The sequence below is a fragment of the Pseudomonas sp. UW4 genome (assembly GCF_000316175.1).
GTDB lineage: Bacteria > Pseudomonadota > Gammaproteobacteria > Pseudomonadales > Pseudomonadaceae > Aquipseudomonas > Aquipseudomonas laurylsulfatiphila.
In genome coordinates this window covers 4,613,798-4,668,278 of the sequence record NC_019670.1, presented here as the reverse complement: position 1 = coordinate 4,668,278, position 54,481 = coordinate 4,613,798, and the positions used below count along the sequence as shown (strand labels likewise).

Sequence of the window (54,481 nt, the reverse complement as noted above, 5' to 3'; positions counted from 1 at the left end):
CACACCATCCTGATCGGCTACACCCTGGGCGGCGTGCTGCGCGGCTTGATGGTGGGGATCATCGTGACCCTGCTGTCGTTGTTCTTCACCCATTTGCAGGTGCATCACCTGGGCGTGACCATTCTGGTGGTGGTGCTGACGGCGACCATCTTCTCGCTGCTGGGCTTCATCAACGCCGTGTTTGCGCGCAACTTCGATGATATTTCGATCATTCCGACTTTCGTGCTGACGCCACTGACCTACCTGGGCGGGGTCTTCTACTCGATCACCTTGCTGCCACCGTTCTGGCAGACCGTTTCCCTGGCCAACCCGGTGCTGCACATGGTCAACGCATTCCGTTACGGCATCCTCGGGGTGTCGGATATCCGGATCAGTATTGCGATTACCTTCATGCTGGTGGCGACCGTGGTGCTGTATCTCGGTTGTGCACGGTTGCTGGTCAGCGGGCGCGGGATGCGTACCTGAGAAATACCGAGTCGTCTGTTTCGCGGGCAAGCCCGCTCCCACAGGGATCTTCAGTGCTACATAGATCCAGTGTGGGAGCGGGCTTGCTCCGGGCGGCGTTCCGACGAAGGCGTCAGCCCAGACACCGCAAAAAAAACGGCCTCCCACAGTGGAGGCCGTTTTGCATTTTCACATCCGGCTCTTCTTGCGCCGCTTCCATTGCCTGGCCACCCACCAGCGCCAATACGCCATCACCAGGAAGTAGGACAGCGCACCGAGGGCCAGCCCCGTCACTACCGAACCCAACAGAAACGGTTGCCACAAGGTCGAGATTTCGCCCCTGATCCATTCCCAGGTCAGTGCGTCCGGCAACTGCCGGGCGGGGACGTCCATCAGCCAGGCACCGGTCTGGTAGGTGCAAAAGAATACGGCAGGCATGGTGATCGGGTTGGTCAGCCAGACCAGGCTCACGGCGATCGGCATGTTGCCGCGCACGATGATGGCGAGAGTTGCCGCCAGCAGCATCTGCAACGGGATTGGCAGGAACGCCGCGAACAAACCCACCGCCATGGCGCGGGCCACGGAGTGGCGGTTGAGGTGCCAGAGGTTCGGGTCATGCAGCAGCGTGCCGAGAAAGCGTAAGGACTTGTGTTCCCTGATGCTCATCGGGTCTGGCATGTAACGTTTGAATAAGCGCCGGGGCATAAGGCTTCTCGGTCGGTCAGGGTGGCAAGTATGTCTGGATTCTATGAACTGCCCATTCAGACTTTGTGACAATTAATAACGGCGCCCACGCGACCGGCGGGCTAAGCCTTGGAGGGGACTCTCAAGGACGGGCTTATGCGCACAGGGATGATGGCGTTGGCGCTGGGTCTGCTGACTTTGCGTTTTTTGCCGGCTTTACCGCCGGTCTGGTTGTGGCTGGCGATGCCGGTGGCGGGTTTGATGTTGTTGCCATTCAGGACGTATCCGGTGGCGTTTTACCTGTTCGGTTTGAGTTGGGCCTGCGCGAATGCGCAGTGGGCGCTGGATGACCGGTTGCCGCCGGCGCTGGACGGAGAAACCCGCTGGGTCGAAGGACGGGTCACTGGCTTGCCCCGGCATGACGACGGTGTCGTGCGTTTCGAATTGACCGACATCCAGTCCCGGCGTACCCGACTGCCGCGGCAAATGCGCCTGGCCTGGTACGGCGGGCCGCCGGTGAACAGTGGTGAGCGCTGGCGTCTGGCAGTCAAATTGAAGCGCCCGGTCGGGCTCCTCAATCCGCAGGCGTTAGACTACCAGGCCTGGTTGCTGGCACAACACATCGGGGCGACCGGGACGGTCAAGCAGGGCGAACGCCTTGCGCCAGCCCAATGGGCCTGGCGCGACGGCATCCGCCAGCGTTTGCAAGCGGTGGATGCCCAGGGTCGAGGCGGCGCGTTGACCGCGTTGGTGCTCGGGGACGGTGCCGGGCTGAGTCGCGAAGACTGGCAGGTATTGCAGGACACCGGCACGGTGCATCTGTTGGTGATTTCCGGGCAGCACATCGGCTTGCTGGCGGGCGTCGTGTATCTGTTGATTGCCAGCCTGGCCCGCCTCGGGTTATGGCCGAACCGTCTGCCATGGCTGCCTTGGGCGTGTGGCCTGGCATTCGCCGCGGCGCTCGGTTACGGGATGCTGGCCGGATTCGGGGTGCCGGTGCGACGAGCCTGCCTGATGCTGGGGCTGGTGTTGTTGTGGCGTCTGCGGTTTCGTCATCTCGGTGCCTGGTGGCCGCTATTGCTGGCACTCTGCGGTATTTTGCTGCTGGAGCCGCTAGCGAGTCTCCAGCCTGGTTTCTGGCTGTCTTTCGCGGCAGTGGCCGTCTTGATATTGACCTTCGGCGGCCGGTTGGGCCCCTGGCGATGGTGGCAAACCTGGACCCGCGCCCAGTGGCTGATTGCGATCGGATTGTGCCCGTTACTGTTGATATTGGGATTGCCGATCAGCCTTAGCGGTCCGGCAGCCAATTTGCTGGCGGTACCGTGGATCAGTCTGCTGGTGTTGCCACCGGCCTTGCTCGGGACATTGCTGTTGCCGGTGCCCTACGTGGGCGAGGGCCTGTTATGGCTGGCGGGCGGTTTGATCGGTGAGTTGTTCAGGGTTCTGGCGTTGTTGGCTGAGGTGCTACCCGCATGGGTGCCGAAGGCGATTCCTTTGTGGGTATGGAGCCTCGGCGCGCTGGGCGCTTTTCTACTGCTGTTGCCGCGTGGCGTTCCGCTGCGCCCGTTGGGTTGGCCTCTGCTGCTGTTGCTGGTATTCCCACCCCGGTCAATGCTGCCGGAAGGCATCTCTGAAGTCTGGCAGTTGGACGTGGGGCAGGGGGTGGCTATTTTGGTGCGCACCCGGCACCACACCTTGCTGTATGACGCCGGACCGCGATTCGGTGAGCTTGACCAGGGGGAGCGGGTGGTGCTGCCAGCGTTGCACAAACTGGGGGTGAAGGGTCTCGACCTGATGCTGATCAGCCACGCCCATGCCGATCATGCCGGTGGTGCCCCGGCGATTGCCAAGGGCTTGCCGGTGATAGAGGTGGTCAGTGGTGAACCCTCTGACTTGCCTGTGGAGTTGCAGGCCGGGCGTTGTGAGAGCGGCCGGCAATGGACCTGGGATGAAGTCGATTTCCAGCTTTGGCACTGGCCGTTGGCTGGCGACAGCAATCAGAACTCCTGTGTCTTGTTGATCGAGGCCAATGGCGAACGATTGCTGTTGAGTGGCGACATTGATGCCGCCGCCGAAAGAGCCCTGCTGGACAGTCCGTTAGCCTTGCCTACCGATTGGCTGCAGGCGCCACACCACGGCAGTCGCAGTTCGTCGTCAACTGCCCTGCTGGATGTCCTGCAACCTAAAGGGGCGTTGATCTCCCGCGGCCAGGGCAATTCATTTGGCCATCCGCATCCCACGGTCATCGCGCGTTATCAGAAACGCGGGATGGCGATCTACGACAGCGTCGAACAAGGTGCCATTCGTCTGCAACTGGGGCGCTTCGAGCCGCCGTGGTCGATGCGCCAGGAACGGCGTTTCTGGCGCGATCCGCCGCCTTCGAACCCATGACCGGGCGTTATCAAGGCCCGACCGGATGCGACATCACGGTCTTCGGTGCGCCCACCCCCTATGTTAGAGTGGCGCACTTTTTCGAGGGGGCTGTCACTGTGTGGGAATTGGTCAAATCCGGCGGCTGGATGATGCTGCCGATCATTCTGAGCTCCATCGCGGCCATGGCGATCGTTGCCGAGCGTCTGTGGACCCTGCGCGCCAGCCGCGTGACCCCGGAGCACTTGCTCGGGCAAGTCTGGGTCTGGATCAAGGACAAACAGCTCAATAAGGAAAAACTCAAGGAACTGCGCGCCAACTCCCCGTTGGGCGAGATCCTGGCGGCCGGCCTGGCCAACTCAAAACATGGTCGCGAGATCATGAAGGAGTGTATCGAAGAGGCCGCACAACGGGTCATCCATGAGCTCGAGCGCTACGTCGCCGCCCTCGGCACCATCGCCGCCATGGCGCCGTTGCTGGGCCTGCTGGGTACAGTGCTGGGCATGATCGATATTTTCAGTGCGTTCACAGGCTCAGGCATGACCACCAACGCTTCGGTACTGGCCGGTGGTATTTCCAAGGCCCTGATCACCACGGCCGCGGGCCTGATGGTGGGTATCCCCGCAGTGTTTTTCCACCGTTTCCTGCAACGCCGGATCGATGAGCTGGTGGTGGGCATGGAGCAGGAAGCGATCAAGCTGGTCGAAGTGGTGCAGGGCGATCGCGACGTGGACCTGACCGGGAGCAAAGCGTGAAATTCCGCCGCAAACCACGGGAAACGGTGGACATCAACCTCGCATCGCTGATCGACGTGGTGTTCATCCTGTTGCTGTTTTTCGTCGTGACTACCACCTTTACCCGTGAGACCCAGCTGCGCGTCGATCTGCCGGAAGCGGTTAGCGGCACGCCGGCCGATGATCAGAGCAAGCCACTGGACATCGCCATCAGCGCCGACGGCGTGTTCTCGGTGAACAACCAGATCCTGCCGAAAAGCGACCTCGCCTCGCTGATGGACGCGCTGCAAAAGGAAGCCAACGGCGACACCAACCGGCCGCTGTCCATCAGTGCTGACGGCAAGACTGCGCATCAGTCCGTGGTGACAGCCATGGATGCCGCCGGCAAACTCGGCTTCAGTCACTTGCGCATGACCACCATCGAGGCGGCGCCTCCCGCGCCCTGATGGCCATGTCCGATCGATTGCTCGCCGCGTGGTACGCAGGTCATCCGGCCCTGAAGCTGTTACAGCCACTGGAATGGCTGTACCGGCGCGTGGTCATGAACAAACGCAAGCGCTTTCTGGCGGGTGAGGGCGAGATCTACCAGCCACCGGTGCCGCTGATCGTGGTCGGCAACATCACCGTGGGAGGCACCGGCAAGACGCCGCTGATTCTATGGATGATCGAGCACTGCCAGCGCAGCGGCCTGCGGGTCGGGGTGGTCAGCCGCGGCTATGGCGCCAAACCGCCGCAGTTGCCGTGGCGGGTCGAGGCCGGGCAGAGCGCCGACGTTGCCGGTGACGAGCCGTTGCTGATTGTCCAGCGCACGGGCGTGCCGCTGATGATCGACCCCAATCGCAGCAGCGCCGTCAAAGCCTTGCTGGCCAGTGAGCCGCTGGACCTGATCCTGTCCGACGACGGCATGCAGCACTATCGCATGGCCCGTGACCTCGAACTGGTGCTGATCGACGCCGCCCGTGGTCTGGGCAACCGCCGTTGCCTGCCCGCCGGGCCATTGCGTGAACCGGTCGAGCGCCTGCAAAGCGTCGACGCGGTGCTTTACAACGGTGCCGCGGCTGACCGCGACGATGGCTTTGCCTTTCAATTGCAGCCCACCGCGCTGGTCAATCTGCACAGCGGCGAACGCCGTTCCCTCGATCTTTTTCCCGCCGGCCAGGCCCTGCACGCGGTGGCCGGTATCGGCAATCCGCAACGTTTCTTCAAGACCCTCGAAACGCTACACTGGCAGCCTGTTCCACATGCGTTTGCCGACCACGCCGAATACAGCGTGCAGGCGTTGAATTTCACGCCGTCATTGCCGTTGGTAATGACGGAAAAAGACGCGGTGAAATGCCGTGCCTTTGCCGCCGCCGATTGGTGGTACCTGGCGGTCGATGCCGTGCCGTCGCCGGCCTTCGTGGCCTGGTTCGACACACAGTTGATGCGCCTGCTGCCGGATCGTTTGTTGCCTTAACTCCGTTTTTTCCAGGGAATGCTCATGGACACCAAATTGCTCGACATCCTCGCTTGCCCGGTCTGCAAAGGCCCGCTCAAGCTCAGCGCCGACAAGACCGAGCTGATCAGCAAGGGCGCCGGCCTGGCCTACCCGATTCGCGACGGCATCCCGGTGATGCTCGAGTCGGAAGCGCGCACCCTGACCACCGATGAGCGCCTGGATAAATGACCACAGCCTTTACCGTCGTCATTCCATCGCGTTATGCCTCCACCCGCCTGCCAGGCAAGCCGCTGCTGCTGATCGCCGGCAAGCCGATGATCCAGCACGTCTGGGAACAGGCGAGCAAAAGCAGCGCCGGGCGGGTGGTGGTTGCCACTGACGACGCGCGCATCGTCGAGGCCTGCAATGGCTTCGGTGCAGAAGTGGTGCTGACCCGTGAGGATCACAATTCCGGCACCGATCGCCTGGCTGAAGTTGCGATGAAGCTGGGCCTGGCGCCCGATGCCATCGTCGTCAACGTCCAGGGCGACGAGCCGCTGATCCCGCCGAGCGTGATCGATCAGGTCGCCGCCAACCTGGCGGCCCACGCTGAAGCGCGCATGGCCACCCTGGCCGAGCCGATCGAAGACGCGGACACCCTGTTCAATCCCAACGTGGTCAAGGTCGTCAGCGACCTCAATGGCCTGGCACTGACGTTCAGTCGCTCCACCTTGCCATGGGCGCGGGATGCGTTTGCCGTGAACCCTGAGCAGTTGCCGGAAGGTGTGCCGTATCGCCGCCATATCGGCATCTATGCCTACCGTGCCGGTTTCCTGCAGGACTTCGTCAACTGGGGTCCATGCTGGCTGGAAAACACCGAGTGCCTGGAACAGCTGCGTGCCCTGTGGCACGGCGTGCGGATCCACGTGGCCGACGCATTGATCGCGCCGCCTGCCGGCGTCGATACCGCTGAAGACCTCGAGCGCGTTCGTCGCCTGCTGGAGGCGTGATGCGCGTTTTGTTCGTGTGCCTGGGCAACATCTGCCGTTCTCCCACGGCCGAAGGCGTGCTGCGGCACAAACTGCGCGAAGCGGGGCTGGCCGATCAGATTGAGGTCGCATCCGCCGGCACCGGTGACTGGCATGTCGGCAAGGCGCCGGACAAGCGCAGCCAGGCCGCGGCGAAGCTGCGCGGTTACGACTTGTCGGCCCAGCGCGCCCGGCAAGTCAGCCGCGCCGATTTTGCCACCTACGACCTGATCCTCGCGATGGACAACAGCAACCTGCGCAACCTCAAGGCCTTGCAGCCCGCCAAGGGCAAGGCCGAGCTGGATCTGTTCCTGCGCCGTTACCAGTCGCCAATCGATGAAGTGCCGGACCCGTACTACGATGGCGAGCAAGGCTTCGAGCAGGTGTTGGACCTGATCGAGCGCGCCAGCGATTTGCTGGTGATCGAATTGAAGGGACGGTTATGAGTTTGCAGATTCAATCGCAGGTGTCGCTCAAGCCGTTCAACAGCTTTGGCGTGGATGTCCAGGCCCGGCTGTTTGCCGAGGCCCATAGCGACGCCGATGTGCGCGAAGCCCTGGCTTATGGGCTGGAGCACAAGGTCCCGGTACTGGTGATCGGCGGTGGCAGCAACCTGCTGCTGACGGCGGATATCGAATCACTGGTGCTGCGCATGGCCACTCGCGGGATTCGCGTGCTGAGCGATGACGACGGCAAAGTGGTGATCGAGGCCGAGGCGGGCGAGCCCTGGCATCCCTTTGTGCAACACACCCTGGCGCTTGGGTTGTCCGGCCTGGAAAACCTCAGTCTGATTCCCGGCACCGTGGGTGCGGCACCGATGCAGAACATCGGCGCCTATGGGGTCGAGATCAAGGACGTGTTCGCCGGCCTGACCGCCCTCGATCGCCAGACCGGCGAACTGCGCGATTTCAGCCTGGCGCAGTGCAACTTTGCTTACCGCGACAGCCTGTTCAAGCAGGAACCGGGGCGCTGGTTGATCCTGCGTGTGCGTTTCGCCCTCGACCGTGCCGCGCATTTGCACCTGGAGTACGGCCCGGTGCGTCAGCGCTTGACCGAACAAGGTATCGAGCATCCGACCGCCCGCGATGTCAGCCAGGCCATTTGCAGCATCCGCAACGAAAAACTCCCGGACCCGGCCGTGCTCGGCAATGCCGGCAGTTTCTTCAAGAACCCTTTGGTGTCGGCGGCGCTGGCTGCACGGCTAAAGGGCGAATACCCGGACCTGGTGGCCTATGCGCAACCCGACGGGCAGATGAAACTGGCCGCTGGCTGGTTGATCGAGCGGGCAGGCTGGAAAGGTTTTCGCGATGCCGACGCAGGTGTTCACAAGCTGCAGGCGCTGGTGCTGGTCAACTATGGCGGCGCAACGGGCCTGCAATTGCTGAACCTGGCGCAGCGCATCCAGAAAGACATTTCAGAACGTTTTCATGTCGATCTGGAAATGGAACCGAACCGGTATTGAGCTAAGCTTTCAGGACAGATCAAAAAGCCCTGCACGATGTTTATTGTGCAGGGCTTTTTGTTAATGCTCGGTTAACTTAGTCAGCTAACGATGCACACTCTTGCTCCACCAAAGGCCCGGTGCAGACCGTTTGCGTCCGCACGAGAGAGCCTATTAGCCTGAGTCGATCTGCGTGCGACCCACCGAGATCCAGCGGCAGATTGCTCGACCCCATAACTCAAGATCTATGCGGGCGTGCCCATGATTACCCTGAAACTCAATGGTCAAGACCATCAACTCGACGTCACCGAGGACATGCCGCTGCTCTGGGCGATCCGCGACGTGGCCGGTTACAACGGTACCAAGTTCGGCTGCGGCATGGGCCTGTGCGGGGCCTGCACCATTCATATCGAAGGGGCACCGGCACGCAGTTGCATCACGCCCATCGGTTCCGTCGTCGGTCAGAATGTCAGCACCATCGACAACCTGCACGCCGACCCGATCGGCAAAGTCGTCCAGCAAGCCTGGCTCGACACGGCGGTCGCCCAATGCGGTTTCTGCCAGGGTGGTCAAATCATGTCGGCGACAGCGCTGCTCAAGACCCACCCGAACCCCAGCGACGAGCAGATTGAAGAAGCAATGGTCGGCAACATCTGCCGGTGTGGCACCTACAACCGCATCAAGACCGCCATCCGCCAGGCCTCCACTCACCTGAAGGAGGCCAAGGCATGAGCCGCTTACCGAACGATTTCACCCTGAGCAATCTGAGCCAGCTCAGTCGCCGTGGCTTTCTCAAAGGCGTGGGCGCCACCAGTGCGCTGGTTTTGGCGGCGAGTTGGGGCTGGCAAGACGCTTTTGCCGAAGAAAAAGACAAGAAGTTCGGCGCCGATGGCATGCCCCACGGCTGGGTCGACGATCCGAAGGTCTATGTGAGCATCGCCGCCGATGGCACGGTGACCGTGATCTGCAACCGCTCGGAAATGGGGCAGGGCGTGCGTACCAGCCTGACCATGGTGGTGGCTGATGAACTGGAAGCCGATTGGGCGCGGGTCAAGGTACAGCAGGCCCCGGGCGATGAGGCACGCTTCGGCAACCAGGACACCGACGGCTCACGCAGCATGCGCCACTGGTATGAACCGATGCGCCGTTGCGGGGCTGCTGCACGCGCCATGCTGGAACAGGCCGCTGCTGACCAGTGGAAAGTGTCGGTGGGCGAGTGCCATGCGCAACTGCATAAAGTCATCCACAAACCCTCGGGCCGCGAACTGGATTATGGCGCGCTCGCCGCCGCTGCCAGCGCTTTGGCCGTACCGGCGCGTGACAGCCTTAGGCTCAAGCAGCCTTCGGAATTCCGTTACATCGGCAAGGAAGGCAGCAAGGCCATCGACGGTGAGGACATCGTCAACGGCCGTGCCGTGTACGGTGCCGACGTGCATTTCGACGGCATGCTCTACGCGACCATTGCCCGACCCACGGTGTATGGCGGCAAAGTCAAAAGTTTCGATGGCAGCGCGGCGATGAAAGTCCCCGGCGTGGTCAAGGTGCTGCAGATCGAAAGCCGTCCGTTGCCTTCGGAGTTCCAGCCCCTGGGTGGCATTGCCGTGGTGGCGAGCAATACCTGGGCGGCGATCAAGGGCCGCGAGGCGCTGAAAATCGAGTGGGATGACGGCCCCAACGCCAGCTACGACTCGATCGCCTATCGCAAGGAGCTCGAAGCGGCCTCGCTCAAGCCTGGCAAGGTGGTGCGAAATACCGGCAACATCGACGAGGCCATGAGCAGCGCCGACAGTACGCTGGAAGCCTCTTACTACTTGCCGCATTTGTCACAGTCGCCGATGGAACCGATGGTCGCCATTGCGCGGTTCAAGGACGGTGCGTGCGAGGCCTGGGGGCCAAGCCAGGCGCCGCAGGTCACCCGGGAGCGGATCGGTGAACGCCTGGGGCTGCCGTTCGAAAAGGTCACGTTCAACGTGACCTTGCTGGGCGGTGGGTTCGGGCGCAAGTCCAAGCCTGACTTCATCATCGAAGCCGCGATCCTCGCCAAGGAATTCCCCGGCAAGGCGGTGCGGGTGCAATGGACCCGCGAAGACGACATCCACTGTTCCTACTTCCACACCGTATCGGCCGAATACCTCAAGGCCAGCCTGAACAAGGACGGTCTGCCGTCCGGTTGGTTGCACCGTACGGTGGCGCCGAGCATCACGGCGTTGTTTGCGCCTGGCATGAACCATGAGGCGGCGTTCGAACTGGGCATGGGCTTCACCAACATGGCGTATGCGATCCCCAACATTCGCCTGGAAAACCCCGAGGCTACGGTGCATACCCGTGTTGGCTGGTATCGCTCGGTGTCGAACATTCCCCATGGCTTCGCGATCCAGAGTTTTATCGATGAACTGGCGCACAAGGCTGGGGAAGATCCGCTGAAGTACCAAGTCAGATTGCTCGGCCCGGACCGTCAGATCGATCCGCGCACCTTGAGCGAAGAGTGGAACTACGGTGAATCCCCCGAGCGGTATCCGATCGACACCGCGCGCCTGCGCACGGTACTGGAGACCGCCGCCAAAGCCGCCGGATGGGGGCGTGAGCTGCCCAAGGGCCGCGGCCTGGGCCTGGCGGTGCATTACAGCTTCGTGACCTATGTGGCAGCGGTGATCGAGGTGGAGGTCAAAGACGACGGCACGCTGGTGGTGCACAAGGCCGACATCGCCGTCGATTGCGGGCCGCAGATCAATCCCGAGCGGATTCGCGCGCAATTCGAGGGTGCCTGCGTCATGGGCCTGGGTAATGCGGTGCTTGGGGAAATCAGCTTCAAGGACGGCAAGGTCCAGCAGGATAACTTCCACATGTACGAAGTGGCGCGCATGTCCCTGGCGCCGAAAGAGGTGGCTGTGCATCTGGTGACGCCGCCGGGTGAGGTGCCATTGGGCGGTGTCGGTGAACCGGGCGTGCCACCGATTGCGCCGGCCCTGTGCAATGCGATCTTTGCAGCCACCGGCAAACGCATCCGCAACCTGCCGGTTCGTTATCAGTTGTCGGGCTGGCAGCAGGCCGGTGCCTGATGGACAGCGCCGACCTGAACGTCCTGCGCAGTGTGCTGCAATGGCAGCGCAACGGTCAGCGGGTGGTGTTGTACAGCGTGGTCGAAACCTGGGGCACTGCGCCCCGGGCACCCGGCGCCATGCTCGCCCTGCGTGAAGATGGCGTGGTGATTGGCTCGGTCTCGGGCGGGTGTGTCGAGGATGACTTGATCGCCCGGCTGCACGATGGCCGTCTCGCACTGGACGGGTCGCCGGTGCAACTGATCACGTACGGCGTGACCCGCGAGGAAGCCGCACGTTTCGGTTTGCCCTGCGGCGGCACCTTGCGCTTGACCGAGGAGCGCATCGACGATGGGGGTTGGGTCGAGCAACTGCTGGCCCGATGCGAGGCCCATGAAATCGTTGCCCGTGAACTGAACCTGGCCACCGGCGAAGTGTTTTTGCAACCGGCCAGTAAAGCTGACGTCTTGACGTTCGACGGTCAGACCTTGCGGGCGATCTATGGGCCGCGCTGGCGCTTGCTGCTGATCGGCGCGGGGCAGCTGTCGCGCTACGTCGCGGAAATGGCCCGCCTGCTGGATTTCGAGGTGCTGATTTGCGATCCACGCAGCGAGTTCGTCTATGGCTGGGAAGAGCAGCACGGACGATTCGTCTCGGGCATGCCGGATGAGGCGGTGTTGAATATCCAGACCGATGAGCGCACGGCCATCGTGGCCTTGACCCACGATCCGCGCCTGGACGACATGGCGTTGCTCACGGCCCTGGATTCCAAAGCCTTTTACGTTGGAGCACTGGGGTCGCGGGTGAACAGCCAGAAGCGCCGGGAAAACCTGGCTCAACTGGGTTTGTCGCAACCGGCGATTGACCGTTTGCATGGTCCGATCGGCTTGCACATCGGCAGTCATAATCCAGCGGAAATAGCCTTGTCGCTCATGGCGGAAATCGTCGCAGTCAAAAATGGCGTCGAACTGAAACAGAAGAAGGTCTTGCGGGAGAAGGTATGAGCGAGTCCATTGGCGTCGTCTTACTGGCGGCGGGGCAGGGCAGCCGGTTTCGTCAGGTGGCGGGTGCTGAAAAGGATAAGTTGGTGGCCGATTGCACCGGGCGTGACGGCGTGGTGCGGTCCGTCATCGAGCACACATTGGTCAACCTGCCGGCGACGCTGGGCAAACGCGTATTGGTGACCACTGCTGACCGCCCACAGGTGATTCGCATGGCTCAGGCCTATGGCTGCGAGATTGTGCTGATCGAATCGACGGGAATGGGCGACAGCATTGCCGCCGGAGTCGCTGCCTGCAAACAACTCGATGGCTGGCTGATGGTACTGGGGGATATGCCGTTCATCCTGCCGTCCAGTATCGGGCAAGTGGTGGCGGGTATTGGCGATGACAGCATCAGTGTGCCCGTACAGGACGGCGAGTATGGGCATCCGGTCGGGTTTGGGCGGGACTTCGCTGCGGGGTTGATGGAGCTATCGGGGGATCGTGGCGCGAAACCGCTGTTTGCCCAAGGGCGGGTGGTTGAAGTGACCGTGGATGATCCTGGCGTGTTGTGGGATGTGGATGTGCCTGAGGCACTAACCTTCAGGCCAGCATAGGTCCTTGTGGGAGCGAGCTTGCTCGCGATAGCGGTGGATCAGCTAGCACCAATGTTGAATATCATTCGGCTATCGCGAGCAAGCTCGCTCCCACAGGGGGTTGGGGGATATTCAGGGATATAAAAAAGCCCCGCCTGGGTTCACCAGGCGGGGCTTTTCAGTGGCCGATGGAATCAGGCGAGAGGTTTGGTCTCGTGCTCTTTTTCCAGGGCTTGCTCGTGTTGCTCTACCGCGTCCTGAACGGAGCGCGGCGCTTCGTGGATCACCGACTCAGCCGGCTCGGCAACCACTTCGGCGGCCGGGGCAGGCACTGCCTCAACCGCTTCAACCGGAGCCGCAGCGGCAGCCAGTTCAGCTTCCTTTTGCAGACGCTCGGCTTCGCGCTTGCGACGACGCACTTCACGCGGGTCGTTAGGCGCACGGCCACTTGGCGTCAGGGCGCTGACAGGAGCGGCTTCGACGACCGGCGCAGGCGCTTCGGCAATTACCGGAGCTTCAACGACAGGCGCTTCAACCACCGGCGCCGGAGCCGGTTCTGCTGCAGCAACCACCGGCTCGGAAACCATGGCTTCGGCCACTTGGGTCTCGGCAGCAGGCGCTGGTGTTTCAGCGACGGCTGGCTCGGCCACCCAGTTGAACGCCGTTTGCTCTTCACGCACTTCGCGAACGGTTTCAGTCACGGTCTCGACGACAGCTTCTGCAGCTACGGCAGGTGCTTCAACCACTGGAGCCGGCTCGGCAACCGCTTCAACGGCTGGCTGAGCTTCTGGCGCCACTTCGATTTCCGGCGAGGCGGTGACTTCGACCGGCGTGGTCGCTTCAACGACTGGCGCTTCAACCGGAGCTGCTTCCAGGGTGGCGGCAGTGGCGCGTTCGGCTTGCACATTGGCTTCAGCTTCGGCTGGAGCGCTGATCACGCTGCTGGCAACGGCTGCGGTGACAGCCAGGCCGGCGGCCAGATCGGCAGTGCTTGGCGCTTCAGCGCTTTCGCCGGACTCGGACTCTTCCGAGCCTTCGATCACGTTGCCGTTGGCGTCACGCTGACGCTCGCGACGGTTGCTGCGACGACGCTGGCCACGGGAACGGCGGCGTGGACGATCGCCTTCGGCGTTTTCCTGACCCTCTTCCTGCAGTTGCTCTTCGTTGGTGGTCAGTTCTTCTTCGGCAGCGGCGGCGGCAGCTTGTTCGGCACGAGGCTGACGCTCTTCACGCGGTGGGCGTGGAGCACGCTCTTCACGTGGCTGGCGAGCCGGACGCTCTTCTGCGGTAGCAGCGGCGGCCGGAGCAGCCGGAGCTGCATCCAGAGGCTCGCGCAGTTCACGCACGCGTTCTTCACGCTCGCCACGTGGCTTGCGATCTTCACGCGGAGCGCGCGGCGCACGTTCTTCACGAGGCGCGCGTGGTGCGCGTTCTTCGCGAGCTACTGCCGGCGTTTCTTCACGGCTCTCGCGAGGCTCGCGCACTTCGCGTGGCTGACGCTCTTCACGCGGTGCGCGCTCTTCACGCGGTGCACGTTCTTCGCGAGGCTTGCGCTCTTCATCGCGGCGACCGTTACGGTTGCGGCTCTGCTGGCGACCGTTGCGACGCTCTTCATTGCGGGCCGGACGCTCGGCGGCTGGCTTTTCAACCACAACCGGCGCGACAGGCTCTTCCTTGGTGGCGAACAGACTCACCAGCGATTTCACCAGGCCTTTGAACAGGCTTGGCTCAGGCACGACGGCCGGAGCCGGGGCCGGAGCGGCAACTTCGGTCGGAACCGGAGCGTTAGCGCGAGCTGGAGCTGTCTTGACCGCGGCTTCCTGGCGAACCAGGGTGCGGGTCGCAGCGGCTGGCTGGACTTCTTCGACTTCGGCAGCGGCAGCGGCGATTTCGTAGCTGGACTGGTTGGTCGCCGCTTCCGGGCTGTCATCACGCAGGCGTTGCACTTCGAAGTGCGGCGTCTCGAGGTGATCGTTCGGCAGGATGACGATGCGGGCGCGGGTGCGCAGTTCGATCTTGGTGATCGAGTTGCGTTTTTCGTTGAGCAGGAACGCAGCCACCGGGATCGGCACTTGTGCACGAACTTCGGCGGTACGGTCTTTCAGGGCTTCTTCTTCGATCAGGCGCAGGATCGCCAGGGACAGCGATTCAACGTCACGGATGATGCCGGTGCCGTTGCAACGCGGGCAGACGATGCCGCTGCTTTCGCCCAGGGACGGACGCAGGCGCTGACGGGACATTTCCAGCAGGCCGAAGCGCGAGATGCGACCGACTTGCACGCGAGCGCGGTCGGCTTCCAGGCATTCGCGGACTTTCTCCTCCACGGCGCGCTGGTTCTTGGCAGGGGTCATGTCGATGAAGTCGATGACGATCAGGCCGCCGATGTCGCGCAGGCGCAACTGACGGGCGATTTCTTCGGCCGCTTCAAGGTTGGTCTGCAGCGCGGTTTCTTCGATGTCGCTGCCTTTGGTGGCGCGCGCCGAGTTGATGTCGATGGACACCAGGGCTTCGGTCGGATCGATCACGATGGAGCCGCCGGAAGGCAGTTCGACGACGCGCTGGAAAGCGGTTTCGATCTGGCTTTCGATCTGGAAACGGTTGAACAGCGGAACGCTGTCTTCGTAGAGCTTGATCTTGCTGGCGTACTGCGGCATCACCTGGCGGATGAAGGTCAGGGCTTCGTCCTGGGCTTCAACGCTGTCGATCAGCACTTCGCCGATGTCCTGGCGCAGGTAGTCGCGGATCGCGCGGATGATCACGTTGCTTTCCTGGTAGATCAGGAACGGCGCGGCGCGGTCCAGCGAGGCTTCCTTGATGGCGGTCCAGAGCTGCAGCAGGTAGTCGAGGTCCCACTGCATTTCTTCGCTGCTGCGGCCCAGGCCGGCAGTGCGCACGATCAGACCCATGTCGGCCGGGGCAACCAGGCCGTTCAGGGCTTCACGCAGTTCATTGCGCTCTTCGCCTTCGATGCGACGGGAGATGCCGCCGGCACGCGGGTTGTTCGGCATCAGCACCAGGTAACGACCGGCCAGGCTGATGAAAGTGGTCAGGGCGGCGCCCTTGTTGCCACGTTCTTCTTTTTCGACCTGAACGATGACTTCCTGGCCTTCGCTCAGGACGTCCTTGATGTTGACGCGACCTTCCGGGGCTTTCTTGAAGTATTCGCGGGAGATTTCTTTGAGGGGCAGGAAGCCGTGGCGCTCAGAGCCGAAATCGACAAAGGCAGCCTCGAGGCTTGGTTCGATGCGAGTAATCCGGCCTTTATAGATGTTGGCCTTCTTCTGCTCGCGTGCACCGGATTCGATGTCCAGGTCGTAGAGGCGCTGGCCATCTACCAGTGCAACACGCAACTCTTCGGGTTGAGTTGCGTTAATCAGCATTCTTTTCATGTAGTACCGTCGGTTTCCGGGCTGCCGGAAACGGCGTTCGGCACACACGACTTCTCACGGTCGGTGTCAGGTGCGTCGGGAGTGGTTGGCCATTTCCCGTGTCCAGCGAAGTCCGGCCAATGTGGGCCTTCATCGCGACGTACGCGTCCTGCTTGCTGTGGCTACTTAAGCACTCAGTCAGGAGGAGGAATCAACCAGCGGCTGTGGACGAGATGAAGCGTCTGGAGAAAGCCTGTTGCTACACAGTCCGGCGGTTGTGCATCTCCACCCTACACGTATCCCTGATAATTCGGGTGCTGCCGCGCGCAGAATCCGCAGCGGGTTGGCATTTACCGTGAGCTCCGATAGGGGAGGTCACGCATCATGGCTAATTTAGGCGTTGTTTCCGATGCCTTCGCTCGGGGTCATTCGCAGCTGACTGCACTTTGTGAACTGGCCGTGAATATGGCTCGCAAAACGAGTGGAAAACTCTGCTTTGTGGCGTGATTCAGGCCTCATGTCACCTGCGCTCGTTACACCTGCAAACTCCACCGTTACGTAGCGAAAGCCCCGTAGGACGGCCTCGCGTCCTGGTGAATTGCGTTGGTCAGGGCCGGTTTTTGACCGTTGGTCCGCTGTCCAGGCCGCTTTTGGCGACGTTCGCGACTATAGCAGCAATGATTAAGTGCTTCAATTCCATAAAAAATTGTTATCATCCGCGGCATGACGACGACTACCCCCCCGACTCCAGGCGTACAACTGCTTGAGGTCTCGCCGGAATATGCCGGCCAACGTATTGATAATTTCCTTCTCGCCCGACTCAAAGGCGTGCCCAAGACCTTGATTTACCGCATTTTGCGCAAGGGCGAAGTGCGCGTGAACAAAGGTAGGATCAAGCCCGAGTACAAGCTGCAGGCGGGCGATATCGTGCGCGTGCCGCCGGTTCGCGTGCCTGAACGCGACGAGCCGGTGCCACTGGCACAAGGCCTGCTGCAGCGGCTCGAAGCCTCGATTGTCTTCGAAGACAAGGCCCTGATCGTGATCAACAAGCCCGCCGGCATTGCGGTTCACGGCGGTAGTGGCCTGACGTTCGGGGTAATCGAAGCCTTTCGTCAGTTGCGCCCCGATTGCAAGGAGCTCGAACTGGTTCACCGTCTCGACCGTGACACGTCCGGCCTGTTGATGATCGCCAAGAAGCGCAGCATGTTGCGTCACTTGCACACAGCGTTGCGCGGTGATGGCGTCGACAAGCGCTACATGGCGCTGGTCCGCGGTAACTGGGCGAGCTCGATCAAGCAGGTCCGTGCATCGCTGGGCAAGAGCAATCTGCGCTCCGGCGAGCGCATGGTCGAGGTCGACGAGGAGGAGGGCAAGGAGTCCGTGACCGTGTTCAAGGTCCTGCGCCGTTTCGGCGACTTTGCCACCCTGATCGAAGCCAAGCCGATTACCGGCCGGACTCACCAGATCCGCGTGCATACCTTGCACGCCGGGCATTGCATCGCTGGCGACACCAAGTACGGCGACGAAGGTTTCAGCAAGGAAATCCGCGATCTGGGCGGCAAGCGCCTGTTCCTGCATGCCTACATGTTGACCGTGCCGTTGCCTGATGGCGGCGAGCTGAAGTTGCAGGCGCCGGTCGACGAGATGTGGGCCAAGACTGTGGAGCGATTGAGTGCGCCCATCTGATTACAAGCTGCTGATCTTCGATTGGGACGGCACGCTGGCCGATTCCATTGGCCGGATTGTCGAGGCGATGCATGTTGCCTCCCGGCGCTCCGGTTTTGAGCAGCGCGACGATTTTGCCGTCAAGGGCATCATCGGCCTGGGCTTGCCGGAAGCGATCCGCACCCTGTACCCCGAAATCGGCGACGCAGAGTTGATCGGTTTCCGCGAACACTATGCTGAGCATTACATTGCGTCGGAGGCTGAGCCTTCGCCGTTGTTCGAGGGAGTGGTCGAGTCGCTCGAGGCGTTTCGTGCCGAGGGTTATCATCTGGCTGTGGCGACCGGCAAGGCCCGTCGCGGGCTGGATCGGGTGTTGAAGGCTCATGGCTGGGAGGATTACTTCGATATCACCCGTGCCGCCGACGAGACCGCCAGCAAGCCCCATCCGCTGATGCTCGAGCAGATTCTCGCGCATTGCGAGGTTCGCCCGGATCAGGCATTGATGGTCGGTGATTCGTCCTTTGATTTGCAGATGGCACGCAACGCCGGCATGGGGTCGGTGGCTGTAAGCTATGGCGCCCAATCGATCGATGCGTTGAGGCTGTATGAACCGCGACTGGCCATCGACCGTTTTTCAGAATTGCACGCCTGGCTGAGTCAGCAGGCTTAACCGGTTGTTTTTGGGGTGGACGGCATGGCCGACGAATGGAAGGCGCCCGCCAAGGCGAGTGCAGAGAGCAGTGACGACAAAAGCTGGAAGCTGCTGGAGAAGACGCTGCTGGCCAGTGTGCAGGAGCAGCGTCGATCCCGTCGCTGGGGAATATTCTTCAAGTTTCTGGCTTTTGTGTATCTTTTCGGCGTTGTTGCTCTGTTTTCGCCGCTGATGGATATGGAGAAGGCCGCCACCCTCAGTGCCAATTACACGGCGCTGATCGATGTGAGGGGGGTGATTGCCGACAAGGAGTCGGCCAGCGCAGACAATATCGTTGGCAGCCTGCGCGCGGCTTTCGAGGACAAGAAGGTCAAGGGCGTCATCCTGCGCATCAACAGCCCGGGCGGCAGTCCGGTGCAGTCGGGTTATGTCTATGACGAGATCCGTCGCCTGCGCGGCCTGCACCCGGACATCAAGCTCTATGCGGTCATTTCCGATCTGGGGGCTTCAGGTGCTTACTACATCGCCAGCGCGGCGGATCAGATCTACGCCGACAAGGCGAGCCTGGTCGGCTCCATCGGTGTGACAGCGGCCGGTTACGGTTTTGTCGGCACCATGGAGAAGCTGGGCGTCGAGCGTCGCACATACAACTCGGGCGAGCACAAGTCGTTCCTCGATCCGTTCCAGCCGCAGAAGCCGGAAGAAACCGCTTTCTGGCAGGGCGTGCTCGATACGACCCACAAGCAGTTCATCAACAGCGTCAAGCAAGGGCGCGGCGATCGCCTGAAGGACAAGGAGCATCCGGAGCTGTTTTCCGGTCTGGTCTGGTCCGGCGAGCAGGCACTGCCACTGGGGTTGATCGATGGGCTGGGCAATGCCAGTTCGGTTGCGCGGGATGTGATCGGCGAGAAAGAGCTGGTGGACTTTACCGTTCAGGAGTCGACATTCGATCGCTTCTCGAAAAAACTCGGCGCCAGCGTGGCTGAGCATCTGGCGATGTGGATGGGGTTTAACGGTCCGTCGCTGCGCTAGGTCGTTTTAAAGATCAAAAGATCGCAGCCTTCGGCAGCTCCTACACAGCTGCCGAAGGCTGCGATCTTTTGCTTTCAGGGTATTTGCACGCCTTCGGCCAGCAACATGTCGATCAGGCGAATCAGCGGCAGGCCAATCAGGCTGGTGGCGTCAGGACCCTCTGTGCTGCGAAACAGGCTGACACCCAGGCCTTCTGCCTTGAAGCTGCCCGCGCAATCATAGGGTTGCTCGGCGTGCAGGTAGCGCTCGATGCGGGTAGCGTCGAGTGTGCGCATGTGTACGGTGAACGGCACGCAATCGACCTGGCAGTGCCCTGTCTGGCTGTTGAGCAAGGCCAGGCCGGTCAGGAATGTCACACTGGCGCCACTGGCGGCCAGCAGTTGTTCGCGGGCTTTATCGAAGGTGTGGGGCTTGCCGATTATCCGCTCTCCCAGCACGGCAACCTGGTCGGAGCCGATTATCAGATGAGCGGTATGGCTGGCGGCCAGGGCGCGCGCTTTCTCTTCGGCAAGGCGCTTGACCAGCGCGATGGCGGATTCGCCCGGGCGATGGCTTTCGTCGATATCCGGTGAACTGCAGGTGAATGGCAGTTGCAGGCGGGCCAGCAATTCCCGGCGATAGACCGAGCCGGAAGCGAGTAATAAAGGCAGCATGCGCATCTCCATAAGGCAGGTGCGAATTCTAGCGAGGCTTCCAAGTGACGGACAGGGCTGAATTTCCTTTGACATGGGCGGGTGCATCCCTATAATGCTGCGCCTATGTTGAATGACCCGATTCCACCTCACGTTGACCCGCGCAAATTGGCTGATCGTGGCACCACCCTTCAAGGTGAAATGCTGCTGGCCGATTTGGAGAGACTCTGCGACCCGCTTTCCGACAATGTCGGTACGGTGCAGGCTAAATTCGTTTTTGAACGAGATGAACGTAAATCTGTGGTCATCCACAGCTTTATCGACACTGAAGTCAAAATGGTTTGCCAGCGTTGTCTTGAGCTGGTCACCCTGCCGATCCATAGCGAATGCAGTTACGCTGTGGTGAAGGAGGGTGCGAATACCCAGTCGTTGCCGAAAGGTTATGACGTGCTGGAACTGGGCGAAGATCCTTTGGATCTGCAGTCACTGATCGAGGAGGAGCTTCTGCTCGCCTTGCCCATTGTGCCTGCTCATCATCCGGAAGAATGCCAGCAGCCGGCGGGAGCAGATGAGCCCGAACCGAGCGAGGACGAGGTAACGCGGTCCAACCCGTTCAGTGTATTGGCGCAGTTAAAGCGTGACCCAAACGTTTAGGAGTTAATCAATTATGGCTGTTCAGCAGAACAAAAAATCCCGCTCTGCCCGTGACATGCGCCGTTCGCACGACGCTCTCGAGGCTAGCACCTTGTCTGTAGAAAAAACCACCGGTGAAGTTCACCTGCGTCACCACGTATCGCCAGAAGGCGTATACCGTGGCCGTAAAGTGATCGACAAGGGCGCTGACGAGTAATCACTTGTCCGCTCAAGTCATCGCGATTGACGCAATGGGCGGGGACTTCGGTCCCCGCAGCATTGTCCAGGCCAGTCTTGCTTGCCTGTCCGCAACACCCTCGCTGCACCTGACCCTCGTCGGTCAACCCTCCCTACTTGAAGAATTGATCGCTGGCCATTCGGCTGTGGATCGCGCGCGCCTGTCGATTGCTCCGGCGAGCGAAGTCATCGGCATGGACGAAAAACCCGCCCAGGCCTTGCGAGGCAAGCCTGACTCATCGATGCGCGTGGCCCTTGAACTGCTGCGCGACGGCAAAGTCCAGGCGTGTGTCAGCGCGGGCAATACCGGTGCGCTGATGGCGTTGTCGCGATTCGTGCTCAAGACCCTGCCGGGCATTGACCGTCCGGCCATGGTGGCGGCGATCCCGACACAAAAGGGTTACTGCCAATTGCTTGACCTGGGCGCCAACGTCGATTGCAGTGCCGAGCATCTGTTGCAGTTTGCGGTCATGGGCTCGGTGGCGGCGGAGACTCTGGGCATCAGCCGTCCACGGGTGGCGTTGCTGAACATCGGCACCGAAGACATAAAGGGCAATCAGCAGGTCAAGCTGGCGGCGACTTTGTTGCAAGGCGCCCGGGGCATCAATTACATCGGCTTTATCGAGGGCGACGGTTTGTACCGTGGCGAAGCGGATGTGGTGGTGTGTGACGGTTTTGTCGGCAACATCCTGCTCAAATCCAGCGAAGGCCTGGCGACCATGATTGCCGGGCGCATCGAGGCGTTGTTCAAGAAGAGCCTGGCCTCACGTGCAGTCGGTGCATTGGCGCTGCCGTTGATGAAGCGTCTGCAGGCCGAACTGGCGCCTGCCCGGCATAACGGCGCGAGCTTTCTCGGCTTGCAGGGGATTGTGGTGAAGAGCCACGGTTCTGCCGGGGTCCAGGGTTTCCAGAGCGCCATTTCGCGCGCCATGATCGAGATTCAGGAGAATCTTCCCGAGCGCCTGCACGGTCGTCTGGAGGATTTGTTGCTTTAGGCGTTTTCGTCGGACAATGCTTAAATGTGACCGCTTGGTTCGATGGGCCATCCAACTGTCAGTTTCTTGCGTCCCCAAAGCGGGGCGCCAATTCTCCGACGACAAGATCATTAGGGGCTTGTTACATGTCTGCTTCCCTCGCATTCGTCTTCCCGGGACAGGGTTCGCAGTCCCTCGGCATGCTGGCCGAGTTGGGCGCACAACACCCGGTTGTCCTTGAAACATTCAAAGAAGCTTCCGATGCACTGGGTTACGACCTGTGGGCACTGACCCAGCAAGGGCCGGAAGAGCAACTCAATCAAACCGATAAAACCCAACCGGCCATTCTGACCGCCTCGATCGCCCTGTGGCGTCTGTGGCTGGCCGAAGGTGGTGCGCGTCCGGCCTACGTCGCCGGGCACAGCCTGGGTGAATACAGCGCGCTGGTGGCAGCGGGCAGCCTGAGCCTGGGCGACGCGGTGAAACTCGTCGAGCGTCGCGGCCAACTGATGCAGGAAGCCGTTCCGGCCGGGCAGGGCGGCATGGCTGCCATCCTCGGCCTGGACGATGCCGACGTACTGGCCGCCTGTGCCGAAGCGGCGCAAGGCGAAGTGGTCAGCGCGGTGAATTTCAACTCCCCTGGCCAGGTGGTCATCGCCGGTGCCAAGGCAGCGGTCGAGCGCGCCATCGAAGGCTGCAAGGCGCGTGGTGCCAAGCGCGCCATGCCGCTGCCGGTCAGCGTGCCGTCCCACTGCGAGCTGATGCGTCCGGCTGCCGAGCGTTTCGCCGAATCGATCGCCGCGATCAACTGGCAGGCGCCACAGATTCCTGTGGTCCAGAACGTCAGCGCCGAAGTGCCGGCCGATCTGGAAACCCTCAAGCGTGATCTGCTCGAACAGCTGTACAAGCCCGTACGCTGGGTCGAATCCATACAGGCGCTGGCAGCCAAGGGCGCGACCAATCTGGTCGAGTGCGGTCCTGGCAAGGTGCTGGCCGGTCTGAACAAGCGTTGCGCCGAAGGCGTATCGACATCCAACCTCAATACCCCAGACGCTTTCGCTGCCGCCCGTGCAGCGTTGGCCTGAATCAGGAGAAGCTTGCATGAGTCTGCAAGGTAAAGTTGCACTGGTCACCGGTGCAAGCCGTGGCATCGGCCAGGCTATCGCCCTGGAACTGGGTCGTCAGGGCGCCATCGTTGTCGGTACCGCGACTTCCGCGTCGGGTGCCGAGCGTATTGCCGCGACCCTGAAGGAAAACGGTATCCAAGGCACCGGCCTGGAACTCAATGTCACCAGTGACGAGTCCGTGGCGGCGGTCCTGGCGAGCATCCAGGAGCAGTTCGGTGCGCCGGCGATCCTGGTCAACAATGCCGGTATCACCCGCGATAACCTGATGATGCGCATGAAAGACGACGAGTGGCACGACGTTGTCGATACCAACCTGAACAGTCTGTTCCGCCTGTCCAAGGGCGTTTTGCGTGGCATGACCAAAGCCCGTTGGGGCCGAATTATCAGTATTGGTTCGGTTGTGGGTGCCATGGGCAACGCAGGCCAAGTAAACTACGCTGCCGCCAAGGCCGGTCTGGAAGGTTTCAGCCGTGCATTGGCGCGTGAAGTCGGTTCGCGTGCGATTACGGTAAACTCGGTGGCCCCAGGGTTCATCGATACCGATATGACCCGTGAACTGCCCGAGGCGCAGCGTGAAGCCTTGCAGACGCAGATTCCGCTGGGTCGTCTGGGGCAAGCTCAAGAGATCGCGTCCGTGGTCGCTTTTCTTGCGTCGGACGGTGCGGCTTACGTTACCGGAGCTACAATCCCGGTGAACGGCGGGATGTACATGTAATTCAAATGTGACGGATTGCTTCAAAAAAATGTCATACGAGCTGTCTAAAATCCGTTATAAAGCTGCAATCTATTTATAGGCAGAGGGTCACCGGGTTCGAGGAGTGAAGCTTTCAGTTGAAAAGCTGAAAAGCATTTCTATACACTTACCCACTGGCCAGCTGCCTGAATTTGTCCATTAGGAGTGAAAACAAGGTATGAGCACCATCGAAGAGCGCGTCAAGAAAATCGTTGCTGAGCAACTGGGCGTTAAAGAAGAAGAAGTGGTCAACACTGCTTCCTTCGTTGAAGACCTGGGTGCCGACTCCCTTGACACCGTTGAGCTGGTGATGGCTCTGGAAGAGGAATTCGAGACCGAAATCCCTGACGAAGAAGCCGAGAAGATCACTACTGTACAAGCTGCAATCGACTACGTTACTAGCCACCAGGCGTAATAGTTTGTAATCGTTGCTCGCTGTCATGGAAAAACCGCACTGCCATCATGGCGTGCGGTTTTTTCTTTAGGCCTGATGCAAAGTCGTCATTTGAAAAAAAGGAGAGTGCTGTGTCGCGTAGACGCGTCGTAGTCACCGGTATGGGTATGTTGTCGCCACTGGGCACGGATGTGCCGAGCAGTTGGCAGGGCATTCTGGCTGGCCGCAGTGGCATTGGTCTGATCGAACACACCGACCTTTCTGCCTATTCCACCCGTTTTGGCGGCTCGGTAAAGGACTTCAATGTCGAGGAATACCTGTCGGTCAAGGAAGCCCGCAAGCTTGACCTGTTCATTCAGTACGGTCTGGCCGCAGGTTTTCAGGCGGTGCGCAACGCCGGTCTGGAAGTCACCGACGCCAACCGTGAGCGTATCGGCGTGGCCATGGGCTCGGGTATTGGCGGACTGACCAATATCGAAGAAACCAGCCGCACCCTGCACGAGACCGGTCCACGACGGATTTCCCCGTTCTTTGTGCCAGGCTCGATCATCAATATGATTTCCGGCTTCCTGTCGATCCATCTGGGGGCACAGGGGCCTAACTACGCCATCGCCACGGCCTGTACCACCGGTACCCACTGCATTGGCATGGCAGCCCGTAACATCATGTACGACGAAGCCGACGTGATGATTGCCGGCGGCGCCGAGATGGCAGCCTGCGGCCTGGGCATGGGCGGCTTCGGTGCCTCGCGCGCGCTGTCGACCCGCAATGACGAGCCGACCCGCGCCAGCCGTCCATGGGACAAGGGCCGCGACGGCTTCGTGCTGTCCAATGGTGCCGGTGCTCTGGTTCTGGAAGAGCTGGAACATGCCAAGGCCCGTGGCGCGACCATATACGCCGAATTGATCGGCTTCGGTACCAGTGGCGATGCCTACCACATGACCTCGCCGCCAGCCGATGGCGCGGGTGCTGCCCGCTGCATCACCAATGCGCTGCGCGATGCGAAGATCAATGGCGATCAAGTGCAGTACATCAACGCCCACGGCACCTCGACTCCCGCCGGCGATCTCGCTGAAGTCAATGCGATCAAGTCGGTGTTCGGCGAGCATGCCTACAAGCTGGCCGTCAGTTCGACCAAATCCATGACCGGCCACCTGCTGGGTGCGGCGGGCGCGGTAGAGGCGATCTTCAGCGTGCTGGCGATCAACAGCCAGGTAGCGCCGCCGACCATCAACCTCGATGAGCCGGATGAAGGCTGCGACCTCGATTTCGTGCCGCACACCGCGCGCAACATGGATATCGATGTGGTCGTGTCCAACTCCTTCGGTTTTGGCGGCACCAACGGCTCGCTGGTGTTCCGCCGGTTCGCAGGCTGATGGACTGCTGGGTCGACGGTCAGCCGGCTGACGCTCTGTCGCTGAAGGATCGCGGCCTGGCTTATGGCGATGGTCTGTTCGAGACCATCGCCGTGCGCAACGGCAAGCTCGTATTGCTGGAGCGGCATCTGTCGCGTCTGGCGGATGGCTGCTCGCGTCTGGCGCTTGCTGCCGATCAGGAATTGATCCGCAGCGAACTGCTGGCCTACGCAGCGCTACTGGGTGACGGGGTGCTCAAGCTCATTCTCACCCGCGGCGACGGTCTGCGCGGTTACGCGCCCGATCCTTCGGCCCAGGCTCGACGCATTCTGCAAGGCAATCCGCCTGCGGCTTATGCTGCCGCGCATGGCGAGCAGGGTGTTCGTCTGTTTCCTTGCGCCACCCGATTGTCCAGGCAGCCATTACTGGCCGGCCTCAAGCACCTGAATCGACTTGAACAAGTCCTCGCCCGTGCCGAATGGCAGGACACCGAGCATGCCGAAGGCTTGATGCTCGATCAGGCCGGGCGCGTGATCGAAGGCGTGTTCAGCAATCTGTTCCTGGTGCGTGACGGTGTGCTCATCACGGCTGACCTCAAGCGCTGCGGCGTGGCCGGCGTGATGCGTGCCGAACTATTGTTTCAGGCCGGGTCGCTGGGAATTCCCACGCAAATCACCGATATCCCCCTCGAACAGCTGCAATGGGCTGACGAAGTCTTTGTCTGCAACAGCGTGTATGGTATCTGGCCGGTGTGTGCCTATGCTGCTCTTCACTGGCCGGTTGGGCCGCTCACCCGTAAACTCCAAACCATTGCCCGTGTGCTACTGGATGCTTGATACGTGAGACGTAAACTCGTGCTGCTGCTGGAAACCGGAGTGGTTCTGGCAGGGCTGCTGATGGGTGCTTCAGCCTGGAAAATTCATTCGGCGCTGGTACAGCCACTGAACATTGCCCAGGAACAATTGCTGGATGTGCCCAAGGGCACCACGCCGACCCGCACCTTCTACCGACTCGAAGCCAATGGTGTCATCAAGGACGCCTTCTGGCTGCGCGTGTATTGGCGCTTCAATCTCGGCAAACAACCCCTGCACAGCGGTGAGTATCGCATGCAGCCGGGCATGACCGTCGAAGGCCTGATCGACCTGTGGAAGCGCGGGGAAATGGTTCAGTACAGCCTGACCCTGGTCGAAGGCTGGAATTTCCGCCAGGTTCGCGCAGCGCTGGCCAAGGAAGAGAAGCTCGATCATAGCCTCGACGGTTTGAGCGATAGCCAGGTCATGGAGAAGCTGGGCCACACCGGGATTTTTCCGGAAGGGCGCTTCTTCCCTGACACCTATCGTTACGTGCGCGGCATGTCCGATGTCGAGCTGCTGAAAACCGCCTACGACCGCCTCGACGAAGTGCTCGCCAAGGAGTGGCAGCAGCGCTCTTCCGATGTGCCGTACACAGAACCCTACCAGGCGCTGATCATGGCTTCGCTGGTGGAAAAGGAAACCGGCGTGCCGCAGGAGCGCGGGCAGATTGCCGGCGTGTTTGTGCGACGCATGGCGATGGGCATGCTGCTGCAGACCGACCCGACAGTGATCTACGGCCTCGGCGACCGCTACAGCGGTAAGCTGACCCGGGCTCACCTCAAGGAATCGACGCCTTATAACACCTACATGAATGCGGGCCTGCCGCCGACGCCGATTTCCATGGTCGGTCGCGAAGCCATCCATGCGGCGCTCAATCCTGTGGAGGGCAACAGCCTCTACTTTGTGGCGCGTGGTGATGGCACTCACGTGTTCTCCGACGACCTGGATGCCCACAACAATGCCGTGAAGGAGTTCCAGCTCAAGCGTCGCGCCGATTACCGCTCCAGCCCGGCGCCCACTGCCACGCCAGAGACAGCGCCGACCGAGGCTGAGCAAAACGGTACGCAGGAGGCCAGGGCTTCGCAGGAGCTGGCACCGATCCCGGCCGCTTCACCGAACACGGCTCCCGAGGCGTTGCCGCAAGTGCCGGCGCAAGATCCTGCGCCAGCTCCTGAAGCACCGGAACCCGATGCCAACGCACCGAAAAGCCCGCAATGACTCTGACTAAGGACTGCCTGTGACTGGCTTGTTTATTACTCTGGAAGGCCCGGAAGGCGCCGGCAAGAGCACCAATCGAGAATACCTGGCCGAGCGCTTGCGCGCCGCCGGCATCGAGGTGGTGCTGACCCGCGAGCCGGGGGGCACGCCGTTGGCCGAGCGCATCCGTGAGGTGTTGTTGGCTCCCGTCGACGAAGTCATGAACCCGGATACCGAGTTGCTGTTGGTGTTTGCGGCGCGTGCCCAGCACCTGGCTGAAGTGATTCGCCCGGCGCTGGCCCGCGGTGCCGTGGTCTTGTGTGATCGTTTTACCGATTCGACTTACGCCTACCAGGGCGGCGGCCGTGGCTTGTCGCTTGAGCGCATCGCGGCTCTGGAAACCTTCGTTCAAGGCGATCTACGCCCGGACCTGACACTGATTTTCGATCTGCCTGTCGAGGTGGGTCTGGCCCGCGCCAGCGCACGCGGCCGCCTGGATCGCTTCGAACTCGAAGGCCGGACCTTTTTCGATGCCGTACGCCATGCGTTCCTCAAGCGGGCCAAGGCGGATCCGGCGCGTTATGTGCTGGTCGATGCGGCCCAACCCTTGGCACAGGTTCAGCAATCGCTGGATGCATTGTTGCCGCGCCTGCTGGAGTTGAGCCGTGGCTGAGGCCTATCCGTGGCAGGAAAACCTCTGGCAGCACCTGGCGGGGCGCGCGCAGCATGCGCACGCCTACCTGCTGCATGGCCCGGCCGGGATCGGCAAGAGGGCACTGGCCGAGCGCCTGATGGCCAGCTTGCTGTGCCAGCGCCCGACGGCGCTGGAGGCCTGCGGCGAATGCAAGTCCTGTCTGCTGCTCAAGGCTGGCAGCCACCCGGATAACTACATCCTTGAACCGGAAGAAGCCGACAAGGCGATCAAGGTCGATCAGGTTCGCGATCTGGTCGGTTTCGTGGTACAGACCGCGCAGTTGGGCGGGCGCAAAGTGGTGCTGATCGAGCCGGTCGAGTCGATGAACATCAACGCCGCCAACGCCTTGCTCAAGAGCCTCGAAGAGCCGTCCGGCGATACGGTTTTGTTGCTGGTCAGCCATCAGCCGAGCCGCTTGCTGCCCACCATCAAGAGTCGCTGCGTGCAGCAGGCCTGTCCGCTGCCGGGCGAAGCCATGAGCTTGAAGTGGCTGGCCCAGGCATTGCCGGAATGTTCCGAAGATGAGCGTGTCGAGTTGCTGACGCTGGCCGCCGGTTCGCCACTGGCGGCGGTCAATCTCCAGGCCCAAGGCGTACGTGAACAGCGCATGCAAGTCGTGGAAGGGGTGAAGAAGCTCCTCAAGCAACAGCAGTCGCCGACGCAACTGGCCGAAGAATGGAAAAACATTCCGATGTTGCGCCTGTTCGATTGGTTCTGCGACTGGTCTAGCCTGATTCTGCGCTATCAGTTGACCCAGGACGAAGCCGGCCTCGGCCTGACCGACATGCGCAAGGTCGTGCAATACCTGGCGCAGAAAAGCGCCCAGGGCAAAGTCCTCGATATCCAGGACTGGATTCTCGCCCAGCGACAGAAAGTCTTGAGCAAGGCCAACCTCAATCCGGCCTTGCTGTTGGAGGCCTTGCTGGTGCAATGGGCGTCGTTGCCTGCCCAAAGATGACTGCTTGCGCCTAGAATCTATCAGTACACCCGACCGTCCCACCCATTCGATGTAAGTTGCAGCCCTTTATGCTCGTAGATTCCCATTGTCACCTCGATCGCCTCGACCTGGCCGCCCACGACGGCTCCCTGGATGCTGCCCTGGATGCCGCCCGGCAGCGCGGGGTAGGGCACTTTCTGTGTATCGGTGTCAGCGCGGACAACGCGGCCGACGTCAAAGCCCTGGCCGAGCGCTATGACGACGTCGACTGCTCGGTGGGCGTGCACCCTCTGGATGTACAGCCCGGTGCCGCGCCAGCACTGGACTGGCTGTTGCAGGAGCTCAATCACCCGCGTGTGGTCGCCATCGGCGAAACCGGCCTCGATTACCACTACGAGCCGGAAGCGGCGCAGTTGCAGCAGGAGTCTTTTCGCCTGCACCTGCAAGCGGCGCAGCAGACCGGCAAACCGGTGATCATCCACACCCGTGGGGCCCGCACCGATACCCTGGACTTGTTGCACGAAGCGGCACTGCCCCAAGCGGGCGTATTGCACTGCTTTACCGAAGACTGGGAAATGGCGAAGGCTGCGCTGGACATGGGTTATTACATTTCCTTATCCGGAATTGTCACTTTTCGCAATGCCGATGCGTTGCGCGATGTGGCCAGCAAGGTGCCGGCCGACCGCTTGCTGGTGGAAACCGATTCGCCCTACCTGGCGCCGATTCCCCATCGCGGCAAGCCAAACCTGCCGCAGTACGTGCGTGAAGTAGCGGAATTTCTGGCAATGTTGCGCGGTGAACCCTACGAGCGGTTTGCCGAGCAGACCACGGCCAATTTCAAGCGGTTGTTTCCGTTGGCGCATGTGAAAGGTTAAATCGCAGGCAAAAAAAACCCGGGTTCTGGGGGGTGAATCCGGGTTAAGACCATTAGGAGTAAAACAATGGCACGCGGTCCGTTGGTACCAATATCGGCGTGACACTTGGGGGAGATGCCCCGCCGACAGTTCAAGTATTGATCAGGATTGCGCCTAGTCCAGTTTGCCGGCCCGGGTTTTTAAACAAATTTGGAATACGTGCGCTTCGGAAGAGTTCTCATCAACCGGCAATCGTGCGCGGAATGACCGGAAAGCGCAGATATGGTCGGATGATCCGTGCATTTTTGCGTAAGTTAGGCATAATACGCGGCTTCGAATTTTGACCCCGACAGACCTTTTCTTATGCATAAAGAACCTCGTAAGGTCCGTGAGTTTCGTCGCCGCGAGCAGGAAATTCTCGATACCGCGCTAAAGCTGTTCCTCGAACAAGGTGAAGACAGTGTCACCGTCGAGATGATTGCTGATGCCGTCGGTATCGGCAAAGGCACGATCTACAAGCATTTCAAATCCAAGGCGGAAATCTATCTGCGCCTGATGCTCGACTACGAGCGCGATTTGAACGCACTGCTGCATTCGGCCGATGTCGACAAGGACAAGGAAGCCCTGTCCCGGGCCTACTTCGAATTCCGCATGCGCGATCCACAACGCTATCGCCTGTTCGACCGCCTCGAAGAGAAAGTGGTCAAGGGCAACCAGGTGCCGGAGATGATCGAGGAGCTGCACAAGATCCGTGCCTCGAACTTCGAACGCCTGACCCTGCTGATCAAGGGCCGGATCAGCGAAGGCAAGCTGGAAGACGTGCCACCTTACTTCCACTACTGCGCGTCGTGGGCGCTGGTGCACGGCGCCGTCGCGCTGTATCACTCGCCGTTCTGGAGCAATGTGCTGGAAGATCAGGAAGGTTTCTTCCAGTTCCTGATGGACATCGGCGTGCGCATGGGCAACAAACGCAAGCGCGATACCGACACTTCCGGTAGCTGAGCCATTCAGTTGCCTTATTGCGCCATGATTTCGCTACTTGGCGCAGTACCGCAGGAATATACTCAGGTAGAGGACTTGCTAAAACTTGATTTCTGAGTCAAGTTTTAGCGGCCCGATATTCTTCCGCCGGAGTGACCATGATCGTTGACCGTCAAGGCAGGCGTTTTCGCAACTTGCGAATCAGTCTGACCTCTGCCTGCAATTACGCCTGTACCTACTGCGTGCCCAACGGCAAGCGGCTGGTGGCTGCGCAGGATGAATTGTCGGCCGAAGCGATGGCGCGCGGCGTGGCTTATCTGATTGAAGCGGCAGGGATCGAGCGTCTGCGCATTACTGGCGGCGAGCCACTGGTCAGTCCAAAACTCGAAGCCTTCATGACAGCGGTCGGGCAGATGGGTCTGGAAGACATCAGCCTGACCACCAATGGCCAGTTGCTGGCGAAGAAACTGCCGCTGCTGGTGAACGCCGGCATTCGGCGCCTCAACGTTTCCCTCGACACGCTCGACGCCAGTGCATTCCGCGGCATTGCCCGGGGCGGCGACCTGGCCACCGTGCTAAACGGCATGAGCGAGGCCAGTGCGGCCGGCATGAAGATCAAGGTCAACATGGTGCCGCTGCGCGGGCAGAACCTTGATCAAGTGATGCCGTTGCTCGACTACTGCCTGGAGCGCGGTTATGAACTGCGCTTCATCGAGCTGATGCGCATGGGCCACCTGGCCAACGACTCCAATGCGTTTTTGCAGCAGTTCGTCAGCCTCCAGCAATTGCTGAGCCTGATCGGCGAGCGTTATGAATATCTGCAGGCCGATGCCCCGGTCGATGCAACGGCGGTTCGTTATGAAATTCCCGGCCAGGGTTACTTCGGCGTGATCGCCAACGAAAGTGTGCCGTTCTGCCGGACCTGCTCGCGACTGCGCTTGTCTTCCACCGGGTGGTTGCATGGCTGTCTGTCGTCGAGCAATCGCCATTACATCGGCGACCTGCTGGACAAACCGCGCCACCAGGCGTTGCCGGGCTTGCAGAGACTTTTGGTGAAAGCCTTGGGGGACAAGCAGGAAGTGGCGTTCTCCGGCGGCGCGACCGTCATGAAGATTATCGGCGGCTGATCCGGCCTCATCGCGGGCAAGCCACGCTCCCACAAGGTTGTGCGTAAACCCTGTGGGAGCGTGGCTTGCCCGCGATTGCGTTTGATCAGGCACGATCAACTTGAGCTGGCGCAAAAGCTGCATCCTACGGCCATTCGCCGGTTTTCCGACACCGGCCTCTGGAGGATAGGATGCGTAGCCTGGTTTTGCTGCTGGCCGTTTTGGCACTTGGTGGCTGCATGAACGTCAGCGATATGGCCGAAGGGACTCGCTACCATATGAGCGATGCGGGGCTGCTCGATCACAGTGACAGCCGTCGCGTAAACAACCTGCGCATTCAACCGGATTCGTTCGTCTACATCGCCCAGGGCGCTTTCATGCCGCCGGGCAGCGCCGTTTATCCACGGCCCAACGTGATTGCCGAAGTCGCGTTCGATGGCTTCGTCGAATACTTCCCGATGGTCCGCCGTGCCCGCACGCCGGAAGGCCTCGACCAGGCCATGGGCGAAGCCCGTGCCGCCGGTGCGCACTATCTGCTCTACACCCGATTCGCCAAGTCGGACGACCGTATCGGCAACTCGGACGAATGGCTGGATCAGGAAGCCCTGGATCGCCTCGGCATCGACAGCGGTATGATTCAGATCATGTTGATCGAGACCAGCACCCAGTATTTGATTGATACTGCGACCATCAAGAGTCGTGGCGGTTTACTGACGTTCCACGATAAAAAACCCGAAGACCTGATGGGCCCGCCGCTGGAGCAATATGCGCGCGGCCTGCTGGGGCTCAGCGACCAGTAACTTCAAGGAGAACGCCATGAGTGGCCCGCAAAAAGCCAACGACTTGCTGGGGCAGATCCCCAAGACCAAAGGCTTGCCGCCGGTGCACCTGTGGAACCCCGATTTCTGCGGCGACATCGATATGCGCATCGCCCGGGACGGCACCTGGTATTACCTGGGCACGCCGATCGGGCGCAAGCCGATGGTCAAGCTGTTCTCCACCATCATTCGCCGCGACGGCGATGATTATTTCCTGATTACCCCGGTGGAAAAAGTCGGCATCAAAGTCGACGATGCGCCGTTCGTGGCGATTGCGGTGGACGTGGAAGGCGAGGGCGAGGCGCAGGTGCTGCGCTTTACCACCAACGTCGATGAAACCACCGAGGCCGGTGCCGGGCATCCGCTGCGCGTAGTGATCGATCCCGACACGCAGGAGCCAGCCCCTTACGTGCACGTGCGCAGCAATCTTGAAGCCTTGATCCATCGCAATGTGTTCTATCAGCTGGTAGAGCTGGCGGTGAGTCGAGAGATCGACGGCCAGCGTTGGTTAGGCGTGTGGAGCGGTGGAGAGTTTTTCCCCATCGGCCTCGAACCCTGACGCAAAACCCTGTGGGAGCGAGCCTGCTCGCGACAGGTCTATCAGCCTCACCGAACGATCCGGATCAAACCCCGGCTTTCGGCGACTTCAAGGAATCATTACCCGTCACGGTTGCAGTTTTGGTCGCCGCCTCGGCATTGGCCTTCAACTGGCTCAGTTCCTCACCGGCGCGCTGGATTTTCGCCCGCACGTTGTTCATGTCCTGACGGCTTTTCTCCAGCAGGCTTTTCGCCGAACTGTGGCCGGTAATGCCGCGCGCCAGGGCTACGCCGCCGATGGCCACCTGGATCAGGCCGAAGATCCCGCCACGACGCAGGCCCTTGCCCACCATCACCACACCGCCGGCCAGGGAGCCGATGCGTTCCCAGCCCTGCACGTTCTGTTCGGAAGGGCTCTGGAAGGGGGTGGATTCGATACGCTCGACGCGTTTGAGTTCGCTCATGGTCTGTCTCCAGGCTTCAGTGATCGTTAGTCAAGCTGACCGCCGGGGCGGGCAGCTCGTTCAATCGAATGTGCGGCGATTCAGCGGAATTTTGGTCCGGAGCGGGTATTGAGCCCCTTGGACATGCGGTCGTAGAGCACGACGTTGACCGTGGCGGCCAGGTTCATGCAACCGGTGGTCGGAATGTAGACCACGTCTTCGCACCAGTCGCGAATCTCCTTATCCAGCGAGCCGTCTTCCGGACCGAAGATGTAGAGCGCGCGATCCGGGTGGGTGTATTCCGGCAGAGGGCGGGCACCCTCAACCAGCTCAACGGCGACGGGTACACAATTGAGCGGCAGGATCTTCTTCAGGTCATCGATGCCGATCAGCGGGATGTCGTAGTGCACGCGCTTGGTATCGGTGACGAAGTCGGCGGCGCGCTCATAGCGCTTGCCGGTGTAGAACACCGACGCCACGCCATAACAGCCAGCGGCGCGCATCACCGAACCGACGTTCTCCGGTGACTTGGGGTTATACAAACCAATGCAGCTGTACCGTTTGTCTGCCACGAGCGGGGTGCCTTTCGGGAAAAAAGCGCGATTATACGGGGATTGGGCGGCAGTGGTCAGTTCGGAGATTGGCGGTGTAGCTGAGGCCGCCTTCGCGAGCAAGCCCGCTCCCACATTTGATCTGCGTCGTACACAAAACCAATGTGGGAGCGGGCTTGCTCGCGAAGGGGCCAGTTCAAGCGCTGAAGATATCAGTCTTCTTTTTTCATGAGGCCAGCCAACGCCGCAAAGGGGTTGTGCGTGGCCTTGGCGATTTTCGGCGTGCTCAGCGAGCCTTCGCCGAAATACTGCTGATCGGTATAGCGCGAGTGTTCGTTATCGTGGCAGTACAGGCACAACAGCTCCCAGTTCGAGCCGTCCTGCGGGTTGTTGTCGTGGTTGTGGTCGCGGTGGTGCACGGTCAGTTCGCTCAGGCGCTTGCCAGAGAACTCACGGGCGCAGCGGCCACAGACGTGCGGGTACATCTTCAGGGCCTTGTCGCGGTAGCCCATTTCCTTGTCGCGCTGGTTGTCGGCGAGGATGCGATCCAGCTTCGAAGTGTTGGTCGGGGTGGACGAACTCATGGGTTCACCTTTGTAGAAAGACTGATGACGGTTATAGGGTGAAGTTTAGCCTAGCCCTTGAGCTTCTCGGCAATCCAGATGGTGTGGCGGGTGCCCTTGTTGCCGTGGGCGAAGACCTGCACTTCCTCGGCCTTGAACCCGGCTTTCTTCAGTTTGTCGGAAAATTGCCGATCAGCGCTGGCCGACCAGACCGCCAGCACGCCTTTGGGGCGCATGGCCCTGGCGCAGGCGTTCAGGCCGGCGGCGGAGTACAGCCAGCTGTTGGCCTTCTGGGTCAGGCCTTCGGGGCCGTTGTCGACATCGAGCATGATGGCATCGAAGCCCTGGGGTTCTGCTTGCAGGACCTTGGCCACGTCTTCCATGCGAATCACCGTGCGCGGGTCGAGTAGCGGGTTGCCGGCCTTTTCGCCCAGCGGTCCACGGTTCCACTCAACCACACCGGGGACCAGTTCGGCGACCACCACTTCGGCGGTCTTGCCCAGGTGCTTGAGCGCCGAGGCAAGGGTGAATCCCATGCCCAGGCCGCCGATCAGCACCCGTGAATTCGGTCGGCCAGCGACTTTGCGGCAGGGGATCTCGGCCAGGGCATCTTCGGAGCCGTGCATGCGCGTGTTCATCAATTGTCCGCCGTCGCCACCCTGGATCTTGATGACGAAATCCTCGCCATATTCGAACAGGCACAGGGCACCGCCGTTTTCAGGAATGGGGGTGGTGTCCAGCAGAACGAAACGTTTCATGGGGCTCACTTGAAGAAAATTGGCAGAACTCGGGAGGGCAAACAGACGCAGTTGGGAGTAGCCTGTTCATGACGACAAGGCCAACGGAGCCATTGATGAAGCGCACCATTCTAACGGTCATTGCCCTGACCGCGCTCTCGATAACTGCAGCGCAGGCCCAACAGTTGCAAACGATTCCCGTCAGCCCCGCGCCGATACCCGGTTCGCCCGGCACCGCCACGCCCACGCCTTACCCGCAAATCAGCCCGGCGCCGTTGCCGAAAGTCGGCCCCGGCAGTAGCGGGCCGCCGTTGGTGCCGATTGAAATGCCCAGCCCGCCAACCAAGGATCAGCCAGTGCCAGGAATCGAACCGAACCCGCCGAAAGTCAAATCACCGGGCGGCTAGACCTGCTGCGAAAGCAATTGACCATCGGCCATGCGCAGGCGTTTGGACAGGGAGACGGCGAGGGCACGGATGATCTTGGCAGCGATTTTCGGTGCATCGTTGAGCATCTTTTCCAGCGAGTCCTTGCCCAGGTTGAGCAACTGGCAGTTGCTGGCGGCCACGCAACTGGCCGAGCGCCGTTCGCCGTCGAGCACGGCCATTTCCCCGAACGAGCGGCCGCTGCGCAACGTGGCGATGGTGACTCGTTGCCCGTCAGCGGTGGTTTTCTGCACCGCCACCTGACCGGTATGGATGATGCACATGAAGCTGCCGGCATCGCCCTCCTGGAAGATCTCCTCGCCCTGGGCAATGGTGCTGATACTGAAGTAGCCCGAGGCCGCGACGAAGTCCGCCGGCAACAGTTGATTGAACAGGCCGCAATCCATCAGCCAGTCGCGAATTTCGTTGTTCAGAAAAGTTGATTCAGACATGTCGTCACGGTCTTTGTTGTGAGTGTTGCTGACTCGAATTTGAATTCACCGCAAATCCCCTGTGGGAGCGAGCTTGCTCGCGATTGCGGCTTCACAGGCAACGCTAATGTTGATTGTGCTGACGCCATCGCGAGCAAGCTCGCTCCCACAAGGGGTACGGGTTGTATCGGCTGTCGGTGTGCGCAATTAAGACTGGCACACTGCGCCAGGCTCCTCAGGCAATACCCAATACCTTGAATAAAAATGCATATTCGAGAGCTACGTCACGCAATCCCTGATATCGACCGCTCATCCCGCCATGCCCGGCACCCAGTTCGGTCTTGAGCAGTAGCGGATTGCTGTCGGTCTTGGTCGCGCGCAGTTTCGCCACCCACTTGGCCGCTTCCCAGTACTGCACGCGGCTGTCGTTGTAACCGGCGATCACCAGGGTCGCCGGATAAGCTTGCGCGGTGACGTTTTCGTAAGGGGCGTAGGCCTTGATCCGATCATAAACGTCCGGTTCTTCAGGGTTGCCCCATTCGTCGTATTCCGTCACGGTCAATGGCAGATCAGGGTCGAGCATGGTGTTGAGGACGTCGACGAACGGCACTTCGGCAATGGCGGCGCCAAACAGCTGCGGCTGTTGATTGAGCACCGCGCCGATCAGCAAGCCGCCGGCGCTGCCGCCGCTGATTGCCAACTGCGGTGCAGTGGTGAAGCCTTGGGCGATCAGGTGTTCGGCGCAGGCGATAAAGTCGCTGAAGGTGTTGTGCTTGTGCTCCTGCTTGCCGGCGCGATACCAGGCTTCCCCCAGTTCGCCGCCGCCACGCACGTGGGCAATGGCAAACGCCATGCCGCGATCCAGCAGGCTCAGGCGCGCATGGGAAAACCATGGGTCGAGGCTTTCGCCGTAGGCGCCATAACCGTAGAGGTACAGCGGCACTGGTTTGCCGAGGTCGGTGCGTTTGATCACCAGGCTGATGGGCACTTGCGTGCCGTCCGGCGCAGTGGCCCACAGGCGCTGGCTGATGTAGGCGTCGGCGTCGAACGGGCCGAGCACCGGGGTTTGCTTGAGGACTTTCTGTTCGCCGGTGGCCAGCTCAAGCTGGCGGATTTGCGCCGGACGGTTCAACGCTTCGTAGCGCAGGCGAATCCGCTCGCTTTCGAACTCCAGGCTGTTTTGCACGTGCAGGCTGTAGGCCGCATCCGGCAGCTGCACGCGATAAGGCGCCAGGCCTTGTGGGTGAACTTCAATGACCGGCAGACCGCCAAGCCGCAGGCTGAGGGTCATGGCCCCGGTGTTCAGGCTGATGCCGTCGATCATCACCGTGTCGCTATGGGGGATCAGGTTCTGCCAGTCGGCTTCGGTGGGCACGGCGCCGGTATCGACGGCCGTGTACAAGGCGAAATTGATGCCGTCGCGGTTGGTGCGGATGAACCAGGTCCATTGCCCGTCGAGTGCGCCATGATCCACGTCGTACTCATGATCCTCGACCCGGGGCGCCAGGCAGGTAAACGCCTGCTGGGGCCGGGAGGCATCGAGGACCCAGACTTCGCTGGTGGTCTTGCTGCCCACGGACAGCAGCAGTTGCTGCTCGGAGCTTGAACGGTAGCAATGCATGAAGAAGCGACCGTCCGGCTCATGGAACACTTCTTCGGCCGCCGTACCGTCCAGTCGATAGCGATACAGCTTGTGCGGGCGATGGGTGTCGTCCAGCTCGCCAAAGAACAGCGTCAGGCTGTCGTTGGCCCAGGTCATGCTGCCGTCACAGTCCTGGAATTCCAGCTCGCTGACGCGGCCGTCGGACAATTCCTTCACGAACAGCGTGTAAATCTCGTCGCCACTGGAGTCGATGCTGTAGGCAAGGCGCTGATGGTCTGGGCTGATGCTGAACGCACCCAGGGAAAAGAAGCCGCCGTTGGCCAGTTCGTTGGGGTCCAGCAGCAATTGTTCGCGGCTTTCGTCGAGGGTCAGGCTGTCATCGCCCGGACGCGGGCAGCGGTAGTGCCGGGCATACTCATCGCCTGCGGTGGTGCGGGTGTAGTACAGATACGGTCCCCAGGGCGAGGGCAGGGACAGGTCGGTCTCGAGAATCCGCCCCTTGATCTCCTCGAACAGGGTTTCGCGCAGCCCGGCCTGGTCGGCGGTTTGCGCCTCCTGATAGCTGTTTTCGGCTTTCAGATAGTCGAGCACTGCATCGGTGTCGCGCTCTTGCAGCCAGGCATACGGATCGGAGCCATCAGCCTTGTGGGCAATCGGAGCGTCGTGAATGTTGGCGGGTAGGGGCATGAAGGACTCTCGAGCAGTGTACGGAATAGGGGCTTGGCAACCTGTGGGAGCGGGCTTGTGTGGCGAGGGGGCTTGCCCCCGTTCGGCTGCGAAGCAGTCGTAATACAGACACCGCGTTGTTTAAATACCGCAGTGACTTGTTTTAGGGCCGCTTTGCGACCCAACGGGGGCAAGCCCCCTCGCCACACAAGCCCGCTCCCACATGGATAGCGCTCAACAGTCAGGCATTGATGCAGCCTGACGGGCGAAAAGCCGTTATCATAAGCGCCTCTTTGCCTGCCTTGCCATGGACACCATGACCGAGAACGACTATCTGATCGCTTGGGGCCTCTACGCCTTCGCCGCTTTGGGCTGCCTGTTGGTGTGGATGCGCTTGACCCGCTGGATGTGGCGTTGGCTGCGTGAGCCACTGCGGCTGGCGATGGTCGTGCTGCTGTTCAGCCCGACCATCATCGACCCGGTGAAGGACAAAGTCGCACCGGCCGTCGCCATTACCGCGCTCGACCTGCTGTTCAAGGTCGGCAACAACGCCTGGCGGGCCATTTCCGATCTGTTCATGTACGGCATGATCGCATTCGGCCTCTATCTGGTGCTGGTGGCGATCCGTTTCCCCATCGAACGCGCCTCCAACGCCCGCAAGGAGCGTGAGGCTGCCACCAAAGCCGCCGTCCGCGCCGAAGAACCTGAGGATGATCAACCGTTTGGCGGTGCCGGCGATGATCGTTACGGTCGCCCGCCCGTGCCGAGCAATCCTCAGCGGATGCGAGTCGAACCCCGTCTGTAACCTTGCCCCTGCGATTGAGCGAGAGTCCGAACATGTGTGAGTTATTGGGCATGAGCGCCAATGTCCCGACCGATATCGTGTTCAGCTTTACCGGGCTGATGCAGCGCGGCGGCCGCACCGGCCCGCACCGCGATGGTTGGGGCATTGCCTTCTATGAAGGCCGTGGGCTGCGGCTGTTCCAGGACCCGGCGGCCAGTTGCGAGTCGGAAGTCGCCAATCTGGTGCAGCGCTATCCGATCAAGAGCGAAGTGGTGATCGGGCACATCCGCCAGGCCAACGTCGGCAAGGTCTGCCTGTCCAACACCCATCCGTTCGTCCGCGAGTTGTGGGGGCGCAACTGGTGTTTCGCCCATAACGGCCAGTTGGCGGATTTTCAGCCAACGGCCAGTTTCTACCGCCCCGTGGGCGATACCGACAGCGAAGCGGCATTCTGCGATTTGCTCAACCGTGTGCGTGCGGCGTTCCCCGAACCGGTCGAGGTCGAAGCGTTGCTGCCGGACCTGGTGGCCGCTTGCGCCGAGTACCGCAGCAAAGGCGTGTTCAACTGCCTGCTCAGCGATGGCGACTGGCTGTTCTGCTATTGCTCGACCAAGCTGGCGCAGATCACCCGTCGCGCCCCCTTTGGCCCGGCGCGCCTGAAAGATGTCGACGTGATCGTCGACTTTCAGGCCGAAACCACCCCTGACGATGTGGTCACCGTCATCGCCACCGAACCCCTGACCGAAAACGAAACCTGGACCCGTTACGAACCGGGTCAATGGAGCCTGTGGCGACGCGGCGAATGCGTCAGCCAGGGCACGACCGAATAAGGACTCCTTGCATGTTGCTCAGTTATCTACGGCTGGTGTTGTTTGCGGCGGGCCTGCTGATCGGTGTCCAGGTGCCGGGGTTCATCAACGATTACGCCAAACGGGTCGAAGCCCATCTGATCGAGGCGCAAGCCGGGTTGAGCGGCTTCCAGAACACCGCCAATCAGTTCTTCAAGGGTGACATGCAGGCGCTGGTCGCGCATTACCGCGCCAGCGAGGACCCGATCTTTCGCAGCGACGCCGACAGCCTGAGCAACCTGCTGACCCGTCAGGTGGCTCTGGACAAGCAATTCCAGGCGATGCAGGGCCCGTGGTACATCCGCTTCCTGCAAGTGGTGCTGGCCGCCGATCCGGACATTCGCAAGGAAACCTGGAACGGCTACAGCTACCAGATCCTGTTGACGCCCGAAGCGATGATCTGGGGCATGAGTGGCGCCTTGCTGCTGTCGTTCGGGATCGAGTGCCTGTTCCGGCTGATCGACTGGGTGGTGCTGGGCGGCAAGCGTCTGCGCCAGAGTCGGCCGATCGAAGAGCGGGATCTGCGCGGGTTGTAACAGCGTGCGGTTCCTGTGGCGAGGGGGCTTGCCCCCGCTCGGCTGCGCAGCAGTCGTAGAATTGGTAGCCGCGGTTTACCTGAATGATTTGGTTGATGGGTGTTGGGGCTGCTTCGCAACCCAAACGGGGGCAAGCCCCCTCGCCACAGGATGCCATCAACTGGAGAGGGTGATGTAGCGCTCTCCCACCTTCCGCGCATACCCCTCCAGCACCTGCTGACACAACGCCACAATCTCCTCGACCCACTCCACACCTACCCGCCACGACACCACCACCTGCAAGCCGGGTGGTCGCTGATCGATGTCCAGCAAGGTCAATTCACCGCGCGCCAGTTCCTCGGCCACCAGCACCGGCGGCAACGCGCCAATGCCAAATCCGTCGCGCAGCAGCCGGGTAATCGCCGACACTGAGTTCACGCAGTTCAGTCGCGGCGCCATCACGCCATTGGCCTGCATCAGGGCCAGTACTTCCTGGTGCGGATGGGAATTTTTCGAATAGGTGATGATCCGCTCGCCCGCCAGGTCAGCGATGCCCGAGTACTCGCGGTTGTAAATGGAATTGCTGGCGACGATCCAGCCCATGGGGTGGCTGGCCAGTTCCAGGCTGCGCACACTTTCCTGACGCAGCAGGTCGGTTTGCAGGATCACATCGAGAAAGCCTTTTTGCAGCTGATCGCAGAGGTTGAGCGAGGTATCGGCCACCAGCTCGATTTCCACCAGTGGGTAGTGATCGGTCATCTGCGCCACCAACGGGCTGAGCCAGGTATGGATCACCGTGTCCATCACGCCGATGCGCACCCGTCCGGCCTTGCTCGAACGGGTCTCGATCGACTGCTTGAGTGCCTGCATGGTGTCCAGCATCTGCTCGGCGTAATCGAGCACTTTGAGGCCCTCGGGCGTCAGGCTCACGCCGCGCGAATCACGCAGAAACAGCTTCACCCCGAGCTCGCCTTCAAGCACCGCAATCCGGCTGGAAATCGAGGCCTGAGTGGTGAAGAGCTTGTCGGCGGTCAGGCGGAAACTCTTGAGTCGGGCAACCCAGACAAAGGTCTCGAGAAACTTAAGGTTCATGGGATAAAGATTTCTTATGTCTAAGGCGGGTTTTTATTAGTTGGACGCAGCAGGGGCGCGCGTCCAAAAATCGGCGCATCCGGTTCCCACGATAGGCGTCGTCGGGGCTCAGAACAATACCAATAAAATCAGCGCGGAGATTTGCCATGAGTGCGCCCGACACCCCCGTCATCGCGAAAGCCACGGCTCGCCCGGGACCTTTCGACTGGTATCGCAACATCAATCAGCAGGAACGCCGCACCTTCTGGAGCTGCAAGATCGGTTATGGCCTGGACGGCATGGACACCCAGATGCTCAGCTTCGTGGTGCCGACCCTGATTGCCATGTGGGGCATCACCACCGGCCAGGCCGGGCTGATTCACACCAGCACCCTGATCGCTTCGGCCATCGGTGGCTGGGTCGCAGGGATACTCTCCGACCGCATCGGCCGTGTGCGCACCCTGCAATTGACCGTGTTGTGGTTTGCCTTCTTCACCTTCCTCTGCGGCTTTGCCCAGAACTACGAACAACTGCTGATTGCACGGACCCTGATGGGCTTCGGTTTCGGCGGCGAGTGGACGGCCGGCGCCGTGCTGATCGGCGAAGTGATTCGCGCCAAGGACCGCGGCAAGGCTGTGGGCATGGTGCAATCCGGCTGGGCGCTGGGTTGGGGGCTGACGGCGATCCTGTATGCGCTGCTGTTCTCGGTATTGCCGCCGGAAGATGCCTGGCGCGCGTTGTTCATCCTTGGCATCGTGCCGGCAATTTTTGTGATTTTTGTCCGCCGTCTGGTCAAGGATCCGGAAATCTATCGTCAAGCCAAAGCCAAGGAGGCGCCGACCAATCCTTCGAAGTTCTACGAGATCTTCGCCCCCGGCATGCTGTTCACCACGATTCGCGCTTCGTTGCTGACCACCGGCGCATTGGGCGGCTACTACGCCATCACGTCCTGGCTACCGACTTTCCTGAAAAACGAACGCGGTTTGAGCGTACTCAATACCAGCGGTTATCTGGCGATGGTGATCGTCGGTTCCTACGTGGGTTATGTCATCAGCGCCTATTTGACCGACATCCTCGGACGCAAGAAGAACTTCATCCTGTTCGCTGTCGGCTCGTTCACCATTGTCTTGCTGTACACGCAAATGCCGGTCAGCAACGGCGTGATGCTGTGGCTGGGCTTTCCGCTGGGCTTTTTTGCCTCGGGGATTTTCAGTGGCATGGGCGCATTCCTGACCGAATTGTTCCCCACGCGCATTCGCGGTTCGGGCCAGGGTTTTTGCTACAACATCGGCCGCGCGCTGGCGGCGTTGTTTCCGCTGCTGATCGGCCTGCTCAGCCAGACCGTACCGCTGAGCGTGGGCATCGGTGCCTTCGCGGCGGTTTCCTACGGTGTGGTGATCCTTGCGGCCCTGAGCCTGCCGGAAACCCGTGGCAAGCAACTCGACGCCCAGTAACTGATAATCTGCGGGCCTGTCTTATAGATAGGTCCCGCAGCAGAAAAGAATAAAGCCTACAGGAGTGTTCAGTGTGAGCCGCCTGCTATTGAACTGCGACATCGGCGAGAGTTTCGGCAGCTGGACCATGGGTCTGGACGCCGAGATCATGCCCTTCATCGATTGCGCCAACGTCGCCTGCGGTTTTCACGCCGGCGACCCGAGCATCATGCGCAAGACCGTCAGCCTGGCCCTCAGTCACGGTGTGCAAATCGGCGCGCATCCGGCCTATCAGGATCTGGTGGGCTTCGGCCGCCGCTCCATGGCCTATGCCACCCAGGAACTGCAAGACATCCTGCATTACCAGATCGGCGCCCTCGACGGCATCTGCCGGGCCCAGGGCGGCCGGGTCAGTTACGTCAAGCCCCATGGCGCGATGTACAACGACATGATGGCCAATCCAGCGCAACTGCGCGCCGTTTTGCAAGCGGTGGCGTCCTACGACCGCACGCTGCCATTGATGCTGATGGCCACCCGCGACAACAGCGCCGCCCAACAACTGGGCGATGAATACGGCGTGACACTGTGGTTCGAGGCCTTCGCCGATCGCGCTTACGACAGCGCCGGCAGGTTGGTCTCGCGACAACTGCCGGGCGCGGTGCATCACGACCCGGAAAAAATCATCGAGCAGGCGCTGACCATTGCCCGTGGCGATCAGCTCACCGCCAGTGACGGCAGCGCCCTGCATTTGCAGGCCAATACCCTCTGCGTGCACGGCGACAACGCCAGTTCGGTCGCTGCCGTGCAACGCATTCGTGAAGCCTTGGACCGGCAGAGTGCGTCATGAAGCTGCGGGTGGAAGTGGTGGCGCTGGATTGCCTGATGGTGCGCCTGTTCGATGAAATCGCCGAAAGCAACATGCCGTGGATGCTCGCTGCCAGTGAAAGTCTGCGCATGGCATTTGCCGGGCACCTGATCGATCTGGTGCCGTCCTACACCACATTGATGGTGCATTACGACATGACGGCATTGAGCCCGAGCCAGGCACGGGAATTGATCGCCCAGGCACTGATCGATCTGTCGCCTAATGCGCGTACTCGCGGTACCTGTCATGTGTTGCCGGTGTGGTACGACTTGAGCGTCGGACCGGAATTGACGCTGTTGTCGCAGCGCAGCGGGTTGGCGGTGGAGGAGGTGATCCGCCGCCACAGTGAGCGTGAATATCAGGTGTTCGCCCTGGGTTTTGCACCGGGCTTCGCCTTCATGGGGCTGGTGGAAGAAGTGCTCGCTGCGCCGCGTCTGAACACGCCACGCAAGAAAGTCGCGGCTGGCAGTGTCGGCATCGCCGAGCGGCAAACGGCGGCTTACCCGGTGGTGTCGCCGGGCGGCTGGAACCTGATCGGCCGCACGCCGGCCAGATTGTTCGACCGCAACCGTGATGGCTACAGCCTGATGCAACCCGGTGACACCGTACGGTTCGAAGCGGTCGGCCATGCCGAGTTCATTAACCTGGGGGGTGACGATACGCCTCTGGAGGCCCAGGCATGAGCCGTCTGATGATTGAAGCGAGTACGCCGCTGTGCCTGTTGCAGGATGCCGGGCGATTCGGCGTGCGGCATCTGGGCGTGACCCAGGGCGGAGCGGCCGATTGGCGTTCGATGTCCTGGGCCAACTGGCTATTGGGCAACGCACTGGATGCACCGGTGATCGAAATCACCCTCGGCGGGTTCACCGTGGTGGCTGAAGAAGACTGCGTGCTGGCCTTGGCCGGGGCGGATCTTGGCGCGCGGGTGGGCGGCGAGGCTTTGACCCCGTGGCGCAGTTTCAGGCTGTACAAAGGCCAGCGTTTGCAATTCACTCAGCCGTTGCTCGGAGCCCGGGCTTATCTGGCGGCGCCGGGTGGGTTTGATGCGCCGAAAGTGCTGGGCAGCAGCGCGACGGTGGTCCGGGAGGAACTCGGCGGGCTGGACGGCATGGGCCGTGCGCTGGGTAAAGGGGCGAGCTTGAGCTATTCGGGCAACCCGGTGATGTTGCTGCGCGAATTGACCGCAGACCAACGACCGGACCTGAACCTTGATGCGCCGTTGGACCTGGTCCTCGGTGCACAGATCGGCGAGTTCAGCGGGCAGAGCCTGTTCGACGCGTTCAACAGCCTATGGCACCTCGACAGCCGTGCCGACCGAATGGGTATTCGACTGCTGGGTACGGCGCTGCAGTACCAGGGCAAACCGATGATTTCCGAGGGCATTCCGTTGGGTGCCGTGCAGGTGCCGCCCGACGGGCAGCCGATTGTGTTGCTCAATGATCGGCAAACCATTGGCGGATATCCGCGTCTGGGGGCGTTGACGCCATTGGCGCTGGCGCGGCTGGCGCAGTGCCTGCCGGGGGCGCAGGTGCGGTTGAGGCCGGTGGTGCAGGATGTCGCTCATCGTGAGCATGTCGAGTATTTGCAGCGCTTCACACGCAGCTAAAAGCTTCGCGAGCAAGCCCGCTCCCACATTTGACCTGTGTCGTGCACAAAACTAATGTGGGAGCGGGCTTGCTCGCGAAGAGGCCTTCACAGGCGACGGATTTCTACTTGGATAGAAACCGCATCCCTTCTTCCAACCCACGAAGGGTCAACGGATACATCTGGTCCTCGATCAAGTCCCGCACGATGTTGGTCGACGAGGTATAGCCCCAGGTGTCCTTCGGATACGGGTTGATCCAGATGAGCTTCTTGTACTTTTCCTTGAACCGCTGCATCCACACGTAACCGGCTTCTTCGTTCCAGTGCTCGACACTGCCGCCCGCCTGGGTGATTTCATAGGGCGCCATGGCAGCGTCGCCGATGAAGATCACTTTGTAGTCGGCGCCGTACTTGTGCAGCAGGTCCATGGTCGAAGTGCGTTCGGAGGTGCGGCGCATGTTGTTCTTCCACACCGATTCATAAATGAAGTTGTGGAAGTAGAAGTACTCCAGGTGCTTGAACTCGGTCTTGCAGGCCGAGAACAATTCCTCGCAAATCTTCACATGGGCGTCCATCGAGCCGCCGATGTCAAACAGCAGCAACAGCTTGACGGTGTTGCGCCGCTCCGGCCGCATCTGGATGTTCAGCAGGCCGGCATCCTTGGCGGTGTGGTCGATGGTGCCATCGATGTCCAGCTCTTCCGCCGCGCCCTGGCGGGCGAACTTGCGCAGGCGGCGCAGGGCGACCTTGATGTTGCGCGTGCCCAGTTCCACCGAATCGTCGAGGTTCTTGTATTCGCGCTGGTCCCAGACCTTGGCGGCCTTGCCCTGGCGCTTGCCGGCATCGCCGACCCGGATGCCTTCCGGGTTGAAACCGCCGGAACCGAACGGGCTGGTGCCGCCGGTACCGATCCATTTATTACCGCCGGCGTGACGTTCCTTCTGTTCCTCGAGGCGTTTCTTGAACTCTTCGATCAGCTTGTCCAGGCCGCCGAGGGACTGGATCGCCGCCCGTTCTTCGTCGGTCAGCGAGCGTTCGAATTCCTTGCGCAGCCAGTCTTCGGGGATCAGCGCCTGAAGATGGTCGTCGAGCTTTTCCAGGCCATTGAAGTAGGCACCGAACGCCCGGTCGAACTTGTCGAAATGCTTTTCGTCCTTCACCAGGATCGCCCGGGACAAGTAATAGAACTCGTCCATGTCGGCGAAGGTCACGCGCTGTTTCAGCGCGTTGATCAGGTCCAGCAGCTCGCGTACCGAGACCGGCACCTTGGCTGCGCGCATTTCATTGAACAGGTTGAGCAGCATGGCATCAGCCTCTTAGCGGGTGCCGCGACGGCTCATGAACGCCAGACGCTCAAGTAATTGCACGTCCTGCTCGTTCTTCACCAGGGCGCCGGCCAGTGGCGGGATGGCCTTGGTCGGATCGCGTTCGCGCAGCACCGCTTCGCCGATGTTGTCGGCCATCAGCAGCTTCAGCCAGTCCACCAGTTCGGAGGTCGAAGGCTTCTTCTTCAGGCCCGGCACCTTGCGCACGTCGAAGAACACGTCCAGCGCTTCGCTGACCAGGTCTTTCTTGATGTCCGGGTAGTGCACGTCGACGATCTTTTGCAGGGTGGTGCGGTCGGGGAAAGCGATGTAGTGGAAGAAGCAGCGGCGCAGGAAGGCGTCCGGCAGTTCCTTTTCGTTGTTGGAGGTAATGATGATGATCGGACGCTTTTTCGCCTTGATGGTCTCGTCGATCTCGTAAACGTAGAACTCCATCTTGTCGAGTTCTTGCAGCAGGTCGTTGGGGAATTCGATGTCGGCCTTGTCGATTTCGTCGATCAGCAGGATGACCCGCTCGTCGGATTCGAAGGCTTCCCAGAGCTTGCCCTTTTTCAGGTAGTTACGAACGTCGTGGACTTTTTCGTTGCCCAGTTGCGAGTCGCGCAGGCGGCTGACCGCGTCGTATTCGTACAGGCCCTGGTGAGCCTTGGTGGTGGACTTGATATGCCAGGTGATCAGCTTGGCGCCAAAGGATTCGGCCAGTTGCTCGGCGAGCATGGTCTTGCCGGTGCCCGGTTCGCCCTTGACCAGCAATGGCCGCTCCAGGGTGATGGCGGCGTTGACCGCCAGCTTCAGGTCATCGGTGGCGACGTAGGCCTGGGTGCCTTCGAACTTCATCTGCTAATCCTCGAACGGTAACGCCGACCTGAACGCGGCAGGGCGGGGGGGCGCAATAAAAGGGTCAGCCCCGACTATAACGCGCTGCCCGGTCGACTGTGAACGCAGACGGCTTATTCAGTCTCTGAATGGGGCGTCACTTAGTGACTTAGCCTGCATCCGGCTTGGGCCGTTCATACCGCGCATTGAACGCCTGGATGAAACCATTGCGTAAAATCTGCAAAAAAGCCTGGAACGCGCTGACATCCTTCTGGTGAACGTTGCCGCTGAGTTCGACCTTTGTCGCAAACTGGTTTTTGCCCTGGTTTTTCAGGACAGTCTCGGTTCCACCGACGAGGGCTTCCCATATCGAGCGGAACAGCCCTTTGTCCTTGTTTTCCACGTCCTGCTGCCAGTTGAACACATCAACATCGCGCATCAGTGGCTTGATATAGCCGGTCAGTCGGCCCTTGTTGGCCTGGGCTTCGATCACCACGTCGCCATGGCCGGCATTGAAGTCGAACTTGCCGTAGGCCGCGGCGAAGTCGTTCAGGCGCTTGAGTTCGATATCCGTGGTGCGCAAGCGAAACTCGAAGTCTTCGAAGTCGCTCAACGGATCGAAAGTGGCCGAGGTTTCCAGTGGTGCGTGCCCCAGCAGCAAGGCTTTGCCTTCAAAGCGTGCGTCGCGTTTGCCTTTGGTGTCGACCACGTTGGTCAGGTTGAAAATACTGGCATCCACCTTCGTGGCGTTCATGTTCACCGGTGGTTTGGAGTTGAAGTTGCGAAAACTGATCTTGCCGTCGTTGATCCGCACTTCGTTCAGGGTAATGGGCAGCAGCTTGCCTAATTGGGCACGCCAGTCGGTGCCCTGGCCGGTCTGGGAGTTTCGCTTGTTGGCCCCGTCGACGAAGTTGACCTCGGGCTTGATGAACTGCACTTCGGCCACCACCGCGTGGTCGTGCCACAGTGAGTGCCAGCTCACCGAGAGGTCGATCAATGGCGCGTTGACGAAAGGCACCGGAACCTTGCCATCGACCTTGACGATTTTCAGTCCATTGATCTTGTAGGCCCCGCGCCACAAGGCCAGGTCCACGTCGGTGATCTGGCCCCGGTAGTCGCCCATGTCCGCCAGCCTCTCATTAAGGTAATCGCGCACCAGATAGGGCAGGGCGATGTGCAGCGTTATCAGCAGTACAACGAGACCGATGAGGGTCCACAGGGGCCAGCTGTATCGACGTTTCATGGCGGTAAATCTCTGGCGATCTAAAGCCATTGACTGCACTGACAGGCGGACGTTCGACCCGACTGGACGCCTGCGGGCAAGAGGGCTTACCTTGATGCCCTATTTCAATGCTGTCGTTAAGGACCCAGCCATGAGCCGCATTTTCGCTGACAACGCCCACTCCATTGGCAACACGCCGTTGGTGCAGATCAATCGCATTGCGCCGCGTGGTGTGACCATCCTGGCCAAGATCGAAGGGCGCAACCCCGGTTACTCGGTCAAGTGCCGGATCGGCGCGAACATGATCTGGGATGCCGAGAGCAGCGGCAAACTCAAGCCGGGCATGACCATCGTCGAACCCACCTCCGGCAATACCGGTATCGGCCTGGCGTTCGTGGCCGCCGCCCGAGGCTACAAACTGATGCTGACCATGCCTGCGTCCATGAGTATCGAACGTCGCAAGGTGCTCAAGGCACTGGGTGCCGAGCTGGTGTTGACCGAACCGGCCAAGGGCATGAAGGGCGCTATCGAAAAAGCCGGTGAAATTGTTGCCAGCGACCCGTCGAAGTACTTCATGCCGGCGCAATTCGACAACCCGGCCAACCCGGCCATCCACGAAAAAACCACCGGCCCGGAAATCTGGAACGATACCGACGGCGCCGTCGACGTGCTGGTGGCAGGCGTCGGAACCGGTGGAACCATCACCGGGGTTTCACGGTATATCAAGAACACCCAAGGCAAACCGATTCTCTCGGTGGCGGTGGAGCCGGCGGTGTCGCCGGTGATTACCCAGGCCCTGGCCGGTGAAGAAATCAAACCCAGCCCGCACAAGATCCAGGGCATTGGTGCCGGTTTTGTGCCCAAGAACCTCGATTTGTCGATCGTCGACCGGGTAGAACTGGTCAGTGACGAAGAGTCCAAGGCCATGGCCTTGCGCTTGATGCAGGAAGAAGGGATTTTGTGCGGGATCTCCTGCGGCGCTGCCATGGCAGTGGCCGTGAGATTGGCGGAGACCCCGGAAATGCAGGGCAAGACCATCGTCGTGATCCTGCCGGATTCCGGTGAACGTTATCTGTCGAGCATGTTGTTCAGTGATCTGTTTACCGAACAGGAGAACCAGCAGTAAGCGCTGAACTTTGGCGGATCGTCGCTGGCGGTGGTTGATGATGGATTCGCATCAGCCGCCGTTCAGGTGCCACATGTTAAGAAATGCTTTGTTGCACATTCGTTAACATTGAATGTTGAAAAGTGCAGGTTTTTCACCGGTTCGGCAGTGTTTATCATGCCGCAAACCACGCCGGGCAATGGGCGTGGTGCAAAGTCGCTTATCTTCAAAGGAGTTGTTGATGACCTTTTCGTTTGCCGCGAAAGCCTCGTTGTTGCTGCTGTTTCTCGGCAGCACCCTCTATGTGCACTTACGCGGCAAGGCACGTCTGCCGGTTTTGCGCCAATTCGTTAACCATTCGGCACTGTTCGCACCCTATAACGCCTTGATGTACCTGTTTTCCGGTGTGCCTTCCAAGCCGTATCTGGATCGCAGCAAGTTTCCCGAACTGGATGTGCTCAAGGACAACTGGGAAGTGATTCGCGACGAAGCGATGCACTTGTTCGACGAGGGCTATATTCGTGCGGCGGCAAAGAATAACGACGCCGGTTTTGGCTCGTTCTTCAAGAAGGGCTGGAAGCGTTTCTATCTCAAGTGGTATGACAAACCGCTGCCTTCTGCCGAAGTCTTGTGCCCGAGAACCGTGGCATTGGTCAGCAGCATTCCCAACGTCAAGGGCGCGATGTTCGCGCTGCTGCCGGGCGGCAGCCACCTCAACCCGCATCGCGATCCGTTTGGCGGCTCCCTGCGTTATCACCTGGGGCTGTCCACCCCCAATTCCGATGATTGCCGCATTTTCGTCGACGGTCAGGTTTACGCCTGGCGCGATGGTGAAGACGTGATGTTCGACGAGACCTACGTGCACTGGGTCAAGAATGAAACGCAAAAGACCCGGGTCATCCTGTTCTGCGATATCGAACGTCCGTTGAGCAATCGCTTCATGACCGGCATCAACCGCTGTATCAGCGCCTGGCTGGGTCGCGCCACCGCCCCTCAGAACCTGGATGACGAGCGTGTGGGCGGGATCAACAAGGCCTACGAGTGGAGCAAGAACTCCAGCGATAGATTCAGTGGTGTGGTCAAGCAATGGAAGCGGCGCAATCCCAAGGCCTACCGTGTACTGCGCCCGGTGCTGGCGGTGGTGGTGCTGACGTTGCTGGGGTATTGGTTGTTTGGTTGAAGCCGGATACGGCCTTTTGACCAACTCGTTGCAATCCATGTCGAACGCTGGTTATAGTCGGCGCACGGTGAGTTTCGGACTCACTTTTTATCCCTCGAGCAAAGATCAGCCCAATGCCTGCATCCCTCCTCAACGCGGTAGTCGATTCAGCGGTCAACGCTGGCGTCGTGCCGTGCGGGAATCTGCAGCCCGGGCAGATCAGTCATTACCCCCCACCTGTCAGTAGCACGCCGGTGTGCGCAGTCGTATCACCGCCAGGCGTTGGCATTTCGGGCTGATCAGCTGTCTTCTGCTGTTCCCGCGCCCGCCTGAAAAAACTACTGGATTTCAGCTTTTGCTGAGTTGGCTTTTTGCCTGACTACAGGTGGTATTCATGTTTGTCCTTTCGAAAAAATCCGCGCTCGCGGCGGCGTCCACGAGCCTGTTCGTGCTGCTGTGGAGCAGCGGGGCGATCTTCTCCAAATGGGGGCTGGCCCACGCGTCACCCTTCGCCTTCCTGATGTTTCGTTTCGTCATCGCGCTATGCGGGCTGGTGTTGCTGGTGCCGTTGTTCAAGCTGAAGATGCCCAAGGGCGGCAAGCCGATGCTGTATGCGATGGCCACCGGCGTGGTGTTGTTGGGGGCCTATCAGATTTTCTATCTGTTGGCCCTCGACCTGAAAGTCACCCCCGGAGTGATGGCGACGATCATGGGCGTGCAGCCAATCCTTACAGTGGTGATCATGGAGCGTCAACGATCAGCCAGCCGGATGTTCGGTCTGGCGCTCGGGCTGGCCGGTCTGATCATGGTGGTTTACCAGGGCATCGGTCTGGCCGGCATGTCATTGGCCGGGATGCTCTTCGGTCTGCTGGCACTGGCGAGCATGACGTTCGGTTCGATCATGCAGAAACGCATCACTGAAAATCCCCTTGGCACGCTGCCGGTGCAGTACCTCGCCGGACTGCTGTTGTGCGGGATTTTCGTACCTTTCCAGCCGTTTCACTTCGAACACAGCAGCGGTTTCATCCTGCCGGTGCTATGGATGGGGCTGGTGGTGTCGGTGCTGGCGACGCTGTTGCTGTACCGCTTGATCGCCCGGGGCAACCTGGTGAACGTCACCAGTCTGTTTTACCTGGTACCGGCGGTGACGGCAGTGATGGACTATCTGGTCTTCGGCAATCGCCTGGCGCTGTTGAGCCTGTTCGGCATGCTGTTGATCATCGTCGGGCTGGTGTTTGTGTTCCGTAAATCAGCGTAGTCCGGGCAAGAAAAACAAAAGATCGCAGCCGTACACCTGTAAGAGCTGCCGCAGGCTGCGATCTTTTGCCCTGCCTTGCCTGTCATTTGCTCAGCGCATGCTCGGCCCGTACCGAATTCATGAACGCCTGCATCGCCGACGATTGAATGCGATGACGCCGGGTGATCAACCCGTACGGTGGCAGCCGCGCCTCGAACTTGATCGGCAACACCGCCAGCAGATCCCGACCGGGATAGTCCTCGACCACCGACACCGGCGTGACGCCGAGCATGTCGGTCTGCTGAATCAACGACAGCAAGGTCATGATCGACGTGGTTTCGACGATGCTGCTCGGGATGTCGACCCGCGCATTGTGGAACACCTGATTGATGATCGCGCGCATGGGGCTGGGCTGCTGTTGCAGCACCCAGGTCATGTTCTGCAGTTCGGCCCAGCTCAACTGCGTGGCTTTGGCCAGTGGATTCTGTGCGCCGGAAATCACGCACAGCGCTTCCTCGCCAAGGCTGTCGAACAGCAACTCCTCTGCCCGGGCACCGACGGGAATCCGCCCCAATACGATATCCAGCTGATCTTGCAACAACGCCTGCACCAGCACGTCGCTGGTGTCGACCTGAATGCTCATCGACAAGCGTGGATGGCTTTGTTTCAAGGTGGCGATGGTGCGCGTCAGCAGCCCCGAAGCCAGTGCCGGAATGGCCCCGACCGCGACCCGGCCAAGGTTGCCGGATTCGAGGGCGACCAGCTCTTCACGCATGCCGCTGAGTTCGGCGAACACCATGCGTGCGTAATAAATGACCGTTTCCCCGAACGGGGTAGAGCGCATGCCCCTGGGCAGGCGTTCGAACAGCTCGACGCCCAACAGGTCCTCGGCTTCATGCAGCATCTTGGTTGCGGCCGGTTGGGTCATGCCGATGTGGTCGGCGGCGCGGCGCAACGAGCCGAACTCCTGCAACGCCAGCATCAACCGCAGTTGGCGCAGGCGCAGTCGGCTGTGGATTACGTTGGCAGCAGGAATTCGGGTCATGGGCCGTGCTCGCGAAAAAGTCCTGCGGCAAGCCTGACAACAAATGCCAGGCGTTGCCAGCTTTGGCGTGTCACAGCACCGATTTTGGTTTGGCGACGTGGGGTTTGCGCAGGCCGATCAGGGTTTGCAGCGCTTTGGAAATCAACGGCCAGAACAGCATCAGCAGCGCCGCCGTGGTCAGGCTGCCCACCAACGGGTTGGACCAGAAAATCCCCAGGTGCCCGTCGGAGAACAGCATCGACTGGCGGAACGCATCTTCTGCCTTGTCGCCCAGCACCGCCGCCAACACCAGCGGCGCAATCGGGTAGCCGAGTTTCTTGAACAGATAACCCAGCGCACCGAAGCCCAGCATCAGCACCACGTCGAAGAACGAGTTGTGCACCGAGTAGGCACCGATGGCGCAGACCATGATTATGATCGGCGCGATGATCGAGAACGGGATGCGCAGGATCGAAGCGAACAGCGGCACGGTGGCCAGCACCACGATCAGACTCACCACGTTGCCCAGGTACATGCTGGCGATCAGGCCCCAGACAAAATC

58 protein-coding genes (2 of these 58 cut by a window edge) are annotated in these 54,481 nt (G+C 60.8%); 43 read left to right on the top strand and 15 right to left on the bottom strand.

The annotated features are described in order from the left end of the window. Positions 1-465, top strand: the 3' portion of a protein-coding gene (locus PPUTUW4_RS20575) for an ABC transporter permease (protein WP_015096399.1). Its footprint begins 315 nt before the window's first position; only the last 465 of its 780 coding nucleotides appear in the window; its start codon lies beyond the left edge, outside the window; the stop codon is at positions 463-465. Between the two features lie 168 nt (positions 466-633). On the opposite strand, the gene PPUTUW4_RS20570 is transcribed toward PPUTUW4_RS20575, so the two are convergent. Next, positions 634-1,149 carry a DUF2062 domain-containing protein gene (locus tag PPUTUW4_RS20570; protein ID WP_015096398.1) on the bottom strand — a complete coding sequence of 172 codons (516 nt, stop codon included), beginning with the start codon at positions 1,147-1,149 and terminating at the stop codon, positions 634-636. A gap of 135 nt (positions 1,150-1,284) precedes the next feature. Here PPUTUW4_RS20570 and PPUTUW4_RS20565 point away from each other — a divergent pair, with 135 nt between their 5' ends. The 12 genes from PPUTUW4_RS20565 (at position 1,285) to PPUTUW4_RS20510 (ending at position 12,753) form a co-directional block, all read left to right on the top strand. Then, positions 1,285-3,519 (top strand): DNA internalization-related competence protein ComEC/Rec2, encoded by a 2,235-nt coding sequence (locus tag PPUTUW4_RS20565; RefSeq protein ID WP_015096397.1) that lies wholly within the window; start codon positions 1,285-1,287, stop codon positions 3,517-3,519. A 98-nt stretch (positions 3,520-3,617) separates the two neighbouring features. Beyond that, positions 3,618-4,253 carry a MotA/TolQ/ExbB proton channel family protein gene (locus tag PPUTUW4_RS20560; RefSeq protein WP_015096396.1) on the top strand — a complete coding sequence of 212 codons (636 nt, stop codon included), beginning with the start codon at positions 3,618-3,620 and terminating at the stop codon, positions 4,251-4,253. Continuing rightward, positions 4,250-4,678 carry a biopolymer transporter ExbD gene (locus PPUTUW4_RS20555; RefSeq protein ID WP_007972252.1) on the top strand — a complete coding sequence of 143 codons (429 nt, stop codon included), beginning with the start codon at positions 4,250-4,252 and terminating at the stop codon, positions 4,676-4,678. Before PPUTUW4_RS20560 ends, PPUTUW4_RS20555 begins: the two co-directional genes overlap by 4 nt. Then, a complete protein-coding gene (gene lpxK, locus PPUTUW4_RS20550; RefSeq protein WP_015096395.1) occupies positions 4,678-5,688 on the top strand; it encodes a tetraacyldisaccharide 4'-kinase in 1,011 nt (336 codons plus the stop codon). Before PPUTUW4_RS20555 ends, lpxK begins: the two co-directional genes overlap by 1 nt. A 24-nt stretch (positions 5,689-5,712) precedes the next feature. Continuing rightward, complete coding sequence (locus PPUTUW4_RS20545; RefSeq protein ID WP_003179363.1) at positions 5,713-5,898, top strand: Trm112 family protein; 186 nt, start codon at positions 5,713-5,715, stop codon at positions 5,896-5,898. Beyond that, entirely contained in the window at positions 5,895-6,659 is a 765-nt protein-coding gene (kdsB, locus tag PPUTUW4_RS20540) for a 3-deoxy-manno-octulosonate cytidylyltransferase (RefSeq protein WP_015096394.1), read from the top strand. The genes PPUTUW4_RS20545 and kdsB overlap by 4 nt, the downstream gene beginning before the upstream one ends. Then, positions 6,659-7,123 carry a low molecular weight protein-tyrosine-phosphatase gene (locus tag PPUTUW4_RS20535; RefSeq protein ID WP_015096393.1) on the top strand — a complete coding sequence of 155 codons (465 nt, stop codon included), beginning with the start codon at positions 6,659-6,661 and terminating at the stop codon, positions 7,121-7,123. The genes kdsB and PPUTUW4_RS20535 overlap by 1 nt, the downstream gene beginning before the upstream one ends. After that, on the top strand, positions 7,120-8,139 hold the full coding sequence (murB, locus tag PPUTUW4_RS20530; protein ID WP_015096392.1) for a UDP-N-acetylmuramate dehydrogenase: 1,020 nt from the start codon (positions 7,120-7,122) through the stop codon (positions 8,137-8,139). The genes PPUTUW4_RS20535 and murB overlap by 4 nt, the downstream gene beginning before the upstream one ends. A gap of 240 nt (positions 8,140-8,379) precedes the next feature. Then, positions 8,380-8,850 carry a (2Fe-2S)-binding protein gene (locus PPUTUW4_RS20525; protein ID WP_015096391.1) on the top strand — a complete coding sequence of 157 codons (471 nt, stop codon included), beginning with the start codon at positions 8,380-8,382 and terminating at the stop codon, positions 8,848-8,850. Further along, positions 8,847-11,177 carry a xanthine dehydrogenase family protein molybdopterin-binding subunit gene (locus tag PPUTUW4_RS20520; RefSeq protein ID WP_015096390.1) on the top strand — a complete coding sequence of 777 codons (2,331 nt, stop codon included), beginning with the start codon at positions 8,847-8,849 and terminating at the stop codon, positions 11,175-11,177. Before PPUTUW4_RS20525 ends, PPUTUW4_RS20520 begins: the two co-directional genes overlap by 4 nt. After that, a complete protein-coding gene (locus PPUTUW4_RS20515; protein WP_015096389.1) occupies positions 11,177-12,160 on the top strand; it encodes an XdhC family protein in 984 nt (327 codons plus the stop codon). Before PPUTUW4_RS20520 ends, PPUTUW4_RS20515 begins: the two co-directional genes overlap by 1 nt. Continuing rightward, positions 12,157-12,753 carry a nucleotidyltransferase family protein gene (locus tag PPUTUW4_RS20510; protein WP_015096388.1) on the top strand — a complete coding sequence of 199 codons (597 nt, stop codon included), beginning with the start codon at positions 12,157-12,159 and terminating at the stop codon, positions 12,751-12,753. The genes PPUTUW4_RS20515 and PPUTUW4_RS20510 overlap by 4 nt, the downstream gene beginning before the upstream one ends. Before the next feature lie 173 nt (positions 12,754-12,926). Here PPUTUW4_RS20510 and rne read toward each other — a convergent pair whose 3' ends face one another. Then, complete coding sequence (gene rne / locus PPUTUW4_RS20505; protein ID WP_015096387.1) at positions 12,927-16,121, bottom strand: ribonuclease E; 3,195 nt, start codon at positions 16,119-16,121, stop codon at positions 12,927-12,929. A gap of 702 nt (positions 16,122-16,823) precedes the next feature. Between rne and rluC the strand changes: the two genes are divergently transcribed. From rluC to PPUTUW4_RS20490, 3 genes are read left to right on the top strand one after another with little or no spacing between them, the layout of a single operon-like run. Then, positions 16,824-17,786, top strand: coding sequence for a 23S rRNA pseudouridine(955/2504/2580) synthase RluC (gene rluC, locus PPUTUW4_RS20500; RefSeq protein ID WP_007977058.1), 963 nt, complete (start codon positions 16,824-16,826; stop codon positions 17,784-17,786). Next, entirely contained in the window at positions 17,773-18,435 is a 663-nt protein-coding gene (locus PPUTUW4_RS20495; RefSeq protein WP_015096386.1) for an HAD-IA family hydrolase, read from the top strand. The genes rluC and PPUTUW4_RS20495 overlap by 14 nt, the downstream gene beginning before the upstream one ends. A 24-nt stretch (positions 18,436-18,459) precedes the next feature. Continuing rightward, positions 18,460-19,449, top strand: a complete 990-nt coding sequence (locus PPUTUW4_RS20490) for a S49 family peptidase (RefSeq protein WP_015096385.1) — start codon at positions 18,460-18,462, stop codon at positions 19,447-19,449. A gap of 74 nt (positions 19,450-19,523) precedes the next feature. Here PPUTUW4_RS20490 and PPUTUW4_RS20485 read toward each other — a convergent pair whose 3' ends face one another. Beyond that, positions 19,524-20,102, bottom strand: a complete 579-nt coding sequence (locus PPUTUW4_RS20485) for a nucleoside triphosphate pyrophosphatase (RefSeq protein ID WP_015096384.1) — start codon at positions 20,100-20,102, stop codon at positions 19,524-19,526. Positions 20,103-20,207: 105 nt separating this feature from the next. Between PPUTUW4_RS20485 and PPUTUW4_RS20480 the strand changes: the two genes are divergently transcribed. From PPUTUW4_RS20480 to PPUTUW4_RS20405, 16 genes are all read left to right on the top strand, one after another. Further along, positions 20,208-20,735, top strand: a complete 528-nt coding sequence (locus PPUTUW4_RS20480) for a YceD family protein (RefSeq protein WP_007942001.1) — start codon at positions 20,208-20,210, stop codon at positions 20,733-20,735. A 13-nt stretch (positions 20,736-20,748) separates the two neighbouring features. Beyond that, positions 20,749-20,931 carry a 50S ribosomal protein L32 gene (rpmF, locus tag PPUTUW4_RS20475; RefSeq protein WP_003179396.1) on the top strand — a complete coding sequence of 61 codons (183 nt, stop codon included), beginning with the start codon at positions 20,749-20,751 and terminating at the stop codon, positions 20,929-20,931. Between the two features lie 4 nt (positions 20,932-20,935). Further along, the gene (gene plsX, locus PPUTUW4_RS20470; RefSeq protein WP_083884590.1) at positions 20,936-21,946 is read left to right on the top strand and encodes a phosphate acyltransferase PlsX; all 1,011 of its coding nucleotides are present in this window, start codon (positions 20,936-20,938) and stop codon (positions 21,944-21,946) included. 125 nt (positions 21,947-22,071) lie between these two features. Next, positions 22,072-23,010, top strand: a complete 939-nt coding sequence (gene fabD, locus PPUTUW4_RS20465) for an ACP S-malonyltransferase (RefSeq protein WP_015096382.1) — start codon at positions 22,072-22,074, stop codon at positions 23,008-23,010. A gap of 16 nt (positions 23,011-23,026) precedes the next feature. Next, positions 23,027-23,767, top strand: coding sequence for a 3-oxoacyl-ACP reductase FabG (fabG, locus tag PPUTUW4_RS20460; RefSeq protein WP_007977052.1), 741 nt, complete (start codon positions 23,027-23,029; stop codon positions 23,765-23,767). Positions 23,768-23,963: 196 nt separating this feature from the next. Next, positions 23,964-24,200 carry an acyl carrier protein gene (gene acpP, locus PPUTUW4_RS20455; protein ID WP_003175607.1) on the top strand — a complete coding sequence of 79 codons (237 nt, stop codon included), beginning with the start codon at positions 23,964-23,966 and terminating at the stop codon, positions 24,198-24,200. Positions 24,201-24,310: 110 nt separating this feature from the next. After that, on the top strand, positions 24,311-25,555 hold the full coding sequence (gene fabF / locus PPUTUW4_RS20450) for a beta-ketoacyl-ACP synthase II (RefSeq protein ID WP_015096381.1): 1,245 nt from the start codon (positions 24,311-24,313) through the stop codon (positions 25,553-25,555). Further along, on the top strand, positions 25,555-26,370 hold the full coding sequence (gene pabC / locus PPUTUW4_RS20445; RefSeq protein ID WP_015096380.1) for an aminodeoxychorismate lyase: 816 nt from the start codon (positions 25,555-25,557) through the stop codon (positions 26,368-26,370). Before fabF ends, pabC begins: the two co-directional genes overlap by 1 nt. A 3-nt stretch (positions 26,371-26,373) precedes the next feature. After that, complete coding sequence (gene mltG, locus PPUTUW4_RS20440; RefSeq protein ID WP_015096379.1) at positions 26,374-27,606, top strand: endolytic transglycosylase MltG; 1,233 nt, start codon at positions 26,374-26,376, stop codon at positions 27,604-27,606. A 19-nt stretch (positions 27,607-27,625) separates the two neighbouring features. Beyond that, entirely contained in the window at positions 27,626-28,258 is a 633-nt protein-coding gene (gene tmk, locus PPUTUW4_RS20435; RefSeq protein WP_015096378.1) for a dTMP kinase, read from the top strand. Next, entirely contained in the window at positions 28,251-29,237 is a 987-nt protein-coding gene (locus PPUTUW4_RS20430) for a DNA polymerase III subunit delta' (protein WP_015096377.1), read from the top strand. Before tmk ends, PPUTUW4_RS20430 begins: the two co-directional genes overlap by 8 nt. Positions 29,238-29,305: 68 nt before the next feature. Continuing rightward, positions 29,306-30,091 (top strand): TatD family hydrolase, encoded by a 786-nt coding sequence (locus tag PPUTUW4_RS20425; RefSeq protein WP_015096376.1) that lies wholly within the window; start codon positions 29,306-29,308, stop codon positions 30,089-30,091. A 342-nt stretch (positions 30,092-30,433) separates the two neighbouring features. Further along, the gene (locus tag PPUTUW4_RS20420; RefSeq protein WP_007977040.1) at positions 30,434-31,072 is read left to right on the top strand and encodes a TetR/AcrR family transcriptional regulator; all 639 of its coding nucleotides are present in this window, start codon (positions 30,434-30,436) and stop codon (positions 31,070-31,072) included. 137 nt (positions 31,073-31,209) lie between these two features. Further along, entirely contained in the window at positions 31,210-32,178 is a 969-nt protein-coding gene (locus PPUTUW4_RS20415) for a radical SAM protein (protein WP_015096375.1), read from the top strand. Positions 32,179-32,348: 170 nt separating this feature from the next. Beyond that, positions 32,349-32,957: a DUF4823 domain-containing protein gene (locus PPUTUW4_RS20410; RefSeq protein WP_015096374.1), complete on the top strand. Its 609-nt coding sequence runs from the start codon at positions 32,349-32,351 to the stop codon at positions 32,955-32,957. Positions 32,958-32,973: 16 nt separating this feature from the next. Further along, positions 32,974-33,534: a DUF1285 domain-containing protein gene (locus tag PPUTUW4_RS20405; RefSeq protein WP_015096373.1), complete on the top strand. Its 561-nt coding sequence runs from the start codon at positions 32,974-32,976 to the stop codon at positions 33,532-33,534. A 64-nt stretch (positions 33,535-33,598) separates the two neighbouring features. Here PPUTUW4_RS20405 and PPUTUW4_RS20400 read toward each other — a convergent pair whose 3' ends face one another. The 4 genes from PPUTUW4_RS20400 to PPUTUW4_RS20385 all read right to left on the bottom strand — a co-directional run bounded on the left by PPUTUW4_RS20400 (position 33,599) and on the right by PPUTUW4_RS20385 (position 35,827). After that, on the bottom strand, positions 33,599-33,976 hold the full coding sequence (locus tag PPUTUW4_RS20400; protein WP_015096372.1) for a DUF2892 domain-containing protein: 378 nt from the start codon (positions 33,974-33,976) through the stop codon (positions 33,599-33,601). Between the two features lie 80 nt (positions 33,977-34,056). Continuing rightward, positions 34,057-34,527 (bottom strand): RNA methyltransferase, encoded by a 471-nt coding sequence (locus tag PPUTUW4_RS20395; RefSeq protein ID WP_007993783.1) that lies wholly within the window; start codon positions 34,525-34,527, stop codon positions 34,057-34,059. 191 nt (positions 34,528-34,718) lie between these two features. Next, positions 34,719-35,090 (bottom strand): YajD family HNH nuclease, encoded by a 372-nt coding sequence (locus PPUTUW4_RS20390; protein WP_007944009.1) that lies wholly within the window; start codon positions 35,088-35,090, stop codon positions 34,719-34,721. A gap of 50 nt (positions 35,091-35,140) precedes the next feature. Then, positions 35,141-35,827, bottom strand: coding sequence for an MnmC family methyltransferase (locus tag PPUTUW4_RS20385; protein ID WP_007972413.1), 687 nt, complete (start codon positions 35,825-35,827; stop codon positions 35,141-35,143). A gap of 95 nt (positions 35,828-35,922) precedes the next feature. Here PPUTUW4_RS20385 and PPUTUW4_RS20380 point away from each other — a divergent pair, with 95 nt between their 5' ends. Then, on the top strand, positions 35,923-36,213 hold the full coding sequence (locus PPUTUW4_RS20380) for a hypothetical protein (protein ID WP_015096371.1): 291 nt from the start codon (positions 35,923-35,925) through the stop codon (positions 36,211-36,213). On the opposite strand, the gene PPUTUW4_RS20375 is transcribed toward PPUTUW4_RS20380, so the two are convergent. Next, positions 36,210-36,683 carry a cyclic nucleotide-binding domain-containing protein gene (locus PPUTUW4_RS20375; RefSeq protein ID WP_007972417.1) on the bottom strand — a complete coding sequence of 158 codons (474 nt, stop codon included), beginning with the start codon at positions 36,681-36,683 and terminating at the stop codon, positions 36,210-36,212. The two genes, PPUTUW4_RS20380 and PPUTUW4_RS20375, sit on opposite strands and share 4 nt — an antisense overlap. Before the next feature lie 214 nt (positions 36,684-36,897). Then, the gene (locus PPUTUW4_RS20370; RefSeq protein ID WP_015096370.1) at positions 36,898-38,952 is read right to left on the bottom strand and encodes a S9 family peptidase; all 2,055 of its coding nucleotides are present in this window, start codon (positions 38,950-38,952) and stop codon (positions 36,898-36,900) included. 286 nt (positions 38,953-39,238) lie between these two features. Between PPUTUW4_RS20370 and PPUTUW4_RS20365 the strand changes: the two genes are divergently transcribed. From PPUTUW4_RS20365 to PPUTUW4_RS20355, 3 genes are read left to right on the top strand one after another with little or no spacing between them, the layout of a single operon-like run. Then, positions 39,239-39,736 carry a hypothetical protein gene (locus PPUTUW4_RS20365; protein ID WP_015096369.1) on the top strand — a complete coding sequence of 166 codons (498 nt, stop codon included), beginning with the start codon at positions 39,239-39,241 and terminating at the stop codon, positions 39,734-39,736. A gap of 32 nt (positions 39,737-39,768) precedes the next feature. Further along, positions 39,769-40,545 carry a class II glutamine amidotransferase gene (locus tag PPUTUW4_RS20360; protein WP_015096368.1) on the top strand — a complete coding sequence of 259 codons (777 nt, stop codon included), beginning with the start codon at positions 39,769-39,771 and terminating at the stop codon, positions 40,543-40,545. Between the two features lie 11 nt (positions 40,546-40,556). Further along, the gene (locus tag PPUTUW4_RS20355; RefSeq protein WP_015096367.1) at positions 40,557-41,099 is read left to right on the top strand and encodes a DUF2937 family protein; all 543 of its coding nucleotides are present in this window, start codon (positions 40,557-40,559) and stop codon (positions 41,097-41,099) included. Between the two features lie 156 nt (positions 41,100-41,255). Here the strand turns inward: PPUTUW4_RS20355 and PPUTUW4_RS20350 are convergent, their stop codons facing one another. Beyond that, positions 41,256-42,170, bottom strand: coding sequence for a LysR family transcriptional regulator (locus PPUTUW4_RS20350; RefSeq protein WP_015096366.1), 915 nt, complete (start codon positions 42,168-42,170; stop codon positions 41,256-41,258). A 146-nt stretch (positions 42,171-42,316) separates the two neighbouring features. Here PPUTUW4_RS20350 and PPUTUW4_RS20345 point away from each other — a divergent pair, with 146 nt between their 5' ends. The 4 genes from PPUTUW4_RS20345 to PPUTUW4_RS20330 all read left to right on the top strand — a co-directional run bounded on the left by PPUTUW4_RS20345 (position 42,317) and on the right by PPUTUW4_RS20330 (position 46,053). Further along, a complete protein-coding gene (locus PPUTUW4_RS20345) occupies positions 42,317-43,603 on the top strand; it encodes an MFS transporter (RefSeq protein WP_015096365.1) in 1,287 nt (428 codons plus the stop codon). Between the two features lie 73 nt (positions 43,604-43,676). Further along, positions 43,677-44,429: a 5-oxoprolinase subunit PxpA gene (locus tag PPUTUW4_RS20340; protein ID WP_015096364.1), complete on the top strand. Its 753-nt coding sequence runs from the start codon at positions 43,677-43,679 to the stop codon at positions 44,427-44,429. Further along, positions 44,426-45,130 carry a 5-oxoprolinase subunit PxpB gene (pxpB, locus tag PPUTUW4_RS20335; RefSeq protein WP_015096363.1) on the top strand — a complete coding sequence of 235 codons (705 nt, stop codon included), beginning with the start codon at positions 44,426-44,428 and terminating at the stop codon, positions 45,128-45,130. The genes PPUTUW4_RS20340 and pxpB overlap by 4 nt, the downstream gene beginning before the upstream one ends. Continuing rightward, complete coding sequence (locus PPUTUW4_RS20330; protein ID WP_015096362.1) at positions 45,127-46,053, top strand: biotin-dependent carboxyltransferase family protein; 927 nt, start codon at positions 45,127-45,129, stop codon at positions 46,051-46,053. Before pxpB ends, PPUTUW4_RS20330 begins: the two co-directional genes overlap by 4 nt. Positions 46,054-46,156: 103 nt before the next feature. Here PPUTUW4_RS20330 and PPUTUW4_RS20325 read toward each other — a convergent pair whose 3' ends face one another. From PPUTUW4_RS20325 to PPUTUW4_RS20315, 3 genes are all read right to left on the bottom strand, one after another. Beyond that, positions 46,157-47,335 carry a VWA domain-containing protein gene (locus tag PPUTUW4_RS20325; protein ID WP_008049176.1) on the bottom strand — a complete coding sequence of 393 codons (1,179 nt, stop codon included), beginning with the start codon at positions 47,333-47,335 and terminating at the stop codon, positions 46,157-46,159. 12 nt (positions 47,336-47,347) lie between these two features. Further along, the gene (locus PPUTUW4_RS20320; protein WP_007972431.1) at positions 47,348-48,193 is read right to left on the bottom strand and encodes a MoxR family ATPase; all 846 of its coding nucleotides are present in this window, start codon (positions 48,191-48,193) and stop codon (positions 47,348-47,350) included. A 148-nt stretch (positions 48,194-48,341) separates the two neighbouring features. Further along, on the bottom strand, positions 48,342-49,415 hold the full coding sequence (locus PPUTUW4_RS20315) for a DUF748 domain-containing protein (protein WP_015096361.1): 1,074 nt from the start codon (positions 49,413-49,415) through the stop codon (positions 48,342-48,344). A gap of 130 nt (positions 49,416-49,545) precedes the next feature. Here PPUTUW4_RS20315 and cysK point away from each other — a divergent pair, with 130 nt between their 5' ends. The 3 genes from cysK (at position 49,546) to PPUTUW4_RS20300 (ending at position 52,916) form a co-directional block, all read left to right on the top strand. Next, positions 49,546-50,520 carry a cysteine synthase A gene (gene cysK, locus PPUTUW4_RS20310; protein ID WP_015096360.1) on the top strand — a complete coding sequence of 325 codons (975 nt, stop codon included), beginning with the start codon at positions 49,546-49,548 and terminating at the stop codon, positions 50,518-50,520. A gap of 220 nt (positions 50,521-50,740) precedes the next feature. After that, positions 50,741-51,679: an aspartyl/asparaginyl beta-hydroxylase domain-containing protein gene (locus tag PPUTUW4_RS20305; protein ID WP_015096359.1), complete on the top strand. Its 939-nt coding sequence runs from the start codon at positions 50,741-50,743 to the stop codon at positions 51,677-51,679. Between the two features lie 373 nt (positions 51,680-52,052). Next, positions 52,053-52,916: a DMT family transporter gene (locus PPUTUW4_RS20300; RefSeq protein WP_015096358.1), complete on the top strand. Its 864-nt coding sequence runs from the start codon at positions 52,053-52,055 to the stop codon at positions 52,914-52,916. 82 nt (positions 52,917-52,998) lie between these two features. On the opposite strand, the gene PPUTUW4_RS20295 is transcribed toward PPUTUW4_RS20300, so the two are convergent. Together PPUTUW4_RS20295 and PPUTUW4_RS20290 are read right to left on the bottom strand one after the other, a co-directional pair. Beyond that, positions 52,999-53,940, bottom strand: a complete 942-nt coding sequence (locus PPUTUW4_RS20295; protein ID WP_015096357.1) for a LysR family transcriptional regulator — start codon at positions 53,938-53,940, stop codon at positions 52,999-53,001. A 70-nt stretch (positions 53,941-54,010) separates the two neighbouring features. Beyond that, positions 54,011-54,481, bottom strand: the 3' portion of a protein-coding gene (locus PPUTUW4_RS20290) for a tripartite tricarboxylate transporter permease (protein ID WP_015096356.1). Its footprint extends 1,059 nt past the window's final position; only the last 471 of its 1,530 coding nucleotides appear in the window; the start codon falls outside the window, past its right edge; it ends in the stop codon at positions 54,011-54,013.

Excerpts from the sequence above, each read along its gene's own strand:
- PPUTUW4_RS20410 (WP_015096374.1), top strand. The coding sequence starts at position 32,349 with ATGCGTAGCCTGGTTTTGCTGCTGGCCGTTTTGGCACTTGGTGGCTGC.
- rne (WP_015096387.1), bottom strand. The coding sequence starts at position 16,121 with ATGAAAAGAATGCTGATTAACGCAACTCAACCCGAAGAGTTGCGTGTT.
- PPUTUW4_RS20485 (WP_015096384.1), bottom strand. The coding sequence starts at position 20,102 with ATGCTGCCTTTATTACTCGCTTCCGGCTCGGTCTATCGCCGGGAATTG.
- PPUTUW4_RS20315 (WP_015096361.1), bottom strand. The coding sequence starts at position 49,415 with ATGAAACGTCGATACAGCTGGCCCCTGTGGACCCTCATCGGTCTCGTT.
- cysK (WP_015096360.1), top strand. The coding sequence starts at position 49,546 with ATGAGCCGCATTTTCGCTGACAACGCCCACTCCATTGGCAACACGCCG.
- fabD (WP_015096382.1), top strand. The coding sequence starts at position 22,072 with ATGTCTGCTTCCCTCGCATTCGTCTTCCCGGGACAGGGTTCGCAGTCC.
- PPUTUW4_RS20345 (WP_015096365.1), top strand. The coding sequence starts at position 42,317 with ATGAGTGCGCCCGACACCCCCGTCATCGCGAAAGCCACGGCTCGCCCG.
- PPUTUW4_RS20300 (WP_015096358.1), top strand. The coding sequence starts at position 52,053 with ATGTTTGTCCTTTCGAAAAAATCCGCGCTCGCGGCGGCGTCCACGAGC.
- PPUTUW4_RS20360 (WP_015096368.1), top strand. The coding sequence starts at position 39,769 with ATGTGTGAGTTATTGGGCATGAGCGCCAATGTCCCGACCGATATCGTG.
- PPUTUW4_RS20490 (WP_015096385.1), top strand. The coding sequence starts at position 18,460 with ATGGCCGACGAATGGAAGGCGCCCGCCAAGGCGAGTGCAGAGAGCAGT.
- kdsB (WP_015096394.1), top strand. The coding sequence starts at position 5,895 with ATGACCACAGCCTTTACCGTCGTCATTCCATCGCGTTATGCCTCCACC.
- PPUTUW4_RS20355 (WP_015096367.1), top strand. The coding sequence starts at position 40,557 with ATGTTGCTCAGTTATCTACGGCTGGTGTTGTTTGCGGCGGGCCTGCTG.
- PPUTUW4_RS20325 (WP_008049176.1), bottom strand. The coding sequence starts at position 47,335 with ATGCTGCTCAACCTGTTCAATGAAATGCGCGCAGCCAAGGTGCCGGTC.
- PPUTUW4_RS20565 (WP_015096397.1), top strand. The coding sequence starts at position 1,285 with ATGCGCACAGGGATGATGGCGTTGGCGCTGGGTCTGCTGACTTTGCGT.
- acpP (WP_003175607.1), top strand. The coding sequence starts at position 23,964 with ATGAGCACCATCGAAGAGCGCGTCAAGAAAATCGTTGCTGAGCAACTG.
- PPUTUW4_RS20510 (WP_015096388.1), top strand. The coding sequence starts at position 12,157 with ATGAGCGAGTCCATTGGCGTCGTCTTACTGGCGGCGGGGCAGGGCAGC.
- PPUTUW4_RS20390 (WP_007944009.1), bottom strand. The coding sequence starts at position 35,090 with ATGAGTTCGTCCACCCCGACCAACACTTCGAAGCTGGATCGCATCCTC.
- PPUTUW4_RS20365 (WP_015096369.1), top strand. The coding sequence starts at position 39,239 with ATGGACACCATGACCGAGAACGACTATCTGATCGCTTGGGGCCTCTAC.
- PPUTUW4_RS20370 (WP_015096370.1), bottom strand. The coding sequence starts at position 38,952 with ATGCCCCTACCCGCCAACATTCACGACGCTCCGATTGCCCACAAGGCT.
- fabG (WP_007977052.1), top strand. The coding sequence starts at position 23,027 with ATGAGTCTGCAAGGTAAAGTTGCACTGGTCACCGGTGCAAGCCGTGGC.
- rpmF (WP_003179396.1), top strand. The coding sequence starts at position 20,749 with ATGGCTGTTCAGCAGAACAAAAAATCCCGCTCTGCCCGTGACATGCGC.
- PPUTUW4_RS20330 (WP_015096362.1), top strand. The coding sequence starts at position 45,127 with ATGAGCCGTCTGATGATTGAAGCGAGTACGCCGCTGTGCCTGTTGCAG.
- PPUTUW4_RS20295 (WP_015096357.1), bottom strand. The coding sequence starts at position 53,940 with ATGACCCGAATTCCTGCTGCCAACGTAATCCACAGCCGACTGCGCCTG.
- lpxK (WP_015096395.1), top strand. The coding sequence starts at position 4,678 with ATGGCCATGTCCGATCGATTGCTCGCCGCGTGGTACGCAGGTCATCCG.
- PPUTUW4_RS20480 (WP_007942001.1), top strand. The coding sequence starts at position 20,208 with ATGTTGAATGACCCGATTCCACCTCACGTTGACCCGCGCAAATTGGCT.
- PPUTUW4_RS20375 (WP_007972417.1), bottom strand. The coding sequence starts at position 36,683 with ATGTCTGAATCAACTTTTCTGAACAACGAAATTCGCGACTGGCTGATG.
- PPUTUW4_RS20535 (WP_015096393.1), top strand. The coding sequence starts at position 6,659 with ATGCGCGTTTTGTTCGTGTGCCTGGGCAACATCTGCCGTTCTCCCACG.
- PPUTUW4_RS20420 (WP_007977040.1), top strand. The coding sequence starts at position 30,434 with ATGCATAAAGAACCTCGTAAGGTCCGTGAGTTTCGTCGCCGCGAGCAG.
- rluC (WP_007977058.1), top strand. The coding sequence starts at position 16,824 with ATGACGACGACTACCCCCCCGACTCCAGGCGTACAACTGCTTGAGGTC.
- PPUTUW4_RS20525 (WP_015096391.1), top strand. The coding sequence starts at position 8,380 with ATGATTACCCTGAAACTCAATGGTCAAGACCATCAACTCGACGTCACC.
- PPUTUW4_RS20415 (WP_015096375.1), top strand. The coding sequence starts at position 31,210 with ATGATCGTTGACCGTCAAGGCAGGCGTTTTCGCAACTTGCGAATCAGT.
- PPUTUW4_RS20425 (WP_015096376.1), top strand. The coding sequence starts at position 29,306 with ATGCTCGTAGATTCCCATTGTCACCTCGATCGCCTCGACCTGGCCGCC.
- PPUTUW4_RS20305 (WP_015096359.1), top strand. The coding sequence starts at position 50,741 with ATGACCTTTTCGTTTGCCGCGAAAGCCTCGTTGTTGCTGCTGTTTCTC.
- PPUTUW4_RS20570 (WP_015096398.1), bottom strand. The coding sequence starts at position 1,149 with ATGCCCCGGCGCTTATTCAAACGTTACATGCCAGACCCGATGAGCATC.
- PPUTUW4_RS20385 (WP_007972413.1), bottom strand. The coding sequence starts at position 35,827 with ATGAAACGTTTCGTTCTGCTGGACACCACCCCCATTCCTGAAAACGGC.
- pabC (WP_015096380.1), top strand. The coding sequence starts at position 25,555 with ATGGACTGCTGGGTCGACGGTCAGCCGGCTGACGCTCTGTCGCTGAAG.
- PPUTUW4_RS20405 (WP_015096373.1), top strand. The coding sequence starts at position 32,974 with ATGAGTGGCCCGCAAAAAGCCAACGACTTGCTGGGGCAGATCCCCAAG.
- PPUTUW4_RS20520 (WP_015096390.1), top strand. The coding sequence starts at position 8,847 with ATGAGCCGCTTACCGAACGATTTCACCCTGAGCAATCTGAGCCAGCTC.
- pxpB (WP_015096363.1), top strand. The coding sequence starts at position 44,426 with ATGAAGCTGCGGGTGGAAGTGGTGGCGCTGGATTGCCTGATGGTGCGC.
- PPUTUW4_RS20515 (WP_015096389.1), top strand. The coding sequence starts at position 11,177 with ATGGACAGCGCCGACCTGAACGTCCTGCGCAGTGTGCTGCAATGGCAG.
- PPUTUW4_RS20320 (WP_007972431.1), bottom strand. The coding sequence starts at position 48,193 with ATGAAGTTCGAAGGCACCCAGGCCTACGTCGCCACCGATGACCTGAAG.
- PPUTUW4_RS20545 (WP_003179363.1), top strand. The coding sequence starts at position 5,713 with ATGGACACCAAATTGCTCGACATCCTCGCTTGCCCGGTCTGCAAAGGC.
- PPUTUW4_RS20400 (WP_015096372.1), bottom strand. The coding sequence starts at position 33,976 with ATGAGCGAACTCAAACGCGTCGAGCGTATCGAATCCACCCCCTTCCAG.
- PPUTUW4_RS20350 (WP_015096366.1), bottom strand. The coding sequence starts at position 42,170 with ATGAACCTTAAGTTTCTCGAGACCTTTGTCTGGGTTGCCCGACTCAAG.
- murB (WP_015096392.1), top strand. The coding sequence starts at position 7,120 with ATGAGTTTGCAGATTCAATCGCAGGTGTCGCTCAAGCCGTTCAACAGC.
- PPUTUW4_RS20380 (WP_015096371.1), top strand. The coding sequence starts at position 35,923 with ATGAAGCGCACCATTCTAACGGTCATTGCCCTGACCGCGCTCTCGATA.